Here is a 55,502-nt window from a genome sequence, read left to right on the forward strand (position 1 = left end):
GCCGGACGCACCCAGGCCTCGGCCCAGCAAATCCACGGCATGATCGAGGAGCTGCAAGTCGGCTCCCGTCAGGCGGTGCGGACCATGGCCGAGAGTCAGCAGTACAGCGCAGAGAGTGTCGCCATCGCCAACCAGGCCGGCGAGCGCCTGGGGCAGGTCACCCGGCGTATCGGTGAGATCGACGGGATGAATCAGTCGGTGGCCGCCGCCACCGAAGAGCAGACCGCCGTGGTCGAGGCGATCAATATGGACATCACCCAGATCGATACCTTGAACAAGGACGCGGTGGAGAATCTCAACGCCACGCTCCAGGCCTGTTCCGACCTGGAGGAACAGACGGCCCGACTGGAGCAGTTGGTCAGCGGTTTCCGTATTTGAGGTGCTTTTTACCTGAGGGGCCCTTGCCTCAGAGTTGCCTTTCGCCTGGGAGTCTCGTATAAATCTGCATAAACATGCAGGCTCAGGCATAAACATGCAAAACGGTCATCAAATCTCGGAACTGCCGCATCTGCGGCGGCAAAAGATCCTGTTGTTGCTCGAACGGGACGGCAAGGTCATGGCCTCGGAGTTGGGCCAGCATTTCGCGGTGTCGGAAGACACCATCCGCCGCGACCTCGCCGAGCTCTCCCAGGCCGGCCTGTTGCAGCGGGTCCATGGCGGCGCGTTGCCGCGTCCCAAGGACACTGGCAAGGACTACTTCACCCGGGTCGCCGAACCCAATGAAGTGAAAACCCAGCTGGCGAAAGTGGCCGCGCGTCGGGTCGAATCGGGGCAGATCGTGCTGTTCGACTCCGGTAGCACCACCTTGCAGATCGCCCAGTCGCTGCCGTCCGGGCTGTCGATCACCGCAGTCACCTGTTCGCCGATGATCGCCATGACCCTGGCCGAGCATCCGGGCATCACCGTGATCGTGGCGGGCGGCAAGCTCAACCCGGCGACCATGGCCTCTGGCGGGCACGAAGCGGTGCGGCTGATCCAGGGCGTCAAGGCCGACCTGCTGTTTACCGGCGTCTGTGCTATTCACCCGGAAATAGGGATTACCTCCCTGCATTACGAAGAAGTCGCCGTGAAACAGGCCATGCTCGATAGCGCCTCGCACGTGGTGGCGGTGACCACGGTCGACAAGCTCGGGGCGGTGGAGCCGTTTGTGGTGGCGCCTTGTACACGCTTGCAGACGATGATCACCGAGCGCTTCGTGCCGTCGGAGAGCATCGAGGCTTATCGGCGGATGGGGATCGAGGTCCAACAGATAGAGGAATGAGGCGATGGGGCGCCTCACTACAAGTGGGGCGGCAACTTACCAGGGAATGACACCTCGATCGTCGAAGTAGCCCGCGGTGGGGCCATTTCGGTCGAGCGTTGCCAGCCGGACAATGACCTCGGCGGCCTGTTCAACCGTACGATAGCCACTGTGCTGGTTGAAATCGGTCTTGGTATAGCCGGGATCGGCGGCGTTGACCCGGATTCCGCTGGCCGCCAGCTCTTTGGCAAAGGACAGCATCACTGCGTTGAGTGCCGACTTCGAGCTGTTGTAGCCCAGGATATTGATGGCGGCGAACTCGTTGCTCGGGTCGCTCAGCCAGCCGAACGAGCCCAGGCCGCTGCTGACCATGACGATATTGGCGTGGGGCGCGGCTCTGAGCAGTGGCAGGAAGGCCTGCGTCGTGCGGATCGGACCGAACACATTGACGTTGTAGACCTCCTGGATCGCACTGAGCGGCATGGTGCCGGGTGCCGAGGTATCGCCCAGTATGCCGGCGTTATTGATCAGCACATCAAGCCGCCCGTCTTCTTGTTTCACCCGTTCGGCGGCGTTCCTGACACTGTCGTCGCTGGTGACATCGATCTGCAGGACGCGGATGTCATAACCTCTTTCACGCAACGCCTGGGCTGCGACTTCGCCGCGCAGCGGATCGCGGCTGCCCAGCCAGATCCTGTAACCCAGTTCGCCAAGACGCCTTGCGGTTTCAAGGCCGATGCTTTTGTTGGCACCGGTGATCAATACTGTTTGCTTGAGCATCTGGTTTCTCCTGTGTAAGTGACGCCAGTGTGACTGCCGGTGCTTGGGCGGGCGTGCCGGTTACTGTCCAGTTCTTGCCTATTACTGGCGCTGCGGTTGACGCTTGAGCCCGTGAGTGAGAGTTTTCGACCATGAATAACCGACTTGATGAGCTCAAACATTTCGTGCGCCAGCATGCCCGGGGGCAGCAGACGGCAACCGGTATGTCGCGTCTGTCGATCATGATGGGGGAGACTCGGACAGGCCGTTTGCCGGGGCTCTATGATCCGATGATCTGCCTGGTGTTGCAGGGGGCGAAACGCGTGATGATCGGCGATCAGGTCCTTGAGTACGGCGCGGGTTGCTATTTCATCGCCTCGGCTGAAGTACCGGCCAGCGGTGAGGTCATCGATGCGAGCCCGCAACTGCCGTATCTGGCGGTCGCCCTTGGCTTCGATGCCGAGGTCATCGCGTCGTTGCTGCTGGAGATGCCCGTTGTCGGTGAAAAGAGCCTGGGGCGCAGTTTTGCCGTCAACGTTGCCGACAACGAACTGATCGATGCGTTTGGCCGGATGTTGCGCTTGATGGCACGGCCGCAGGAAATAGCGGTACTGGCGCCGTTGTTGGAACGCGAGATCCTGTTCCGGCTGTTGATGGGGCCCCAAGGGAACATGCTGCGCCAGATTGCCCGGGCCGACAGCCGTCTTTCCCGGGTGCGCCGGGTACTGAACTGGATACGCCAACACTATGTGGAAGGGTTTCGGGTCGAAGACTTGGCGCGGATCGCCGACATGAGTCCGTCGGCCCTGCATCGACATTTCAAGGCGATCACGGCCATGACCCCGATCCAGTACCAGAAGCGCATCCGTCTCCACGAAGCACGTCGTCGCCTGTTGGCAATGCCGGGTGACGCGGCAGGTGTAGCCTTTGACGTGGGCTATGAAAGCGCGTCCCAGTTCAGCCGTGAATATGCCCGTTTATTTGGTGTGCCACCGGCCAGGGATGTCAGGCAGCGGCGTGCAAAAGCCGAGGGCGAGGTGTCTGGCTGAGCCTTCTTGAGAGCGGTTCGATTGACACTGTGGGTAACAAAACATTGCAAAGTTCGGCCGCATCGCCGCATCATTGTAGGCCTATTCCTCAAGAGGCCCCCTGAAGAAATGGACTCTCAGATCATAAGCATCGACACCGCCGATTGGCGGATGCCTGAGGCGAACGCGGACTGGATTGCTGCGTTGGAAGCGGGCAAGGTGCTGTACTTCCCCCGTTTGGCGTTTGAGTTACGGGAAGAAGAGAAGTCTTTGCTCCGTCCGGATATTCGCTCGCCGAAGGCTCGCAACATCAGCCTCGACGCCAAGAGTCAGCTCAAGGGCGCGGAAGGCGATGCCGCCGTGCAACAGGCGCTGGCCGAGATGATCGGGCGTTTCCGTGAGCAGGCGCAGACCCTGGTGTATTCGCTGCTGCCCCGCTACCAGGGGGCTTTGCGCCTGGCGCCTACCAGCTACCGTCCGATGCAGGTCGAGACCCGTGCCCAGTCCTGGCGCGCGGATGATCGTCGCCTGCATGTCGACGCCTTTCCTTCGCGTCCCAACTACGGCGAGCGCATTCTGCGGGTGTTCAGCAACATCAACCCCGAGGGTGTCCCGCGTGTGTGGCGTGTCGGCGAGCCTTTCGAGACGGTGGCCAGGAAGTTCCTGCCACGGGCCAAGCCGTATGTGGCCTGGCAGGCCAGCCTGCTGAAGGCCTTGCGCATCACCAAGTCATATCGCAGTGAATATGACCATCTGATGTTGCAACTGCATGACGGCATGAAAGGCGACCAGACCTATCAGGAAACCGCCGAGCAGGTGACCATGCCGTTCGCCGCCGGCTCGGTCTGGGTGTGCTTCTCGGACCAGGTACCGCACGCAGTCATGTCCGGACAGTACATGCTTGAGCAGACGCTGCATTTACCTGCCGACAAGCAGTACGACGCCCAGTCCAATCCCCTGGCGATCCTGACGCGGATGACGGGTCGGTCGCTGGTTTGATCCTGTGTTGCGCTGGCGTTGCGATCGGATCGGGGGCAACTTCCTGTGTCCCCCTAGACGCCACGCCAGCGAAATAGTAGCTTTCCTGCCCAAAGCCCTCTGCTACTGGCCCTCTCCACGCGCCAGCGACTCAGGCCTTCATAGCGGTTAAGGAATACGCAGTGAAACTGCTGACGACGTGCTGATCTATTTCAGCCTTGTCCGGTAGTCACTTTTCAAGGACGAGCGATGGCCTGTCGGTCCAACTACTCGAACCTGAAAAACCACCCGACCGTATTGATTGACGTCGACGAGTTCTACTCGACGATTGTCGATGGAGCGTTCGCGCAGGTGCAGGTTGCCCGGCAAAAGTGATTTCCCTGCCTTTAATCCCCTGGACACTCTCCCGCATCCCCTGTCCTGTTCTTCCCAAGGAGCTGTAAATGAAAGGCAAGATCCTGAATTACGACACCAACACCCGCAACGGCATTATTTCCGGTGATGACGGCAACCGTTACACCTTCGATGTGGTCGAGTGGAAAGCTGCGGTATTGCCCAAGGCCGGCGCGCGCGTCGACTTCGCCAACAATGGTGCGTTTGCCGAGGCCATCTTCGCCGACGGCGCCGCGGCGAGCGGCAACTCCAAGAAGATCCCGGCAGCCCTGCTGGCGTTCTTCTTCGGCTGCTTTGGCGTGCACAAGTTCTACCTGGGCTACAAAAGCCAAGGCGTGATCATGCTGCTGATATTCCTGTTCGGCTGGCTGTTGGCCGGCATTCCATCGATCATTATCAGTATCATCGCCTTTGTTGAGTTCATTATTTATCTGATCAAGTCTGAAGACGACTTCGAGCAGACTTATGTCGTCGGTCAACGCGGCTGGTTCTGAGTCACTGATCCCTGGGCTTGAGTGAGTCCGGGTCGGTGTCAGCGCTGAAGGGCAGGGGCATGTCGGGTGCTCCTGTTCGACTGAAGAATGCCCTGTCTGTGTAGCGGCTGTGCCTTACCCTCTCGATATCGAGGTATGCTTGAGCACGGCTCAAACATTCCCAGCCGCCTTTCCCGACGTATCTGCGAGCTCACGGCGTTCCATGATCACCCACGTTGCCCTGTTTCTCTGCACCCTGATGGCCATGGAAGGGGTCGGCTACCTGGCGCATAAATACGTCATGCACGGCTGGGGCTGGTTTTTGCACCGTTCCCATCATGAGGAGCACCTGGGTGCCTTCGAGACCAACGACGTCTATCTGCTGATATTGGCGGCGGCAGCCATCACCCTGATCGTGCTGGGCAATAGCGGGTACGACCCGTTGCAGTGGATCGGTGCCGGGGTGGCGGCGTTTGGAATCATCTATGTCGTGGTGCATGACGGCGTCGTCCACCGCTACTGGCCGTTTCGGCCACGGCCGCGTCATCCCTATCTGAAGCGGCTGTATCAGGCGCACCTGCTGCATCATGCGGTGAAGGGGCGCAAGAACAGCGTGTCGTTCGGCTTTCTCTACGCACCTTCGCTGCGCACATTGAAGCGGCAATTGCGTGAGTCCCATGAGGCGACGGAGCGTGAAGAGCCCGGGCGTCCCTCAGTTTGGCGGGGTTACACGAAATACTCTGACGATCGTTGAACACGACTTTTTGAGTCTTTACGGCTTCTCGTCAAACCGAACCGAGCGAATGATCGCGCCAATCGTGTCGAAGTCCTGATAGTAACCCACGGTGTCAAACAGCAACTGCGTCTTGGCGTTGTAGACGATGGCCATCAGGCAAGTGCCTCCGGCGGCGTGAAAGCCGGTCTCTTCGTCACTGACGCCACAGGTCTGGGTCGTCAGCATACCTTTCCAGCCCGGGCCTTCGATGAGGTCGACGGGGCTGGGTGAGTCCATGCCGGCACTGCGCATCCAGACGCCGTCTTCCTGGGAAAAGATCATGCTGTCGGCGGCTTGTTGCAGCGTGCCGTGCTGGACGCAGAGGTTGAGGGTGTATTCCTCGTTGGTCTGAGTCTTTGGCTGATTGATGCTCAGACATTCCTTGTTCTTGCTGACCTTCCAAGCCTTGGGGTAGTTGAAGCTGAAACCTTCGGCCTGGTAGGGCTTCATGTCTTTGGCTGGGGTCGGCGCTGCGGGTGGCGTTGAGGCGAGCGGATTCTCCGGCTCGTGCAAGGTCTTGTCGTTGCGACAGGCCGCCAGTGGCCGGGCGGTGGCCTTGGTGAGGTTGTTCAGGCGGTGGGTCTCGGGATTGGCGCTGGCGCTCAGGCAACCACAGCCGTAGCCGTAATTCCCGTTGGTACGCACCCATTGCGCATCGCTGAACTGCGGCCAATCGCCTTCGGCCTGGTAACCCCCCTGACTGGCGATTTCCCAAGTGCCGTCACGGTCGGTGAGGGTGGCGTTCGCCGGGGTCGGGTTTTCAAACCAGCCGCAGCGGCGTTCAACTTTGTCGGCGGCGTGAGCCGGCAGGACCAGGCCACTGAGCGCGAGAATGAGCAGGGAGAGTTGGCCGTGCAGGGCGAGGCGGGGCATGGAACGTCCTTGTCTTTGCGTATCACAGGGCGGCGGCGTACAGGAGTGGTCGCCGAAAGCAGCGGTGAGCAGGACCTCAGTATGTCCGCAGCGGCTCTTGGCTCGCAAGGGTCTGATCGAGCAGGCGGATGCTGTTGCGCCCTCCGCGTTTGGACTCGTAGAGCGCGGCGTCGCCTTGTTCGATCAACGCCGTCAGACTGGCCGGTGGTTGGTCGAACAGGCTGGCCCCGATACTCAGGGTTACCGCCTCAGGGGTGGTGAATGTTTCCGAGGCCTCCTTGTGAAACTGGCCACGGAGCGCGTCACCCAACGCTACGATTTGTTCGCTTGACGCGTTGCTCAGCAGGATGACGAATTCGTCTCCGCCCAGCCGTGCCGCCAGTGCGTCTTTGGGCAGTGTTGAACGAATCATCCCGCTCAGGGCGATAAGCAGTCGGTCGCCGGCGGTATGGCCGTACAGGTCGTTGACCAGCTTGAAGTTGTCGATGTCGATCAGCAGCAAGGCGCCCGACCGGGTGCTTGAGACTTCATTCAGCAGAGGCGCGGCCCGCACTTCGAGGGCCCGGCGGTTGTACAGTGCGGTCAAGGGATCGCGTTCGGCCAGCCGCGCTATCTGCTTCTCCCGTTGGTAGCGCTCGGTACCGGTCATCGAGAGTGCGATCAGCATGATTGCCATCACGCCTTCGACCAGCGAAATCTGAATGATCCCACCCTGGAACGCGGCAAGGTCGATCAAGGTGCCCGGGACGATGACCGATAGCGCCTTGATGAGATAGAAAACTCCATGGATCAGCAGCACATAGCGCAACTGCACCGCCCCCACGCTCAACGACCTGCCATGGGGACGCAGTAGGAGACTGGCCCTGAGTGTCAACAAGGCCACCAGCAGCGAATTGACCGCCAGCATGACCTTCGACCACGGCAACTCGCCCGGCAGTAACAGCAGTGCAAGCCAGACGATGAGGATCAAGTACCAGGCACGCGACAGGCGCCTTTTCGTGAAGTGCGCGACGCCCAGCAAGAAAAGCCAGTGGGCCATCACCAGGAGGCCGTTGGCGAACCAGATGCCGATCAGCAAAAAGCCGCTTGCGCGCAACAAGGCGAGTGTCGAGCCGACGGTAATGGTCGCAAAACCTGCGCTCCAGAACAGCAGCGAGGATTCACGAATACTGCGCCATTCGATCCCCAGATACAGCGCGGCGGCGGCTGCGAGGGCGATCGACAGGGTTAGCATCGTGGGAGGGTCGAGCGCCATGGTCTGACTGGCCTGTGTGGTGGGCGGTAATGGGGCTCGATTGTAAGCGTTTGGGCTGATTTTTCGGAGGGGGCCTGCTTTGGGTGGTGAGTGTTGGCAGACTTATCGCCTTATCGTTCTTTGAGAGCACGCGAGGCTTTCACAGCTGTGTTACCAGTCTTCTGCGCGCTCCGTGCGTTGGTGAAGGATACGCAAGATCTGGACTTCGCCATGAATTACACGATAAGGGGCTATGAACGGGAACTTGGACAGAATCAATTCTCTGACATCGGGCTGTTGGGAGGGTCTGCCCAATCCTGTAAAGGTTTCCAGTTGTTCCAGCGACTCGAAAATCTGAGCGACTACGTCATCGGCGCAGGCTGCACCCAAGCGTGATTCGTAATGCTCATGAATGGCCTCTAAATCACTGTCCGCTTTGTCCGTCAACGCGATGTTTGGCACGGTTCACCCACTTGGCCTTGATGGTTTTCAGATCTGTCAGGTTACCGGCGTCTGCGTCTGCGATGCCTTCGGCAATTGCATTGATGTGCCATGACTCGGACTCAACGTAACGGGCCAAGGCGCGCTTGAGATGGTATTGGCGGTCACGGTCCGTTGCCGCTGACAGCTGATCGAGCTGTTCAACCAACACCTCGTCGACGCGAAATGACAGCACAGGGGAAGCCATGATTAAGCCCTCATCAGCCGATGTATACACTGTATACGGATGATGTGAATGTATACCTGTAGAGGCGTGCATTTCAACCACTAGCTGAATCGTCGGACGAACGATCTCTCTGCTCTGGATAGTAAATACGAATGGGGCTTACAGTCTCAGCCGTAAGGTTTCAAAAAGCTGCCGATCTTCCTTCTTCGCCGAACGCGCATGGCGCCGAATGACCTGTAACAGGCAATCGGCAAAGCACTGCGCCGGTTTGCTCAGCGCGCCATTGCGGCGTGTCACGATGCTCAGTTGCCTCGGCTCGAACTGTTCCGCCAGCCCGAGGGAAACCACTCGGCCTAGAAAGGGCGGCGCCATGCTCACAATGGACGGTCCCCAGGTACACATCTCGGCCCGCTCGACCATCATCTGCAAGATCGCCAGCGAATGGGCACGAACGATGCGTTTCTCATCAATTTGCGCGCCGTGTTGCCAGAACAACTCCTGCATCAGCCCGTCATGCCCGTCCGGTGCATAGTTCAGCGTCCAGTCCTGCTCCAGCAGTTGATGAATCGATCGCGCGCCTTGTAGGGCATGGCCCTGGCGGACCAGCACCGACGTCTGGTAATCCAGCAAGATTTCGCTGGCAAACTCCTGGGCCGATTGCGTCGGGTGCAACTGGCCAATCGCAAAGTCCATGCTGCCATCGCGCAACAGCGGCTGTGCCACCGCCATCAGGCTCTCAAACAGCTCCAGACGGATTTCCGGCATTTGTTGACGAAAGGCCACCACCACTTCGGGCAAGAAAGTCAGCGCGATCCAGGGTGTAACCCCGACACATAGCCGCCCCTGAGCCTTGCCACGCAGGTGATCAAGTTCGGTTTGCGCGTGCTCCAACTGTTTGATCACCAGCCGAGCGTGAGTCAGCAAAACCTTGCCGTATTCGGTAAAGCTCAGGCCGCTGGGCGTTCGGGTGAAAAGCGGTAGCTGCTGGCTGGTTTCAAGCTCGCGCAGGGCTTTGGTCACGGCGGCCTGGGAAATATCCAGCGAACGCGCCGCCGCTCGGATGCTGCCGGTTTCAGCACTGGCAATCAGCGCCTGTAATTGATGCAGCTTCATCCGCTCACCCTGGTGACAACTCATGGTTGTCATCATAACCAAACTGCGTCTCCCCAGCCCAGGGTCCCTTCCCTAAGATCCACCCCATCAACCGCTCAGATCTCGTCGAAGGGGTACACCATGGATGCCGGCCATGTCCTGCCTGGTATTACAGCGATACAAGATGAAATGATCGCGTTGCGTCACAGCATTCACGCGCATCCCGAGCTGGGCTTCGAAGAGTTCGCCACCAGCGAGCGTGTTGCTCAGTGTTTGATCCAGTGGGGTTTTCAGGTGAGCACGGGTGTCGGCAAGACCGGCGTCGTCGGCACGCTGAAAAATGGCGAGGGTCGGTCCATCGGTTTGCGTGCCGACATGGATGCACTGCCGATTCAGGAAACCAGCGGCTTGTCCTATGCCAGCCGGATCGACGGAGTCATGCATGCCTGCGGTCACGACGGTCATACGGCAACCTTATTGGCGGCGGCCAAGCACCTGGCCGACACCCGGACGTTCAACGGCACGCTGCAAGTGATCTTCCAACCGGCCGAAGAAGGGTTGGGCGGTGCGCGGAAAATGCTTGAGGAAGGCCTGCTCGAACGCTTTCCCTGTGACGCGATCTTTGCCCTGCATAACGTGCCGGGTTATCCCGTCGGGCATCTGGGCTTCTACAGTGGACCTTTCATGGCGTCAGCCGACACGGTGACGATCACTATCCTCGGCACCGGCGGCCATGGCGCGGTGCCGCACAAGGCGATAGACCCGGTGCTGGTCTGCTCGTCCATTGTGATTGCGCTGCAGAGCATCGTCTCGCGCAACGTCAATCCACAAGAAATGGCAATTATCACCGTGGGCTCCCTGCAGGCCGGCAGCGCGTCGAATGTCATCCCGTCCAGTGCACAGATGAGTCTGAGCGTGCGGGCGCTGACGCCTGAGATTCGCCATTTGCTCGAAGTCAGGATTACCGAGCTGGTGAATGGTCAGGCCGCCAGCTTCGGTGCCCGGGCCGAGATCGACTATCAGCATTGTCATCCCGTATTGATCAACCATCCCGAGCAGACCGCGTTCGCCCGCGAGGTCGCCCTGGACTGGTTGGGCCAAGAGCAACTGATCGACGACCTGCGGCCCTTCACCGCGAGTGAGGACTTCGCCTTCATCCTGGAAAAGTGCCCCGGCAGTTATCTGGTGATTGGCAACGGTGAGGGGGAGCGCGGCTGCCAGCTGCACAACCCCGGCTACGACTTCAATGATGCCTGCCTGCCGATCGGGGCGAGCTACTGGGTCAAATTGGTCGAGGGTTTCCTGAGTTGAGACGCCGCACTTTCGGGCGTCAAGTTGTACAAAAAATCGTCTGTGGTCTGAAGAGGAAAATAACAATGAACAAGATGATTGCGGCTGTATCCCTGGCTTTCCTGACGGCCTCCAGTCTGGCCGGCGCGGCCGACTGGTCCGGTAAAACCTTGAAGTTGGGCATCGATCCCACGTACCCACCGCTGGAGTACAAAAACAAGGATGGCTCCCTGACCGGCTTTGGGGTCGATATCGCCGAAGCGCTCTGTGCTGAGCTGAAGGCCCACTGTGTCTGGGTTGAAAGCAGCTGGGACGGGATGATCCCGGCGCTGCTGGCGCGCAAGTTCGACGCGGTGGCGTCGTCGATGACCGTGACACCCAAGCGCCAGGAGCAGATCGCCTTTACCGACAAGGTCTCCAATGCGCCGGCCCGGTTGGTGGTCAAGCGCGGATCGGGGCTGCTGCCGACCCTTGAGTCACTCAAGGGCAAGCGCATTGGCGTGGAACAGGGCTCGACCCAGGAGGCGTTTGCCAAGGCCGTTTGGGGGGTGAAAGGTGTGGAGGTGCTGTCGTATCAAAATCAGGACCAGGTCTATGCCGACCTGGTGGTGGGCCGACTCGATGCCTCGCTACAGGGCGCCATTCAAGCCAGCTACGGTTTTCTCGGCACTGCGGCGGGCATGGACTATGAGTTTGCCGGTGCGACCCTGGATGATCCGGCCTTTTTTGGTGTCGGCGATGGCATCGGCTTGCGCAAGAACGATGTCGAGTTGCGTGAAGACTTGAACAAAGCCCTGGCGACGATTCTGGCTAATGGCACTTACGCGCGCATCAATAAAAAGTACTTCGATTTCGACGTCTACGGCGCGAAATAACCCCTCGCTACTTTGAACGGAGCGGTCGTGCGGGCCACTCTGTTACCGCATCCCCTTCACCTCACCCGAATAAGAACAAGGAGAGTGAAATGCTTCTGGAAGGCTTTGGCCCGCAGATTCTGCTGGGCACCCTGGCCACACTCAAACTGGCGCTTTGCTCACTGCTGATCGCCGTTCTGGCCGGGCTGATCGGCGCCAGTTCCAAGTTATCTTCCAATCGCTTATTGCGAGCGTTGGCCAGCGCTTATACGACGGCGATTCGCAGCATGCCGGATCTGGTCATCATGCTGTTGCTGTTCTTCAGCCTGCAGATGCTGCTCAATCGGATGACCGATTGGTTGGGCGTCGGCCAGGTCGATATCGATCCGTTTCTGGCCGGTGTCGTCACTCTGTCCTTTATCTATGGCGCCTACTTTACCGAGACGTTTCGCGCTGCCTTCCAGGCCGTTCCGGCTGGCCAGCTTGAAGCGGCGCGGGCTTATGGGATGAGTCGCTGGAACACCTTTGGCAAGGTGCTGTTCCCGCAAATGCTGCGTCACGCGCTGCCGGGCATGGGCAACAACTGGCAGGTGCTGATCAAGTCCACGGCCCTGGTTTCGATTATCGGCCTGACCGATGTGGTCAAGGCCACGCAGGATGCGGGCAAGGGCTCGCTGCAGTTCTTTTATTTCACCCTGGTCGGTGGCCTGATCTACCTCGCCATTACCACCGTGTCCAACGGGGCGCTGATGTGGCTTGAGCAGCGCTATTCGGTCGGTGTCCGGAAGGCTGCGCTATGACGGGTATTCTCGGTGACTACTGGCAGGCGTATTTGTGGCGTGACGGGCCGCACTTTTCCGGGTTGGTCGTGACCTTGTGGTTGCTCATCCTGGCGGTGCTGATGGGCTTTTTGTTGGCGTTGCCGTTGTCGATTGCCCGGGTCAGCCGCAATCCGCTGCTGCGCCTGCCGGTCTGGTTTTACACCTACGTGTTTCGCGGTACGCCGTTGTATATCCAACTGCTGTTCTTCTACACCGGTGTGTACAGTTTGCAGGTGGTTCGCTCGCAGGATTTGCTCAACGCGTTTTTCCGTGACGGCTTCAACTGCACGGTGTTGGCGTTCGGGCTCAATACCTGCGCTTACATGACCGAAATTTTCGCTGGCGCCATCAGGGCTGTTCCCTACGGTGAAATCGAGGCGGCCCGCGCCTACGGGATGAGCCGGCTCATGCTTTACCGGCGCATCGTCCTGCCCTCGGCGTTATGCCAGGCCCTGCCGCTGTTCAGCAATGAAGTGATTCTGATGCTGCATTCCACCTCGGTGGCGTTCACCGCCACGGTGCCCGATTTGCTGAAGATTGCCCGGGACGTCAATTCGGCGACCTACGCCTCCTTCACCGCGTTTGGCATTGCCGGGCTGCTGTATGCCGGCAGCGCGTTTTTCCTGATCTGGCTGTTTCGACGGGGTGAACTGCATTGGCTGGCCTACCTCAAACCCCGGACGCACTGACTCCAAGCGGATTTGCTCGAATGTATAAGTTGATCGTTGAAGATATCCATAAAAACTACGGCAGCCATGAAGTCCTCAAGGGCGTCTCGCTCAAGGCCAAGGCGGGTGATGTGATCAGTATCATCGGCTCCTCGGGGTCGGGGAAAAGCACCTTCCTGCGTTGTATCAACTTTCTTGAACAGCCGTCGGCGGGGCGCATCGTTGTCAATGCCGAGGAGCTGCTCACACGCAAGCACTCAACAGGCGACTTGTGTGCGGTCGAGCCCCGGCAGTTGCAGCGGATACGTAGCCAGCTGTCGATGGTGTTTCAGCATTTCAATCTGTGGAGCCATATGACGGTGCTGGAGAATCTGATCGAATGCCCGATGAGCGTGCTGGGTATTGGTCGCAAGGAAGCCCAGGAGCGGGCGCGTCATTACCTGGCGAAAGTGGGCTTGCTGGAAAAGGTCGAGGGTCAATACCCGGCCCATCTGTCCGGTGGTCAGCAGCAGCGTGTCGCCATTGCCCGTGCGCTGGCGATGGAACCTCAGGTGATGCTGTTCGACGAGCCGACCTCGGCCCTGGACCCGGAGCTGGTGGGCGAAGTGCTCAAGGTCATGCAGCAGTTGGCGGAAGAGGGCCGGACGATGGTGGTGGTCACCCATGAAATGGCCTTTGCCAGGCAGGTGTCGAACCACGTGGTTTTTCTGCATCAGGGCCGGATCGAAGAGCAGGGCATTCCCGACAGTGTGTTTGAACAGCCGCGTAGCGAGCGGTTGAAGCAGTTTCTGGCGGGGAGTCTTAAGTAGTTACGTTAAAGGTGGGTTTCGTCAGTCGCCAAGTGGGAGAATCCAGTGATTACCTACAGCCTCCAACGGTTAGGCAAGTAGGGCGGAAATTGCAGGTTAATTGTTATTTGTGTACTTTTATAACAATTAACCGTGATGCTATAGGACAATCGCCATGCACACTCTCACGTTGGAACAACTGCGGGCCACCACCGCTGCGGGTGGCATTGTCGGTGTCACCTTGAAAGCCCTGGGCGGGGCTTTTTTCGTTCAGGTAGAAACCCGGAGCGGAGACGCTGCCCTATTGGCCAAGGCGCGTAGCAGCGAGCCGCGCAGTTTCGGCAATCCTGGCCAGGCCCTGAACCTGCTGCTCGGGCTTGGCCTTGTGGTCGGCGCCTTCGATGTTGCGCTTTGGAATCCCGAGGACAGGAGCGCCAGCCGGACCCGACCAGACCGGGCAGAGGCACTGAAACGCACGCATGGGGCCGCCGAGCACGACAAATGGTTTCGCGAGCAGGTACAGCAAGGGCTCGCCGAAGCGGATGATCCGAACACCCAGTGGGTGTCCCATGAAGAGGCGCAATCAGGCTGGGCTGCGAAACGAGCTGAGTTGGCGAAACGCATCAAGGAGGGTGGTTCTTGATTATCCGCTGGCTCCCCAGTGCGATTCACGACCGTGATGTACAGCTTGATTATATTGGCGAGCGCAACCCTCGCGCTGCGATCGATCAGGGTGATCGCATCGAGCATCAGGTCGGCCAGTTGCTCGATCACCCTGAGATGGGGAGGTTCGGTCGTATCGAGGAGACGCGCGAACTGGTCATTGGCGGCACCCCGTTCGTCGTTGTTTATCGACTCAGGCCCCGCCTCAAGCGCATCGAGATTATCCGTTTGTTGCACGGTGCCCAGCAGTGGCCGAAAACTGATTAAGCGAGTGCGATGGTGCGTTGCCAGGCCCTGTTTCAGAAACGTAGAGCGTCGGTTTTAAAAGCACTGAAACGCCCCTCGACCGGTCTTCACCGACCAAGGAGCAATCCCAATCAGTCGTCTGAACCTAGGCCTCCCACCCGGCCCCACTGACCGCCGCCTGCGCCAGTGGGTGCAAGTCTTCCCCTTGATGTTCCGTCTGCCAGGCCAGCAATTCCTTGCGCATGCCGGGCGTCCAGAACATCTGCAGATGATTACGCACGCCGAGCACGGCCTGTTGCTGATCCGGTTCGCTGGCGAAGTACTGGGCGATCTGGTTGGCCATCTTGATCAGGTTCTCGGTGCTCATCGGCGTACCTCGGCTTTGCTTCCGGCAACGCGCTCATGGCGACGTTCATCCAGCAACCGTTGCTGTTCATCACTGAACGCCTGGTAGCGTTTTTGCCACTCGGAAGGGTGGTAGACGCGGCTGACTTCCACAGCGGTGACCTTGTACTCCGGACAGTTGGTGGCCCAGTCGGAGTTGTCGGTGGTGATGACGTTTGCTCCCGACTCAGGGAAGTGGAAGGTGGTGTACACCACGCCCGCCGCGACCCGTTCGGTGACCCGCGCCCGCAGTACGGTTTGCCCAGCGCGGCTGCCGATACCGACCCAGTCACCCTCGTTGATGCCACGGCTTTCGGCGTCGCTCGGGTGGATTTCCAGACGGTCTTCGTCGTGCCAGGCGACGTTGTCGGTGCGCCGGGTCTGGGCACCGACGTTGTACTGGCTGAGGATACGCCCGGTGGTCAGCAGCAGGGGATAGCGGTTGTTGACCTTTTCCTCGGTGGGTATGTAGCCGGTGAGCATGAAGCGCCCCTTGCCGCGCACGAATTGCTCGATGTGCATGGTCGGCGTGCCGTCTGGTGCAGCGGCGTTACACGGCCATTGCAGGCTGCCGTGGCGATCCAGTTCGGCGTAGCTGACGTTGGTGAAGGTCGGTGTCAGGCTGGCGATTTCATCCATGATTTCCGACGGGTGCTGGTAGTGCATGGGGTAACCCAGGGCGTTGGCCAGGGCCACCGTGCCTTCCCAGTCGGCCTTGCCGCCCAGGGGTTCCATGACCTTGCGCACCCGGGAGATGCGTCGCTCGGCATTGGTGAAGGTGCCGTCCTTTTCCAGGAACGAGCTGCCCGGCAGGAACACGTGGGCGAACTTGGCGGTTTCGTTGAGGAAAATGTCCTGTACCACCACGCATTCCATGGCCGATAGCGCTGCGGTGACGTGCTGGGTATTCGGGTCGCTCTGGGCGATATCTTCGCCCTGGCAATACAAACCCTTGAAGCTGCCACCCAGGGCGGCTTCGAACATATTGGGAATCCGCAGGCCCGGATCAGGTTGCAGGGTGACGTTCCAGGCCTGTTCGAACTGCGCTCGTACCACCTCGTTGGAGATGTGCCGGTAGCCGGGCAACTCGTGGGGGAAGGAACCCATGTCGCAGGAGCCCTGCACGTTGTTCTGCCCACGCAGCGGGTTCACGCCGACGCCTTCGCGACCAATGTTGCCCGTGGCCATGGCCAGGTTGGCGATGCCCATGACCGCCGTGCTGCCCTGGCTGTGCTCGGTGACGCCCAGACCGTAATAGATCGCCGCATTATGGCCGCCGGCATACAGGCGGGCGGCGGCACGGATGTCGGTAGCGGCGACTCCGCAGATAGGGCCGAGGGTTTCCGGTGAGTTTTCCGCGCGGCTGACGAACTCGCTCCAGCGGGCGAAATCGTTGCCCTCGCAACGGGCGTCGATAAAGGCCTGGTCGAGCAGGTTTTCGGTGACGATAACGTGGGCCAGGGCATTGAGCATGGCGACGTTGGTGCCCGGACGCAGCGCCAGGTGCAGGTCGGCGCGGCCATGCACCGCGTCCACCAGGTCGATGCGTCGCGGGTCGATAACGATCAGTCGCGCACCTTCACGCAGGCGCCGTTTGAGCTGGGAGGCGAACACCGGGTGGGCGTCGCTGGGGTTGGCGCCCATCACCAGGATCACGTCGGCCTGCATCACCGAGTCGAAGCTCTGGGTGCCGGCGGACTCGCCCAGGGTTTGTTTCAGGCCATAACCGGTGGGCGAGTGGCAGACCCGTGCACAGGTGTCGACGTTGTTGTTGCCGAAGGCGGCGCGCACCAGCTTTTGCACCAGATAGGTTTCTTCGTTGGTGCAGCGGCTGGAGGTGATGCCACCAATGGAGTCGCGGCCGTATTTTTGCTGCAGCCGGCGGAATTCGCTGGCGGCGTAGGTCACCGCTTCATCCCAGCTGACTTCCTGCCACGGGTCTTTGATGTTCTGGCGGATCATCGGCTTGGTAATGCGATCCGGGTGGCTGGCGTAGCCCCAGGCAAAGCGCCCTTTGACGCAGGAGTGGCCGTGGTTGGCCTGGCCGTTCTTGTCAGGGACCATGCGCACCAGCTTGTCGCCTTTCATCTCGGCGCGGAACGAGCAGCCCACGCCGCAATAGGCACAGGTGGTGATCACGGCGCGTTCCGGCTGGCCCAGTTCGACCACGCTTTTTTCCATCAGGGTCGCGGTCGGGCAGGCCTGCACGCAGGCGCCACAGGACACGCATTCCGAGTCGAGGAAGTTATCGCCACCGGCGGCTGCAACGCGGGATTCGAAACCGCGTCCGGTAATGGTCAGGGCAAAGGTGCCCTGGGTTTCTTCGCAGGCGCGCACGCAGCGGTTGCAGACGATGCACTTGCTCGGGTCGTAGTCGAAGTAGGGGTTGGAAGTGTCCTTCTGGTCGGCCAGATGGTTTTCGCCTTCGTAGCCGTAGCGCACTTCCCGCAGGCCGACCTGGCCGGCGACGGTTTGCAGCTCGCAGTTGCCGTTGGCCGAGCAGGTCAGGCAGTCCAGAGGGTGATCGGAGATGTACAGCTCCATGACGTTGCGGCGCAGTGTGGCGAGCTTCGGCGTCTGGGTGTGCACGCTCATGCCTTCGCTGACCGGCGTGGTGCAGGACGCCGGGTAGCCGCGCATGCCGTCGATCTCCACCAGGCACATGCGGCAGGAGCCGAAGGCTTCCAGGCTGTCGGTGGCACAGAGTTTGGGGATGGTGGTGCCCAGCAGCGCGGCGGCGCGCATCACCGAGGTGCCTTCGGGCACGCTGATGCTGCGGCCGTCGATGTTCAGGGTGACCTGCACCTGGCTGTCGCGGGCCGGGGTGCCGAGGTCGATATCGGTGTTCGGGTCGAAGAGCGTGATCATTGGTCGGCCTCCGAGGGCTGCAGACCGAAGTCGGCGGGGAAGTACTTGAGGGCGCTGGCCACCGGGTAGGAAGTCATGCCGCCCAGTGCGCAGAGCGAGCCGTATTGCAGGGTGTCGCACAGGTCCTTGAGGATGATCGCCTGGGCATCGCGACCGTTCTGGTCGGGTGCGGCCAGCAGGCGGTCGATCACCTCCACGCCACGGGTCGAACCGATGCGGCAGGGGGTGCATTTGCCGCAGGATTCCTCGGCGCAGAACTGCAGGGCGAAGCGCGCCATGTGGGCCATGTCCAGGCTGTCGTCGGCTACCACCACGCCGCCGTGACCGAGCATGGCACCGATGGCGGCGAAGGCTTCGTAATCCAGCGGTGTGTCGAATTGGCTGGGGGGCACCCAGGCGCCGAGTGGGCCGCCCACTTGAGCGGCCTTCAGTGGTCGGCCACTGGCGGTACCGCCGCCGTAATCCTCCACCAGTTCCCGCAGGGTCAGTCCAAAGGCCCGTTCCACCAGGCCGCCGTGACGAATATTGCCCGCCAGTTGGAAAGGCATGGTGCCCAGGGAACGGCCCATGCCGTAATCGCGGTAGAACCGCGCGCCCTTGGCCAGGATCAGCGGCACCGAGGCCAGGGTCAGCACGTTGTGCACCAGGGTCGGCAGGCCGAACAGGCCCTTCAGGGCGGGAATCGGTGGCTTGGCGCGGACGATCCCGCGTTTGCCTTCGAGGGAGTCCAGCAGCGCGGTTTCCTCACCGCAGATATAAGCGCCGGCACCGACGCGTACTTCCAGGTCGAAGGTCAGGCCGCTGCCGCTGACATTGGCGCCGAGGTAACCGGCGGCGCGGGCGATGTCCAGTGCGTCGCGCAGTGTGGCGACAGCCTGTGGATATTCCGAGCGCACATAGATATAGCCGTAGTTGGCGCCGACGCTGAGACCGGCAATGGTCATGCCTTCGATCAGCAGGAAGGGATCGCCTTCCATCAACATACGGTCGGCGAAGGTACCGGAGTCGCCTTCGTCGGCGTTGCAGACAATGTATTTCTGCGCCGCCTGGGCGCTGCGCACCGTGCGCCATTTGATCCCGGCGGGGAAGGCCGCGCCGCCACGGCCACGCAGGCCTGAGTCGAACACGGCGGTGGCGGTCTGCTCACCGCCCAGGGCGATGGCCTGGGTCAAGCCTTCGAAGCCGCCGTGGGCCAGGTAATCTTCCAGTGACAGCGGTCGAGTAATGCCGGCGCGGGCGAACAGCAAGCGTTGTTGGGTCTTCAGATAAGGCAACTGCTCCACCGGGCCCAAGGCCAGGGGATGTGTGGATGGATCGCCTTGCAATGCATCAAGCAGGGACGGTACATCGGCGACTGTCAGCGGGCCGAAGCCGAGGCGGCCTTGGGGGCTGTCGATTTCCAGCAGCGGTTCCAGCCAGTACAGGCCGCGTGAGCTGGTGCGTTGCAGGTCCAGCGGCAGATTGCGTGCTCGGGCCTGGGTGACAAGGGCCACGACGACCTCATTGGCACCCACGGCGCGGGCAACGGAATCGGCGGGTAGATAGAGGATCTGCATCATGCGTCCTCCTGGCAGGCATCGAGCAGGGCATCCAGGCGCTCGGCGCTGAGTCGTGCGTGCACCTGGCCGTCGAGTTCGAGTGCGGGCGAGCAGGCGCAGGCGCCTAGGCAATAGACCGGACGCAAGCTGATGTTGCCGTCGGCACTGCTGCCGTGGTCGTCCAGTTGCAGGCGTTCGCGCAACTGCGCGGCGAGTTGCTCGGCACCGCGGCTCTGGCAGGACTCGGCCCTGCACAGGCGCAGGATATGCCGGGCGGGGGGCGCGGTGCGGAAGTCATGGTAGAAGCTGATCACCCCGCGCACTTCGGCCTGGCTCAGGTTGAGGGCGTGGGCGATTTCGGGGACGGCGGCATCGGGAATGTAACCGACGCCCGCCTGAATGGCATGAAGGATGGGCAACAGTGCGCCGGGGGAGCCTTTGTGGCGCTCCAGCACGGTGTTGACCATCGGCAGGTACAACATCTCATCAGGCATACAGCATTCCTCACGGTCACGGACAAACCAGGTGGTCGTCGGTTGTCCGAAAGTGTCGGCTGCGGCATTCACACCACGTCACGGTATCGTGGCATTTTCAGGCCGTTGGCCAGGCACCCTGAGCGGGCATCTTGTTGGGCCCGGTGCGGTCTTTGCCGCACCTCTTCAGGGCATAAAGGACAGCTTGCCATGCGGCCTTTGGTTCATCTGCACCAAAGCGACTTGCGCGGTTCTTTTTGCGACTGCTCATTGAGTCTAGATGAGTGTGGGGCAGGGGGACGGCCCAGAAGGGGAGGGATGCCCTTTTGCTCAGAAAATCGAGGCGAAAAAAAACCGCCTTAGTAGGGCGGTTTTTTCCGCAAACCCAATATGAAAGCGGTTTGCTCATCTCATAGAGTATCGTTAGCGCGTACTGATGTTACTGATGCCAAGCATATTGTGCAATGCTTTGCGTGATATCCACGGCTCGACAAGTATTGAGCTCAGAGCTGCGGTGTCCCTCTCAAGGCTTCGCACATGGCCGTACATCCCGTTGGTAACTCAAAAGCAAGACGAAAAAAACCGCCTTAGTAGGGCGGCTTCTTCCGCAAATACGATATGAAACCGATTTGCTTGTCTCATAGAGTTCTCGCGTGGACAGCCCTATATTACTCAGGCTAATCACGTTGTGCAACGCTGCAGCATCCGGTGATTTGGCTGAAACAGGACAGGCTTAGTTCTGAAATATTTTGATTGAAGTTTAATGAGAAAGTAACTCGATAGAAACATTTAATGACCGATGTTCGGGTACGATGTCGGCGCTCTCACGCTAAAAGAACTTTACGAGGTAGCCAGGCCCTGCGCGCGCATTCGGGTCCCCCTGACACGGTTTAGTACCCGTGCCGGATTCATTCAGGGGGCCACCAGCCCGGCCGCCTCAAAGAGTATCGTTAGCGCGAAACTCGAAGGTGTACGTGTTCCGGTAAGTACGCTGGAGGTTTGGCCCACCTTGGGGGGCCAAAGTATGTCAAAGATTCTGCGACGTACCTGGAGCCTCGTAGTAAACGCAGTGCGGGCTTATCGCTTGTATGAGTTTCTACGGGATCATTTCGATAATCAGCGGTAAGGGTTGTTGAGGTGGCCCGTCCCGACTTCGGTTGGGGCGGGTTTAGTATTGCCCCTCACCATTTGATTGCCTATTCCCTTCGCTTTGTCCTTTAGTCGCAATCCCGCCTTTACCTCATCACGAATGCTGGACGACGTGATGCCAAAAATAAATCTGTCCCGCTTTTCCCTAATCCACTGTCCGCGAAACATGCAGTCGCTACCGCGCAAGATACTGGCCCAGCGATTGTGCCAATGCATCGAATACCATGGCGATCCGCTGCACGCGCCGCAGGTCCTGGTGCATGGCGATCCAGATATCCACGCTGAAGTTGACCTGGTCAGGCAGCACCCGGACAAGGTTGTGATGCTGCGCCAACTGGCTTGAACACACGCCTATCCCAAGGCCGGCATTGAGGGATGCGAACTGAGCGAGGTGATCGTCGGTGCGTATGGCCGTGTGCTCTGGTGTGCAGACAAAGCCTTGCTGGCCCAGGAACTCCATTTCCATCAGATTACGGTCCGGCCCGATCAAGGGATAGTTGCTCAGTTCCGCTGGACTTAGCGGCGGGCCACTCTGCTCCAGCAACTCCGGTGCGGCGTACAGGCCGACGTTCAGATCGCCGACATAGCGCGTTACCACGAAGGCTTCGGTGGGGCGTCGAATTCGCACCGCGACATCGGACTCTTGCAGTGCCAATGCTTCCAGACGGTTCGACACACTCAACTCAACGGCCAATTGGGGGTAGTCGCGGCGAATTTCACGCAACATCGGTGGCAGCACCTCGACGCCGAGCAGCGTGCTGCTGGTGAGGCGTACCGTACCGCCGGGCACGGCGGTCTCGGCGGAGGCGGCACGAGCAAAAGCCTCGGCGGCCAGTGCCATGGATTCGACGTGGCCGATCAGATCCCGGGCGGTGTCCGTGGGCATCAGCCCTGACGGGGAGCGGATAAACAGACTGACCCCTACGCTACGTTCCAGCGCTTCTATGCGCCGACGTGCCGTGGCCTGTGCGATCCCCAGCAAGCGTGCCGCACCGGAGAGGCTGCCGGTTCGAAGCACGGCCAGAAAGGCGCGTTGGGTTTCCCACTGTAACTGAGGGGCGTTCATACATTTCCTATGAGCCGCTGGGCAGGTTTGGATAATTTTCTTTGTGCCGGCACTGCGGCATGCTTTGCCCAGCTTATCGCAACCCATCCCGCGCCATCGCGCGCAAAGGAGAACTCCCTTATGGCACTTGCTGGCCAATGCCGTTGCAGCGCAGTGACGTACACCTTGGCAACGAACGATCCAATGGCGATTTATGCCTGCCATTGCCGTGACTGTCAGACCTGGAGCGGCAGTGCTTTTGCCTTGCATGCGTTGTTGCCCGAAGGCGCTCTCGAAGTGAGTGCCCCGTTGGTCGAGTACGCCTATGAGTCAGACGGGCAAACCTCTCGCCACTTCGTGTGTGGCACCTGTCATACGCGCATCTACAACAGCACATCAGCAGCACCGGGCATGTGGGTCTTGCGCGTCGGGACGCTCGACAGCAGTCCCGCAGTGGCACCGATGGCGCATATCTGGATCAAGCACAAACAGCCCTGGCTGAGTCTGCCGGAAAGTGTCCCGTCCTGGGATGAAAGCCCCACCCCAGAGGCATTTATGCAGGCCTTGAGTGGCATGCGCTGAGTCGACGTCGCAGTGAGGGATATTTGATGAAGTCTGCCCGAATGGGTGGTTGGCAGCCGGATAGAACCCATGCCGATTGATGGCGTTCGCACTTGAAATATTTCGCTTCAAAAGCTCCCTTGAACGCGTTCATCTCCCCGCTATCCTTTCCTTGTCGCTGCCAATTCAGCGACCAGGCCTGGAAACCTGTCGAAACAAAAGATAGGCGCATAGGCGCCACCATCCATTAGACTGCTGGCGCTTTTTTGTGTCTGCATGTCCGTGTTATGGCGGCTGTGCGCGGGAGACCTTCGGGTCTGCCGGGTGCCTATCTTCCCGGTTTTCCAGCCTGCGTACAGCTGCCACCCTTCGCCTGGAAACGAATGGTGTGTAGCTCTTCTTTATAAGATGGGAGTTACGCATGAACGTTTTGATCCAAGAGCTTCAGCTATCAATCTTCAGTACCTCCGCATTGCCCGGAGGTGCCCAATGACGACCCAACCCCCCTTCAAGACCCTGGGCATCATTACCTTTTCCACCTGCGGTTCCCAAGGCCGCGAACTGTTTCGCGTCAATCCCGGTGTGCCGATCCTGGAAGCCATGGAACACGCTTCCATCCTGCTGTACTGCGCCAAGGCTTTATCCCTCGATGCGGCGTTGGAAAGAGAGGATGGAGAGCGCTACGCCTGGGCGTCGCATTACCTGGGGGAGATGGGGAAGGCGGTGATTGATGATCTGACGCAGGGGATGTTGAGTAGCGCGAGTGGGGCGATGTCGGATTGTGGGCGATGATTCGGATTTTGTGATGATTGGGGGGACGCCATCGCCAGCAAGCCGGCTCCTACATTAGTAGTCAGTGTTCGCAGGGTGCTAGGTGGGGCGGGTGATTTGATTTTTCGGTATGTAGAAAAGGCCTTGGGCTTCAAGGCCTTTTTTTAAATCACTGAATGTCTCTCAAATAGTCCCTGAGTACGATGAGCGGGGTATTCAGCTCTTCGGTCGTCTGCACCTGACTGAAATCCGCCGCCAACCTCTGCAACTCGCGCCCGAGGGGCTTGCCTGTACCGCCCACGGCGTTCAATGCCACATTCACGCACGCTTTCATCTTGAGCTGGATCGCGCCGATATCGCAGTTGCGCAGAAGCAGGTCAAACACGTCCCGCTGGTACTCACCCATGATCGGGTCATCGCGCAAAATCGGGCTTTGACCGTCCGTCTCATAAGCCAGCTTGAGGGCAAAAAGGGCGACTGTCTCCAACTGCGATTCCATGGTGCGGGTTCCTCGGCTTTCTGCTGCGATCGGCGGCGGCCACTTTTCTGCAGGCGAGAAAAAGACCTTGAATTTCAAGGTTTTTTTTAAGTTCGGTGCCCGAGGGAGACTCGAACGTTCCATATAATCCGTGGTGTGCAGCCCTATTATGCGGCAAGGGATACATACAGGGATACACGGTCGTAAGTGCTGTGCTTCACAAAAGGGTAAGCTGGGTGGGAGAACAGGTCAATTGACCAAGCCACCGCGAGCGAACTGCTCCATTTTGTTTGGTCCGGCATCCTTCAAGCCTTCCGCTTGCATAGCTCCATACCAATCGACCAACGCCTGCTTCATTTGTCGGTCACTCTGCTTCCAAACAGGCCCCAGATGCTCAACCCACAATGCGATCTCTCGCTCAGTCGTCAGGGCGCCGGAGGTTAAGGTCTCTGCTGTATTGACGAGTATTTTTGCCAGATCGAGGTCGATGACCTCTTCCGGGAGTGACCAATGAGCTTTGCTCCCCAAACAATCAGTGTAGAAACCGACTTGTTTCAGTTGATCCAGAAGCTGTGGGTGATCCGATTCCTCGTCAAACAGTGGGCGCATGTCATCGAGGGATCGAGCTCCAGCGGCCACCAGTTGTGGAAGAATCCACTGTAGATTTTTGCTGGTATGAGAGCGATATCTCCTCCACTCTGTTTTCAGATCTTGCTCGTTTTCGGCAAAGGCTAATCCGCGAAGAATGGAAATCTTTCCGGCTTCTTCAATAGATAGGATTGCTAGCGATACGGCTGACGGGAGCCGATCTGAGTCAAGAAGCAATCTGGCATCCTTGGCAAGCCGTGCCGCGTTTTGTAACGCAGCGTTCATTCCATTCGCTATTTGAGAAATGGAAAGTGGGCCTTTGTAGCTGTCGAGTTTTTTTCGCATGGCGGCCCCCTCGTGCGTTTTAGGGATGGGCGAATGTAGCTGCGCCGGTGGGAGGTTCTGCTATAACCGGTCACTGCCGGTGTGGCGTTTGTCAATTATCATAAGAGTGTTCAGCAATGCATTCCAACCAGGCAGTAAGCCAAGCTTTGCAAATTAGATTCGCTGCTTTCGAACGGCACGACAAGGATGATTACGAAAGTGAAGACATCGCACATGGCGCCGCTCTTCTAGCTTTGGACGTCGGGATTATTACGAATGACTCCTTACTGATCGCCCAGGCACAAGAGGTGCTCGCCAGCATTAACCGTAGTCGTCAGCTTGAAGACGAGCAGGATGCGCAGTGCATGGCCGACAGCTACGCCGCTATGGACGCTTCACAGGAGAAGCACAAGCAGGCGTTTGCAATGGTGAAAGAACTAGTGGGTAAAGAGTTTCATGATCCACGTTGGAGCGCGTTGATTGAAATCTATCAAGAGGCGTTCCCCACATTCCTGGTTCGAGATTCGGTCTATGCGAGGATTGGTCCAAAACAGGCAGTTAATCGTCTTCGTCATGAGCTGGTTAAACTGGTGACGAACAAGCGGTTGGACAGAGCGCCCATGCTGGGTGAGGTACATGCGCTGCTGCCTGATGCCAAAGCCCTTTTAGAGTCTCGCACCGTTGACTATTTAGAGAGGGCCCTACCGGGGTTTGATTTCCGAGGTCATCCGATCTTAAGTCCTAATAAGGTGCCGGGGACCCTGTGAGCTTTGTAGTTACACGGGGTCAGAAACCCGCGGGATCGTGGTAGTGGCAGCTTATCCAGCTTACTGAAATTTCAACGTTGAAATTGAAGGGATATTGAAGAAAAAGGGGCACCTTTACCGCATCTGTAAAGGTGTCCCTTCGTGTTGATGATTGTGAACGCCGGAGCACCGTCGACCTGTCAACCAACGTGAAAAAACCTCCCACTAACACGAAGGCGCGGGTTATCTGCCCCGTACCCATCCGAAATGCCCAGGGTCCCAACGGTCTGCCAAGCGATAGGGCAAATGCACAGGTGAATCGCCGTTCACCTGTTCACTAAGATGTGCGCTTTTCCGCTAACGCGATCACGCGGGTTTCCAACCCCGCGTGATGTGCAGCTTTGTAGGGGCTCCCAGAGCAGGTACCAACGCGCTGGATGGCAAGGCGGACGGGGAGCAGGGGGGCTTACGAACGGCTGTTACGTCTGTTACGAATTATCATAACGTATTATTTTTAAAGGATTTTATGTTGGTAACACTCCGGTCAAGACTTCCGAGAGTAATGTGTTACTCAGCGTTCGGTGTTACGTCTCATACGCGCCCGTATCGAGCGGATCTTGCCAATGAGTCCTCGATTCAGAGCGGTTCGATGAGTTGTGAATGGCTCACAGCGCTGAAGCCCTCAACAGGGCGTCCGGATGGTCATGGAATCCGCAACGTGACAGATTTCAATCTCCTGTGGCTGTCCATAGCCGATCAGATGACTTGAGTTTACCTGTGCTAGCCACGCATAAAGACGTGAAAAGCCTGTATTTCCATTCCTATCGCTCCCCTTGTCTGGTACTTTGCTGAAAAAGGGGAGAGAGCTGATGGGTCCAATTTTCCGGTGGGCTGGTAGCAAAAGAAAATTGATACCTGTTCTTAATCGATATGTGCCTGCCGATATAAAAACGTATTACGAGCCATTTTGTGGGTCGGCATGCCTGTATTTTGATTTGATGCCAGTAAAAGCCGTACTTTCCGATATGAATGCAGAGCTAATATTTACATATCAGCAGATCCAAAGTCAGCCTGACAAAGTGTATGAGTGGTTGGAGACATTTGATGTCTGTCAGGAAGAGTATCTTAAAGTCAGAAACCTTGTGCCTGATGATCTGTCAGACGTCCATCGCGCAGCGCGATTCTTATATCTCAATAAGCTGTGTTTTAACGGCGTCTACAGAACTAACCAAAAAGGTTTGTTCAATGTGCCTATGGGGAAAAAAACGGGTGCTATGCATACGCTCAGTCAGCTTATGGATTACTCCGCTGCATTGCAGGGTGTCGAGTTTTTCGCGAGCGACTACCATACGGTAATTTCACAGGCGGTTGCAGGTGATTTTGTATACCTCGACCCCCCATACTCGAAGCCTGGGAATCGAAATAGGGGAGAGTACGGTCCGAATAGCTTTCATTTTAACGATATTGAAAAGATGATGGCGTTACTCGCAGATTTAGACGCAAGAGGGGTCGTGTTTGCTCTCTCGTATTGCGATTGCGAGGAAATTCGCACTTTTTGTCTACCATCCTGGAATATCGAGGTTCTCGATGTCAGACGGCATGTTGCTGGGTTTCATGCCCATAGGAAAATGGTTAAAGAAGTCTTGATTACTAATCAAGAAATACTCTTCATGGCGGCCTGAGCGAATGGAATCGAATCTTCTAAAAGTTGCAGTTATCAGCGATTTGCACATTGGCGATATGGCCAAGGGAAAAGATTTTTCCCCTGAGAAAACTGAAAATGCTTCAGTTGAAAACTATTTGCAGGAGTTTTCTGAGTTTGTAGTAAGGGAGAAGCTTTCTGCAGATTATCTCCTTGTGACGGGAGATATCAGTAATAGGGCAAAAGATAGCGAGTTTGGTCTTGCCTCCGATATAATTGCTAAAATTGCTCAGGCTCTTGGGGTTGATAGAAGGCGAGTGCTATTTTGTCCCGGAAATCATGATGTAAATTGGCCTGCGATAGCTTCTCAACAAAATGCTGGTGCAAGCATTGAAATGATATCGAAGGCAAAATATTTGAATTTGCTTAAGCCTGGCCTTATTTTTTCTGAAAGTCAGGCGCAGGGAGTTGGCAGGTTTGACGATGCTCCTTATTTCGTGGTTTGGAATTTTGACGATTTCAACGTCTTTTCATTAAATAGTGCAATTTATGATGGGCCTGACACGAAACCGCATTGCGGCGAAATCAAGTCCGAGCAGCTGATAGATCTCGAGGCGTTACTTGATGATCATATTGATAAGTCAAAGTTAAATATTTTTATTTTGCATCATCATCCTAAACAATACCATGATCGAACTTTTCGGGAAGGGGATACCAGTGGGATGATTAATGCCGACGGCCTGTTGCATCTTCTGTCGAAAAAAGAAATTGACTTCATAGTTCATGGTCATAAGCATATACCTAGATTTGACATGGAGATCAATTCTGATGGTCACCCACTCTGGATCTTGTGCTCCGGAAGTTTCAGTTCGCGCCTAGATGACAGGCATTTTGGCGGAGTAGGAAATTTTTTCCATATAATAGATTTTCATACTCGCTGTAAGGACAACGGGTGGAGTCGCGGCGTAGTTAAGTCTTGGACTCACTTGCTTGGTCACAAGTGGTTGGAAAGTGGGACGATAGACTTCGACAGTGCTAACCAGTTTGGTGCGTATGTTAGTCCAAAAAAATTGAGGGACTTGTTGGAAGCTACGCTTAAAAAGTTGTTTGAAAATCAACCGTTTGTTGAGTGGCACGATTTAATAGCTGCGGATGAATCGATTCAATATTATCCAAATAATTTGCTCAGGAGTAATTTATCTGCCGTTGCAGAGAAAATGAAATTATTGCAGCGGTACTCTGGCCAACAAAAAGCCTTCGAAACGCTGATTTTGATTAGGGAGAAAAGTGCGTGAATACTACGGATCAAAAGGTCGGGAATCCTTTCGAGAACGATAACGCTCGAAATAGCACCCCAGACGACCTGCCATATCAGTTTGTATGGACTACGGACTTTGCTCGCTTAATCTCGTCAAAGAATCATGTATTGATAGGTGCCCGTGGCTCGGGAAAAACCGCGATCATCAAAATGCTCTCTCACGAGTATCTTGCGCGCTTAAATCAAGAAGCTGCCGCTAAGCTTATTCGCGAAAGAAGTTTTGTAGGGACATATGTGCCCATGCGCCTATCTTGGGTAGGTGGATTGAAGAACAAGCCTTGGCTGACAGAAAAGGGACGTGAGAACCACTTCCAATGGCGATTGAATGTTGCGTGCTGTTCTGCGTTTATATCCACTCTTGAAAGTTGCCTTCGATCCTATGTTACTGGTAGGGCCGAACTTTTTATAACTGAACGTGATGTATGTTTACAGTTGTCTGCGGCGTGGTTTCCAGAGATGCGGGCAGAGTCGATAGATATGTTGCGTCAGTATCTGGCTGAAGTAGAGTACAAAAAGCTTCTTGACGAAGAAAAACTTCGGGTTAATGAAGGTGTAGAGTTTAGCAAGGTTGGGGTTGAGTTCGATATTGGTCTGTTCGAGCCGTTGAAACGTGCTATTACAATATTGAAAGGTTTTATAAGGTTTCCTCAGTCGACCATTTGGGCTGTATGTCTTGATGAGGCTGAATACCTTAGCGTTGAATATCAAAGAATTTTAAATTCTCATTTGCGCACGTTCGCAGACGGGTTAGTCTTCAAAATAACTACCATGCCTTACAAGCATTATACTTTGGATACGAATACCGCTGTGCCTCTCGTGAGGGGGGATGACTTTGATTATATATATCTTGACAGTATGGAAGTGTCGAAGCGGACTTTTAGTGAGTATGAGGCCCTTCGCAAGTTTTCCACTGAGCTATTCGAGCGTAGATTGAAGGGTAGCAGGTGGGAGAATAGTGGCGTAACCTTGGAGATGCTACTGGGTACGTCATTTATACTGTCTGACAAATCCGTATCACAAGAAGCTATTGTAGAGTTGATAGCCAAACACTCTAATGTCGCCACTCTCGCAAGGGCGAAGTACCTTCTCGGTACGTCTAAGTTTGATGATGAAATGGGTAGAAAGCTAAAAGGTGCGTTGTTGCTTCGTGACGCGGCATCGCAACTAAAGGGTAATTCTAGCTCAATAATCTACTCGGGCGTTGAGATGGTTATCCGCTGTTCAGACGGAAACCCACGAAGATTTATAAGTCTTCTTAATTCGATGTATTTGGCGGGCTCGGATGAAACTGGATTCAAGCCAGTGCCTCTTGCTGTCCAAGATAGGATCTTGAGACACTTTTCCACTAATGAATTTCGTCGGATTATCAGTGAGCCGAATCACGGGAATGATATACATCAGTTGTTGCTGAAAATAGGGAGATTTTTCAAGGAGGCCTTGCACTTCAAGCCGCTTTCTTCAGATTTAATATTGTCGTTTCGGTATAATGTAGATGATAGCTCTGTCTGGGATGTTGTTAGTGAGGCGGTGGGTGTTGGCCTCATTAGACCCTTGGTGGAGAAGTCTGATTTTGACGAGTTGCCTGTTCGAGAGGGTACTTTTAGACTTTCTTACATGTTAAGTCCGTACTTTTATCTCTTGCCTAGGCGTGGTCGTTCAATCTCTTTAAGTTCTATTTTGAATAGTCCCCCGTCGCAGATGGATCCGACATTGCAAATGGAGTTACTATAATATGGCGAAGTTATATGTGGAAGATATTTCTCTTCAGGATCTTTTTGAGCGGGTTTATGAGATTTCTATATTTTCATGTGGATATGAAGAAAGGTCTTCTAATTTGGCCACTATTCTCAATAGCGAAAAAGTAGGGTGCTCCTTAGTTTTTGGTTTTGGTGGAAGAAAATCGGAAATCTGTTTGCAGAACGAAGCTGTCTTTAGGGAGCTTCTGTCGTCTGATGTTATTGATGTGGCATATGGAGAAACACATAAAATTATTGGCGTTTTGAGAGCGGAAATCGAAAAGCTTGTTTTTAGTAAGATAGAAATAATAAAGATTCTGGTTGATTATTCATCTATGCCGCGACTGTGGTATTCCGAGATTTTGAATTTTTTCAAGAATTATAATTCGGTCGCTCAGTTTGAATTAGATTTTGTTTACTCAGTTGGTGAACATGCACATAGCGACCAGCCGCAGCAGCTGGGCGATCCAATAGTTTTGCCGGGCTGCGAGGCTGTTGCCACGTATAGTAAAAGGACGGTAGCGATATTTGGCTTGGGATTTGATTCCGGTGCACCAATATGTATGCATGGCAAGATCGAGCCTGATAATACTTATGCATTAATCGCACGCCCAGGAGCGCTTGAAGACTATAGTAAAAAAACTTATTCAATTAATCATGACTTCATAACTGAGTCGGTTGATGAGGTTGTATATTCCCCGTTGTCTAGTGTTAAGCAAACCTACGATAGTTTAAGGGAGATATTCTTTCCGTTCAGAACGTCCGCGATAACGGTTATAGTTCCGTTTGGCCCAAAGCCGCATGCACTAGCGGCTATAATCGCAGCCATGAATTATCCAGGTGTAACTTGCTTGTACTCCAGTACTGGTTCGCGGCCGTCAGTAGTTACCGCTACATCTGAACTGGTTCTTAGCAGAATATATAAGGATGAAGAACAGGTGGTTGGCTAAGAAAAGAGCCCGACAGGGCTCTTTCTCGAGGTGTAATTATTTTTGCAGCCAACTTTCGACGGCATCAGGTCCTTGTTCTGCCTTCCGTCCTTTCAAACTTTGTGATTCCCACCCTTGGTTTCGATAACTTCACCGGTGGGCGGGTTTTTGTACGCCTTGAGTTCGCGTGGTTTGTGTGTGCCAGCTTTTTGAGCGAGGGCTTGGCGTCGGGCGGTGGTCTGTGGCTCCAGTAAATTGATGATGTGCTTCAGGCAAAAACCATAGTGCTCAATCAGCTTGCGGAGATTGGTTTTGAACTCAATCTCTTTATTCGGTTCGTTATAATCTTTCAATACTTCAAGTGCCTGAAGTTGCTCGGCCAAGTGTTTTTCATCTGACGGTATTTCGCGAGTTTCGACATTTTTATTCCTTTATTCTATGAGGTTGTGCATGCTTATTAGGATAGTGGGGCAGGTTGCAAGTTAAGCGCTATTTTCGGCGATTTAGTTGGCTCTCAATATGAACCAATTTCGCTTTGATTGCATTGATAGCCAGTGCCTGTATCTGCGAGGTTTTGCCAGGCCTGACGTCAATGGTTTTCAGCAGGGCATTCAGATGGGGTTTCTGGGTTTTGAGCGTGTCAGATAAGCTCGCGCTGTTCTGTAGTGGATTGTTTGTTACTTTCATCCTTGCGTTGTTCCAGATTGCTTACAAGGTATTCAGGGACAGACCACGATTAATGACGGTATCCGCACTTGAAATATCTCGCGTCAAAAGCTTCCTTGAATGCTTTCACCCCTCCGCTATCCTTCCCCTGTCGTTGCCAATTCAGCGACCGGGCTTGGAAACCCGAATTTAGGGTATAGGCGCACAAGCGCCCCAATCACGATGACAGGCGCTATTATTTCGCCTGCGATTCGTGCAATGGCGGCTGTGCGCGGGAGGACTTCGGTCCTGCCGGGACCTATACCCCCGGTTTTCCAACCTGCGTACGGCTGCCACCCATTCGCTTGGAAACGAACGTGGCAGCTATTTCCTCAGGTATAGGAGTTAGCGCATGGACGGTTTTACTCAAGAAAGACAGCTTCCAACCCTCAGCACCGAAGCATTCCCCGGAGGTGCCCAATGACCACCCAGCCCCCCTTCAAAACCTTGGGCGTCATCACGTTTTCCACCTGCGGTTCCCATGGTCGCGAACTGTTCCGCGTCAATCCCGGTGTACCCATCCTGGAGGCCATGGAACACGCTTCCATCCTGCTGTACTGCGCCAAGGCTTTATCCCTCGATGCGGCATTGGAAAGAGAGGATGGAGAGCGCTATGCCTGGGCGTCGCATTACCTGGGGGAGATGGGGAAGGCGGTGATTGATGATCTGACGCAGGGGATGTTTAGTGGGGCGAGCGCGGTGATGCCGGATTGTGGGCGATGATCCGGGGTTTGTGATGATTGAGGGGACGTCATCGCCAGCAAGCTAGCTCCTACAGTAGTCGGCGTTCGCAGGGTGTCAGGCGGGGCGAGTGACTTGATTTTTCGGCAGGCAAAAAAAGACCTTGGGCTTCAAGGTCTTTTTTAAATCACTGAATGTCTTTCAAATAGTCCCTGAGCACGATCAGCGGGGCATTCAGCTCTTCGGTCGTCTGCACCTGGATCACGTCCGCTGCCAACCTCTGCAACTCGCGTCCCAGGGCTTGGCCTGTGCCGCCTACGGCATCCATCGCCACATCCACGCACGCCTTCATCTTGAGCTGGATCGCGCCAATATCGCAGTTGCGCACCAACAGCTCAAACACGTCCCGCTGGTACTCACCCATGATCGGGTCATCGCGCAAGATCGGGCTTTGACCTTCCGCCTCATAAGCCAGCTTGAGGGCAAAAAGGGCGACTGTCTCCAGTTGCGATTCCATGGTGCGGGTTCCTCGGCTTTCTGCTGTGATCGGCGATCGGCACTTTTCGACAGGCGAAAAAAAAGACCTTGAATTTCAAGGTCTTTTTTAAGATGGTGCCCCGAGGGAGACTCGAACTCCCACTCCTTTCGAAAACGGATTTTGAATCCGCCGCGTCTACCAATTCCGCCATCAGGGCTCAATGGCGGCGAAGTATAGAGACGTGATTACCGTTGGTCAATCGGCTTTCGTGGTCTATTTTTACGATTTCCGCTAAACTTCCCGGCCCTGCTGAACGAACCCCATCATGCGCGTCGCTGACTTTACTTTCGAGCTCCCCGATTCCCTGATCGCTCGCCATCCTTTGGCCGAGCGACGCCTCAGTCGCCTGCTGACCCTCGACGGCCCCAGCGGCGCTCTCGCACACCGTCAATTTACTGATTTGCTTGAGCATTTACGCCCAGGCGATCTGATGGTGTTCAACAATACCCGGGTCATTCCAGCCCGCCTGTTCGGCCAGAAAGCCTCCGGCGGCAAGCTGGAAATCCTCGTGGAACGGGTCCTCGACACCCACCGCGTGCTGGCCCATGTGCGCTCCAGCAAGTCGCCAAAACCCGGTTCGAAGATTCTCATCGATGGCGGCGGCGAAGCCGAGATGCTCGCCCGCCACGACACGCTCTTCGAACTGGGCTTCGCCGAGGAAGTGCTGCCGCTGCTGGAGCGCGTCGGCCATATGCCGTTGCCTCCTTATATAGATCGCCCGGACGAAGGCGCGGATCGCGAGCGTTACCAGACGGTTTACGCCGAGCGTCTCGGCGCCGTGGCCGCGCCCACCGCCGGGCTGCATTTCGACAAGCCGCTGCTCGAAGCCATCGCCGCCAAGGGCGTTGAAACCGCTTTCGTCACCCTGCACGTCGGCGCCGGGACCTTCCAGCCGGTGCGCGTGGAGCGTCTCGAAGACCACCACATGCACCACGAATGGCTGGAAGTCAGCCAGGAAGTGGTCGACGCCGTCGCCGCCTGCCGCGCGCGCGGTGGTCGGGTGGTCGCCGTCGGTACCACCAGCGTGCGTTCGCTGGAAAGCGCCGCCCGCGATGGTGTGCTCAAGCCGTTCAGCGGCGACACCGACATCTTTATCTTCCCAGGCCGCCCCTTCCATGTGGTCGACGCCCTGGTGACCAATTTCCACCTGCCCGAATCCACGCTGCTGATGCTGGTTTCGGCCTTCGCCGGTTACCCCGAGACCATGGCCGCTTACAAGGCCGCCGTGGACAACGGCTACCGCTTCTTCAGCTACGGTGATGCCATGTTCATCACCCGCAACCCGGCGCCTGCCGCACCCAAGGATCGGGCCCCAGAGGACCAAGCATGAGTCGCAACTGTCGTATGTCGTTCGAGCTGCTCGCCACTGATGGCAAAGCTCGTCGCGGTCGCCTGACCTTCCCCCGCGGTACCGTCGAAACCCCGGCCTTCATGCCCGTGGGCACTTACGGCACGGTCAAGGGCATGCTGCCTCGGGATATCGTCGCCACCGGCGCCGAGATCATCCTCGGCAACACCTTCCACCTGTGGCTGCGCCCCGGCACCGAGGTGATCAAGGCCCACGGCGACCTGCACGACTTCATGCAGTGGAAAGGCCCGATCCTTACCGACTCCGGCGGCTTCCAGGTGTTCAGTCTGGGCGCCATGCGCAAGATCAAGGAGGAGGGCGTGACCTTCGCTTCCCCGGTCGACGGCGCCAAGGTGTTCATGGGCCCGGAAGAATCGATGCAGGTCCAGCGCGACCTGGGCTCGGACATCGTGATGATTTTCGACGAGTGCACCCCGTACCCGGCTGACGAAGACGTCGCCCGCGTGTCCATGGAGCTGTCGCTGCGTTGGGCCCAGCGCTCGAAAAATGCCCACGGTGAAAACACCGCCGCGTTGTTCGGGATTGTCCAGGGCGGCATGCACGAGAGCCTGCGCAAGCGCTCCCTCGAAGGCCTCGACCAGATCGGCTTCGACGGCCTGGCCATCGGCGGCCTGTCGGTGGGCGAGCCCAAGCACGAGATGATCAAGGTGCTGGATTACCTGCCCGGCCTGATGCCTGCTGACAAACCTCGTTACCTTATGGGCGTTGGCAAGCCGGAAGATCTCGTAGAGGGTGTGCGCCGCGGGGTGGACATGTTCGATTGCGTGATGCCAACCCGTAATGCCCGCAATGGGCACCTGTTCATCGACACCGGCGTGCTGAAGATCCGCAACGCGTTCCATCGCCATGATGAATCGCCACTGGATCCGACCTGCGATTGCTACACCTGCCAGAACTTCTCCCGTGCTTATCTGCACCATTTGGACAAGTGCGGCGAAATGCTGGGAAGCATGTTGAATACCATCCACAATTTGCGCCATTACCAGCGCCTGATGGCTGGTTTGCGCGAGGCTATTCAACAGGGTACATTGGCCGCCTTTGTCGATGCCTTCTACGCCAAACGCGGGCTTCCCGTACCGCCTTTGGACTGAATTTTCAGAATTGAATTCTTGCAACTGGAGTGCTAAATGAGCTTTTTCATCTCTAACGCGTTCGCGGACGGCGCCGCACCTGCTGCTGCCGGTCCGATGGGCGGTGGTTTCGAATGGATCTTCCTGGTCGGCTTCCTGGTCATCTTCTACCTGATGATCTGGCGTCCACAGGCCAAGCGCGCCAAGGAGCAGAAGAACCTGCTGGGCAACCTGGCCAAGGGTGACGAAGTGGTCACCACCGGCGGTATCGCCGGCAAGATCACCAAAGTGAGCGACGACTTCGTGGTTCTGGAAGTGTCCGACACCGTGGAAATGAAGTTTCAGAAGGGTGCCATCGCGGCCACCCTGCCTAAAGGCACGCTGAAAGCGATCTAAGTTTCAACTCTTAACAATCGACGGGGCGCGCAAGGCGCCCCGCGTCATAAGCGGGCGGCGTGATGCTGAACAAATACCCTCTGTGGAAATACCTACTGATCCTGGCGGTGCTGGCGGTCGGTTTTATTTATTCCGCTCCCAATCTCTATCCTGATGATCCGGCGATCCAGGTCAGCGGCGCAAGCACTGCACTGCAGGTCAATCAGGCCGATCTGGACCGTGTGAGCAAAGCGCTGACCGACGCCGGGATCACCGTCAAGGGCGCCACTCTGGCCGCCGGCGGCAAAGGCGGTCTGGTGCGTCTGACCAAGCAGGAAGACCAACTGCCGGCCAAGGACGTGGTGCGTAAAACCCTCGGCGACGACTATGTTGTGGCCCTGAACCTGGCACAGACCACCCCGCAATGGCTGCGCAGCCTTGGCGCGCACCCGATGAAGCTGGGTCTGGACTTGTCCGGTGGTGTGCACTTCCTGCTGGAAGTGGACATGGACAAAGCCGTTGATGCACGCCTGAAAGTCTATGACGGCGACGTCAAGAGCCTGTTGCGCAAGGAGCGTGTGCGTTATCGCACCCTGCCGGCGTTCAACGGTGCCATCCAGTTGGGCTTTGCCGACTCCGATACCCGTGATCAGGCTCGTGCGCTGATTCGCAAGAACTTCAACGATTTCGACATTGTTCCGGCCGACCTCAACGATCAGCTGGTACTGCGTCTGGCGATGACCCCGGCCAAGCTGGCGGAAATCCGCGAATACTCCATCAAGCAGAACTTGACCACGGTACGTAACCGCGTCAACGAGCTGGGTGTGGCCGAGCCACTGGTTCAGCGTCAGGGTGCCAACCGCATCGTGGTCGAACTGCCAGGCGTACAGGACACCGCTGAAGCCAAGCGGATCCTCGGCAAGACCGCTAACCTGGAGTTCCGTCTGGCGGCTGAGCCGGGTGCTTCGAAGGCCACTTCCGAAGAGTTCGAGTTCCGTGAAGGCAATCGTCCTCCGGCGCAGATCGAGCGTGGCCTGATCATCACCGGTGACCAGGTGACCGACGCCCAGGCGGGCTTCGACGAACACGGTCGTCCGCAGGTGAACATCAAGCTCGATGGTCATGGTGGCGATCTGATGAGCCGCGCGACCCGCAGCAACGTCGGGCGCAGCATGGCGGTGATCTTCATCGAGCAGAAGCCGATCACCACCTACACCAAGCAGGTTGTCAACGGCGTCGAGAAAGACGTGCCGGTGCAGACCTTCAAGGAAGAGAAGAAGATCATCAGCCTGGCGACCATCCAGTCGCCGCTGGGCAGTCAGTTCCGCATCACTGGCCTGAACGGCCAGGGCGAATCCTCGGAGCTGGCCTTGCTGCTGCGTGCCGGTGGTCTGGCCGCGCCGATGTACTTCGCTGAAGAACGTACCATCGGTCCAAGCCTGGGTGCCGACAACATCACCAAGGGTATCGATGCGTCGCTGTGGGGCATGCTGTTCGTCTCGCTGTTCATCATTGCCATCTACCGCTTCTTCGGCATCATCGCTACCGTGGCCCTGGCCTTCAACATGGTTGCCCTGCTGGCGCTGATGTCCCTGCTGGGGGCAACGCTGACCCTGCCGGGTATCGCCGGTATCGTCTTGACCATGGGCATGGCGGTGGACGCCAACGTGCTGATCTTCTCGCGGATACGTGAGGAGATAGCGGCGGGGATGACGGTGCAACGAGCGATCAACGAAGGCTTTGGTCGTGCGTTCACGGCGATTATCGACGCCAACCTGACCACCTTGCTGGTGGGCGGCATCCTCTTTGCCATGGGGACCGGCCCGGTCAAGGGCTTTGCGGTGACCATGTCCCTCGGGATCTTTACCTCGATGTTCACGGCCATCATGGTGACCCGCGCGATGGTCAACCTGATCTTCGGCGGTCGTGACTTCAAGAAGTTGTGGATTTAAGGGGCTGCCATGTTACGTACTATCAACTTCATGGGTGTTCGCAACGTTGCGTTCGGCGTCACCCTGTTCCTCACCGCATTGGCCCTGTTCAGCTGCTTCCACAAGGGCATGAACTACGGCTTGGACTTCACCGGCGGTACGCTCATCGAGCTGACCTACGAGCATGCGGCGGATGTCACCAAGGTGCGCGAGCAGCTGAACGGCGCCGGTTATCACGAGGCGATCGTGCAGAGTTTTGGCGCGACCACCGACTTGCTGGTGCGGATGCCGGGTGAAGACCCGCAACTGGGCCATCAGGTCGCCGAGGCGTTGCAGAAGGTCGGCGGTGATAACCCGGTGCAGATCAAGCGCGTCGAGTTCGTCGGCCCGCAGGTCGGTGAAGAGCTGCGCGACCAGGGCGGCCTCGGCATGCTCATGGCGTTGGGTGGCGTACTGATCTACCTGGCGTTCCGCTTCCAGTGGAAGTTCGCGGTGGGCGCCATCGTCTCGCTGGTCCACGATGTGGTGGTGACCGTGGGTATCCTGTCGTTCTTCCAGATCACCTTCGATCTGACGGTGCTGGCGGCGGTACTGGCGATTATCGGCTACTCGCTCAACGACACCATCGTGGTCTTCGACCGGGTGCGTGAGAACTTCCGTGTCCTGCGCAAGGCTACTCTGATCGAGAACATCAACATCTCGACCACCCAGACCCTGTTGCGGACCATGGCGACGTCGATCTCCACCCTGCTGGCGATTACCGCGCTGCTGTTCTTTGGTGGCGACAATCTGTTCGGTTTCTCCATCGCCCTGTTCATCGGTGTGTTGGCGGGGACCTACTCGTCGATCTACATCGCCAACGTGGTGCTGATCTGGCTGAATCTGAATAGCGAAGACCTGATCCCTCCGGCCAGTACCCAGAAGGAAGTCGACGACCGTCCTTGACGGAAATCTTCCACCTGGTTGTTAGCTGATAAAGGCGCGAGTGTTGAACTCGCGCCTTTTTTTATACTCCAAAGCCATAGAGAAAGGCGGGCATCGATCCGCTTGTGATGGTCAGGAGGTTCACGTGAACAAGTCGTTGCTGGTAGGTGCGGTATTGGGTGCTGTCGGTGTGACTGCCGGGGGTGCTGTTGCCACCTATAGCCTGGTAAAAAGCGGCCCTGAGTATGCGCAAGTATTGGCGGTAGAGCCGGTCAACACTCAAATCAAGACGCCGCGCCAAGTCTGTCAGGATGTCGCGGTGACCCGGCAGAAGCCGGTTCAGGACGAACATCGTCTGGCCGGTACTGCGTTGGGTGCGGTCGGCGGTGGTTTGCTTGGCAGCCTGGTCGGTGGCGGTCGTGGCAAGACCCTGGCCACCGTGGTCGGTGCGGTTGGCGGCGGTTACGCCGGTAACAAGGTGCAGGAGGGCATGCAGGAGCGTGACACCTACACCACGACCCAGAAACGCTGCAACACGGTCAATGATGTCAGCGACAAGCTGGTGGGTTATGACGTGCGTTATCAGTTGAATGGCAAGGAAGGCAAGGTGCGGATGGACCGCGATCCGGGTAATCAGATTCCGGTGGACAAGGACGGTCGGCTGATCCTGGGGCAGAATCAACCCGCTCAGCAGCCGGGTCAGTAATATCGGCTGTTGAGGCATAAAAAATGCCCCGTATCGCGAGATACGGGGCATTTTTTTGAGCGGCGAAAGCTTAGCGCTTCAGCGAAGCCGGCAGGTGCGGCTGGATCGCCGTCAGTACTGCCTTGAAGCACTTGGTGTTGCCGGCAACGATGTGGCCTTTTTCCAGGAAGTCGTGACCACCGGTGAAGTCGCTCACCAGGCCGCCGGCCTCTTGAATCAGCAGGGCGCCTGCAGCCATGTCCCATTCGGACAGACCTGACTCCCAGAACGCATCGAAACGACCGGCAGCCACGTAGGCCAGGTCCAGGCTTGCGGCACCGGCGCGGCGGATACCGGCGGTCTGGCCGACCAGGGCGCGGAACATGCCCAGGTAGTTGTCCAGGTTGTCCATCTGGTCGTCACGGAACGGGAAGCCGGTACCCAGCAGGGCGCCGTCCAGGCTGGTGCGGCCGCTGACGCGCAGGCGACGACCGTTGAGCTGGGCGCCACGGCCACGGGAGGCGGTGAATTCTTCCTGGCGAACCGGGTCCAGGACCACGGCGTGCTCAAGGCGGCCGCGGTATTTGCAGGCGATGCTGACCGCGAAGTGCGGGATGCCGCGCAGGAAGTTGGTGGTGCCATCCAGTGGGTCGATGATCCACAGGTATTCTTCGCCTTCGCCTGAGCCGGCGTGGAAGCCGGTTTCTTCGCCGCGAATGGCGTGGGTCGGATAGGCCTTGCGCAGCGCGTCGATAATTTTCTGTTCGGCGGCGCGATCCACTTCGGACACGTAGTCCTTGGCGTCTTTTTCGTCGACCTTGATGGTATCCAGGCGCTCGATGGAGCGGAAAATCAATTCACTGGCGCTGCGGGCGGCGCGCAGCGCGATATTCAGCATGGGCTGCATGGACGTTTCACCTAGAGTGTTAAAGAAAGCCGAACATTCTACCAGAAAAGTCCAAGGGGAGAAGGACGACGTGGCGCTCGTGGCGCAATCCCCAGTGCTTCTGTAAGATTTGCTCCCCTTCGCCGAGTCTGAGAGTGCCTCTCGTGCTGCAAAATATTCGTGTTGTCCTGGTCAATACCAGTCATCCGGGCAATATCGGCGGGGCCGCGCGGGCCATGAAGAACATGGGGCTGTCGCGCCTGGTGCTGGTGGAACCCCGGGTCTTTCCCTCCGCTGAAGCTGATGCACGGGCTTCCGGTGCCACCGATATCCTTGAAAGCGCGCAAGTCGTCGCCACCTTGGAAGAGGCGTTGGTCGGCTGCAATCTGGTGTTTGGCACCAGTGCTCGCGACCGGCGGATTCCCTGGCCGTTGCTCGACCCTCGCGAATCCGGGTTGAAAGTGGTCGAGGAAGCCGGGCAGGGCGCCGAGATCGCGCTGGTGTTTGGTCGTGAAGATTCCGGCCTGACCAACGACGAGCTGCAGCGATGTCATTATCACGTGCATATCCCGTCCGATCCGGACTTCAGTTCGCTCAACCTCGCCACGGCGGTACAGGTGCTGAGCTATGAAGTGCGGATGTCCTGGCTGGCGGCCGTCGGGCAGCCGAGCAAGGTAGAGAAGCATGAAGTGGCGTCGACGCGCAGCGAAGAGCTGGCGACCATGGATGAGATGGAGCGGTTTTTCGGCCATCTGGAACAAACCCTGGTGGCCATCGACTTCCTCGACCCCGAAAAACCGCGCCATCTGATGGCCCGGTTGCGTCGCCTGTACGGACGCAGTTCGGTCAGTCGCGCCGAGATGAATATTTTGCGGGGCATCCTCACGGAAACCGAAAAAGCGGCCCGGGGCGAGCTCCTTAAGCGGAAGGATCAGTGATGTTCGAGCGTTTGCGAGAAGATATCCAGAGCGTATTCCATCGTGATCCGGCGGCGCGCAATGCCTTTGAAGTGCTGACCTGCTACCCGGGCCTGCATGCCATCTGGCTGCATCGCCTGGGGCATGCGCTGTGGGGCATGGGCTGGAAGTGGCTGGCGCGGGTGGTGTCGAACTTCGGGCGCTGGCTGACTGGCATTGAAATCCATCCCGGGGCCAAGGTCGGGCGGCGGTTCTTTATCGACCATGGCATGGGCATCGTGATCGGCGAAACCGCCGAGATCGGCGATGACGTGACCATTTACCAGGGCGTGACCCTGGGCGGCACCAGTTGGAACAAAGGCAAGCGTCACCCGACGCTGGAAGACGGCGTGGTGGTCGGCGCCGGTGCCAAGGTGCTGGGGCCGTTTACCGTCGGTGCCGGGGCCAAGATCGGTTCCAATGCCGTGGTGACCAAGGCGGTGCCTGCGGGGGCGACGGCTGTTGGTATTCCGGGGCGGATCATCATGAAAGTCGATGATCAGGTCGAAGCCAAGCGCAAGGCCATGGCGGAGAAGATCGGTTTTGATGCCTATGGTGTCAGCGAAGACATGCCAGACCCGGTGGCGCGTGCCATTGGCCAGTTGCTCGATCACTTGCAGGCGGTGGATGGGCGCCTGGAAGGTATGTGCGGAGCGCTGAAGGACCTGGGCAGCACCTATTGCGCCAAGGAGCTGCCGGAGTTGCAGTGTGACGGGTTCGTCGAAGTGAAGGCTGAGACCGAGGCCAAGGCTGGCTGATCTTCGCTGGGCTTGCTGGCCTCATCGCCAGCAAGCTGGCTCCTACAGGATTGTGCGTGTGTCCGAGATCTTGCAAGCGACACGCTCACATGTAGGAGCGAGCTTGCTCGCGATAGCGCCCCTGGGGCGCCCCAAAAAACCACCGCTCCATCGCAATGCCATTACGCCCCAGACTTTGCTACAATTCGCGCGCTCTTTTAGCGGTAAACCCGACTAAAGCACTAGGTCTTATAGTTGACTTAAATACTCGGGAATAGCATACTCTTCCCCATCCCGATCCCGTAACTCCGTGGTACCTGTCCATGCGACTGACTACAAAAGGCCGATACGCCGTGACCGCCATGCTCGACTTGGCGTTGCACGCGCAACGCGGGCCGGTGTCTCTGGCCGATATCTCCGAGCGCCAAGGCATCTCCCTGTCCTACCTCGAGCAGCTTTTCGCCAAGTTGCGCCGCAGCAACCTGGTGTCCAGCGTGCGTGGTCCTGGCGGCGGCTACCAGCTGTCGCGTGAGATGCAGGGGATCCAGGTCGCCCAGGTGATCGATGCCGTGAACGAATCGGTCGATGCTACCAAATGCCAGGGTCTGGGCGATTGCCATGCCGGCGATACCTGCCTGACCCACCATCTGTGGTGCGACCTCAGCCTGCAGATCCACGAATTTCTCAGCGGTATCAGCTTGGCGGACCTTGTTACTCGCCGTGAGGTGCAAGAAGTCGCCCAGCGTCAGGATCAGCGCCGCTGTAATGGCAAGGCGCCGCGCCTGGATAAGATCGAAGCGTCCGCCGTCGAATGACAGCCAAAGAGCCCGCGGTGCGCCAGCCAGCCTGATTTAGGAGAGTGTCCATGAAATTGCCGATTTACCTTGATTACTCAGCGACGACCCCGGTTGATCCGCGTGTCGCCCAAAAAATGAGTGAATGCCTGCTGGTCGACGGAAACTTCGGTAACCCGGCGTCCCGTTCCCACGTGTTCGGCTGGAAAGCCGAAGAGTCCGTGGAAAACGCTCGCCGTCAGGTGGCCGACCTGGTCAATGCCGACCCGCGTGAAATCGTCTGGACCTCCGGTGCCACCGAGTCCGACAACCTGGCCATCAAGGGTGTCGCGCACTTCTATGGCAGCAAGGGCAAGCACCTGATCACCAGCAAGATCGAACACAAGGCGGTCCTCGACACCATGCGCCAACTGGAGCGCGAAGGTTTCGAAGTCACCTACATCGAACCGGGTGAAGACGGCCTGATCACCCCGGCCATGGTTGAAGCCGCCCTGCGCGACGACACCATCCTGGTGTCGATCATGCACGTGAACAACGAAATCGGCACCGTCAACGACATCGCCGCCATCGGCGAGCTGACCCGCTCGCGCGGCGTGCTGTTCCATGTCGACGGCGCTCAGTCCACCGGCAAGGTCGACATCGACCTGCAGAAGCTGAAAGTCGACCTGATGTCGTTCTCGGCCCACAAGACCTACGGCCCTAAAGGCATCGGCGCGCTGTACGTCAGCCGCAAGCCGCGTGTTCGCCTCGAAGCGACCATGCATGGCGGCGGTCACGAACGTGGCATGCGTTCCGGCACCCTGGCGACCCACCAGATCGTCGGCATGGGCGAAGCGTTCCGCGTGGCCAAGGAAGACATGGCTGCCGAGAACCTGCGCATCAAGGCCCTGAGCGATCGCTTCTACAAGCAGGTCGAGCATCTGGAAGAGCTGTACATCAACGGCAGCATGACCGCCCGCGTACCGCACAACCTGAACCTGAGCTTCAACTACGTTGAAGGCGAGTCGCTGATCATGGCCCTCAAGGACCTGGCGGTTTCCTCCGGTTCGGCTTGCACCTCGGCCTCGCTCGAGCCTTCGTACGTCCTGCGCGCCCTGGGCCGCAACGATGAACTGGCACACAGCTCGATCCGCTTCACCTTCGGCCGCTTCACCACCGAAGAAGAAATCGATTATGCCGCGCAGAAAGTCTGCGAGGCCGTCACCAAGCTGCGCGCTCTGTCGCCGCTGTGGGACATGTTCAAAGACGGCGTCGATATCTCGAAGATCGAGTGGGCGGCACACTAAATAAAGAAGCCGCCACATACAGGTCCTGTAGCGACGCGGCAATCAACGGCTGGCGTAACGACAGGGCCGAGAGCGGCCCTGATGAGTGAGGATTAAGTACCATGGCTTACAGCGAAAAGGTCATCGACCACTACGAAAACCCGCGCAACGTCGGCAAGATGAACGCGGAAGACCCTGATGTCGGCACCGGCATGGTCGGCGCTCCGGCGTGCGGCGACGTTATGCGCCTGCAGATCAAGGTCAACGAGCAAGGCATCATCGAAGACGCCAAGTTCAAGACCTACGGTTGCGGTTCGGCTATCGCCTCCAGCTCCCTGGCTACCGAGTGGATGAAGGGCAAGACTCTGGATGAAGCAGAGACCATCAAGAACACTCAGCTGGCTGAAGAACTGGCCCTGCCGCCAGTGAAAATCCACTGCTCGGTACTCGCCGAAGACGCCATCAAGGCCGCCGTTCGCGATTACAAGCAGAAGAAAGGCCTGATCTAAACGATCTGGCGTTCAAGCGATTAGTAAGGAGTCACCGATGGCTATCAGCATGACAGAAGCGGCTGCTCGACACGTGCGACGCTCCCTTGATGGGCGCGGCAAAGGTGAAGGGATTCGTCTGGGTGTTCGCACCACAGGCTGTTCCGGCCTTGCCTATGTGCTGGAGTTCGTCGACGAAGTGGTGGCGGAAGATCAGGTGTTCGAAAGTCACGGCGAAAAAGTGATCATCGACCCGAAAAGCCTCACCTACCTGGACGGCACTGAACTGGATTTCGTCAAGGAAGGGTTGAACGAAGGCTTCAAGTTCAACAACCCCAACGTGCGCGGTGAATGTGGCTGCGGCGAAAGCTTCAACATCTGAGGCTTCTCGTGGGTACTCCTTGTCATTTCGCTTTATTCGAGTTGCAGCCGAGCTTTACGCTGGATCTCGAACAGTTGGCCGCGCGCTATCGAGAACTGGCGCGCGGTGTGCACCCGGACCGCTTTGCCGACGCTTCCGAGCGTGAGCAACGCCTGGCCCTGGAGCAGTCCGCGAGCCTCAACGAGGCCTACCAGACCCTCAAGAGTCCTCCCAAGCGCGCGCGTTACCTGCTCGCCATGGGTGGTCGCGAGTTGCCGCTGGAGGTCACGGTGCATGACCCCGATTTCCTCATGCAGCAGATGCAATGGCGCGAGGAACTCGAGGAGTTGCAGGACGAGGCGGACCTGCCCGGTATCGCCACGTTCAAGCGCCGCTTGAAAGTCGCCCAGGACCAGTTGAACGACAGCTTCGCAGCTTGTTGGAACGATGCCGCGCAACGCGAACAGGCTGAACGCCTGATGCGGCGCATGCAGTTTCTCGACAAGCTCACCTACGAAGTGCGCCAGTTAGAAGAGCGCCTCGACGATTAACCCAGTGCCGCCTCGGTCGCACGCCTGATATTCAGATAAGTCCAGATAACGATGGCCCTACTGCAGATCGCCGAACCCGGCCAGAGTCCTCAACCGCACCAGCGTCGCCTGGCTGTGGGGATCGACTTGGGCACTACCAATTCGCTGGTCGCTGCATTGCGCAGTGGTCTTTCCGAGCCGTTGCCCGACGCCGACGGGCAGGTGATCCTGCCGTCCGCGGTGCGCTATCACGCTGACCGCGTTGAAGTCGGGCAGTCGGCCAAGTTGGCTGCCGCCAGTGACCCGCTCAATACCGTTCTGTCGGTGAAACGCCTGATGGGGCGCGGCCTCGCGGACGTCAAGCAACTGGGCGAGCAACTGCCTTACCGCTTTGTCGGCGGTGAGTCGCACATGCCGTTCATCGACACCGTGCAGGGCCCGAAAAGCCCGGTGGAAGTGTCCGCGGAGATCCTCAAGGTGCTGCGTCTGCGCGCCGAGGCGAGCCTGGGTGGCGAACTGGTTGGCGCGGTGATCACCGTGCCGGCCTATTTCGATGAGCCCCAGCGCCAGGCCACCAAGGATGCGGCCCGCTTGGCCGGACTCAACGTGCTGCGCCTGCTCAACGAGCCGACTGCGGCGGCGGTGGCTTACGGTCTGGATCAGAACGCCGAAGGCGTGGTCGCCATCTATGACCTGGGCGGCGGTACTTTCGATATCTCGATTTTGCGTCTGACCCGTGGCGTCTTCGAGGTACTAGCTACCGGTGGCGACAGCGCCCTGGGTGGCGATGACTTCGACCATGCGATTGCCGGCTGGATCATCGAGCAGGCGGGCTTGTCCGCCGATCTCGATCCGGGTACGCAGCGTCATCTGCTGCAAACTGCCTGCGCGGCCAAGGAGGCCCTGACCGACGCGACTTCGGTCGAGGTGGTGTATGGCGATTGGCGTGCGGCGTTGACCCGTGAAGCTTTCGATGCGCTGATCGAGCCCATGGTTGCGCGCAGCCTCAAGGCTTGCCGACGCGCCGTGCGCGATTCGAATGTGGAGCTCGACGAGGTCCAGGCCGTGGTCATGGTCGGCGGTTCGACCCGTGTGCCGCGTGTTCGCGAGGCGGTCGCCGAGATGTTCGGGCGTCAGCCGTTGACCGAGATCGATCCGGATCAGGTGGTGGCCATTGGTGCCGCGATCCAGGCCGATACCCTGGCCGGCAACAAGCGCGATGGCGGCGAATTGCTGCTGCTGGACGTGATTCCGTTGTCCCTCGGGCTGGAAACCATGGGTGGCCTGATGGAGAAGGTGATTCCGCGCAACACCACCATCCCTGTCGCTCGGGCCCAGGACTTCACGACTTATAAAGATGGTCAGTCGGCCATGATGATTCACGTGCTGCAAGGCGAGCGTGAACTGATCAGCGACTGCCGCTCCCTGGCGCGTTTCGAGCTGCGTGGTATCCCGGCCATGGTCGCGGGTGCGGCGAAGATTCGCGTGACCTTCCAGGTCGATGCCGATGGTCTGCTCGATGTCTCTGCCCGCGAGCTGGGTTCGGGCGTCGAAGCGAGCATTCAGGTCAAACCGTCCTACGGCCTGACCGATGGCGAAATCGCCAAGATGCTCAAGGATTCGTTCCAGTATGCCGGTGACGACAAGGTTGCCCGCGTGCTGCGTGAGCAGCAGGTCGATGCCCAGCGCCTGGTCGAAGCCGTGCAAGCGGCTTTGGAGGCGGATGGTGAGCGCTTGTTGGATGCCGACGAACGCATGGTCATCGACCTGCAGGTCGAGGAGCTGACCGAACTGATGAAAGGCACCGATGGTTACGCCATCGAGCAGCAGACCAAGCGTCTGTCGCAAGTGACCGATGCTTTTGCTGCCCGCCGCCTGGATTCGACGGTCAAGGCCGCCCTGGCGGGGCGCAACCTGAATGAGATTGGGGAATAACGATGCCGCAGGTGATTTTTCTGCCACACGAAAAGTTTTGCCCTGAGGGCTTGGTCGTGGAGGCTGAGACCGGTACGTCCATCCTCGAACTGGCCCATGAGCACCATATCGAAATGGAAAGTGCCTGTGGCGGCGTCTGCGCCTGTACCACCTGCCACTGCCTGATTCGCGAAGGTTTCGACTCGCTGGAAGAGGCCGATGACCTGGAAGAAGACTATCTTGATCGGGCTTGGGGGCTGGAAGCCCAGTCGCGCCTGGCCTGTCAGGCCAAGGTCGGGACTGAAGACCTGACCGTCGAGATTCCCAAGTACTCGCTCAACCACGCCGCCGAAGCGCCGCATTGATTCAAGGAATTATCATGAACCTGAAATGGGTTGATGTGCTGGAAATCGCAATCCAACTGGCTGAAAGCAAGCCGGAAGTCGATCCAATTTCGGTCAACTTCGTCGATCTACGGAAGTGGGTGATGGAATTGCCCGAGTTCGACGACAAACCTGAGCACTGCGGCGAGAAGGTTCTGGAGGCCATTCAGGCCCACTGGATCGAAGAACGCGACTGAGCAGTGCAGCAGGTTAGGCAATACTTGAGAACCCGCGTATAATTCGCGGGTTTAATTTTTGGCAAATCACTGTTTCTGGAGTTACACCATGGCTGTTCAACGTACTTTCTCCATCATCAAGCCTGACGCCGTTGCAAAAAACGTGATCGGCGAGATCACCACCCGTTTCGAAAAAGCCGGCCTGCGCGTTGTTGCTTCGAAACTCAAGCAACTGTCCAAAGCTGAAGCCGAAGGCTTCTACGCTGAGCACAGCGCTCGTGGTTTCTTCGGCGACCTGGTTGCCTTCATGATCTCCGGTCCTGTTGTTGTTCAGGTTCTGGAAGGCGAAAACGCTATCGCTCTGAACCGTGAGCTGATGGGCGCTACCAACCCTAAAGAAGCTGCTGCCGGCACCATCCGTGCTGACTTCGCTGACTCCATCGACGCCAACGCTGTACACGGTTCGGACTCCGAAGCCGCTGCTGCTCGCGAAATCTCGTACTTCTTCGCAGCTACCGAAGTAACCGCTCGCTAAGCAAAGGCTTGGGAGTGAGGGTGAATCCATGACTGTATCAATCGGCAAAACAAACCTGTTGGGTCTGACTCAACCGGAAATGGAAAAATTCTTCGACTCAATCGGGGAGAAGCGTTTCCGTGCCGGTCAGGTCATGAAGTGGATTCACCACTTTGGCGTCGATGATTTCGACGCCATGACGAACGTCAGCAAGGCCTTGCGTGAAAAACTCAAGAGCGTTGCCGAAGTTCGCGGTCCTGAAGTCGTCAGCGAGGACATTTCCACCGACGGCACCCGTAAATGGGTGGTGCGCGTGGCGTCCGGCAGCTGCGTCGAGACCGTCTACATTCCCCAGGGCAAACGCGGCACCTTGTGCGTTTCGTCCCAGGCGGGCTGTGCCCTGGACTGCAGTTTCTGCTCCACCGGCAAGCAAGGCTTCAACAGCAACCTCACCGCCGCCGAAGTGATCGGCCAGGTGTGGATTGCCAACAAATCCTTTGGCAGCGTCCCGGCGACCGTCGACCGTGCCATCACCAACGTGGTGATGATGGGCATGGGTGAGCCGCTGCTGAACTTCGACAACGTCATCGCGGCCATGCACCTGATGATGGACGACCTGGGCTACGGCATCTCCAAACGCCGCGTGACCCTGTCGACCTCCGGCGTGGTACCGATGATCGACGTGCTCGCCGAGCACATCGACGTCTCCCTGGCGTTGTCGCTGCACGCACCGAATGACGCATTGCGTAACCAATTGGTGCCGATCAACAAGAAGTATCCGCTTAAGATGCTGCTTGAGTCGTGCCGTCGCTACATGGCGACCCTCGGCGAGAAACGTGTCCTGACCATCGAGTACACCCTGCTCAAGGATATCAACGACCAGGTCGAGCACGCGGTCGAGATGATCGAGTTGCTCAAGGACACGCCGTGCAAGATCAACCTGATTCCGTTCAACCCGTTCCCGCACTCCGGGTACGAGCGTCCGAGCAACAACGCGATCCGGCGTTTCCAGGATCTGTTGCATCAGGCCGGCTATAACGTCACGGTACGCACCACCCGTGGTGAAGACATCGACGCGGCCTGCGGTCAACTGGTGGGGCAGGTGCTGGATCGCACCCGTCGCAGCGAACGCTACATCGCCGTACGTGAGCTGAGCGCCGATGCTGAAAGTCCGCAAAGCGCCGCGAACCGAAACTGAGAGAGGATCTCCATGACCTTGCGCGCTGCGCTCCTTGTAGTATTCGTCGGCCTGCTGGCCGGCTGCGTTTCAACGGGTAATGTCGACCCGATGAGTACCAGCAAGGGGCGCGATGAAGCGCGCGCGGCCTATGTGCAACTGGGCATCGGTTATCTGCAGCAAGGCCAGACCGAGCAGGCCAAGGTGCCGCTCAGGAAAGCCCTGGAGATGAACAGTTCCGATCCGGATGCCAATGCCGCCCTGGCGCTGGTGTTCCAGGCCGAAGGCGAGACGAAACTGGCCGAGGAGCATTTCCACAAGGCCCTGTCGTCGCGTCCTGACGATGCGCGCATGCTCAACAATTACGGCAGCTTCCTGTTTGAGCTCAAGCGTTACAAAGAAGCCTACGAGCGGTTTGAACAAGCCGCCAACGACAGCCTCTATACCGAACGTTCGCGGGTTTTCGAAAACCTCGGCCTGACCGCCCTGGCCCTTGGCCAGCGGGATCTGGCGATACAGCATTTCGAAAAATCCCTGCGCCTGAACCGCCAACAGCCACGTGCTTTGCTGGAAATGGCTGAGTTGTCTTACGAAGACAGGCATTATGTGCCCGCACGCGATTATTACGCGCGCTTCAGCCTGCTGAGCGAGCAAAATGCACGTAGTCTATTGCTCGGTATCCGCCTGGCGAAAATCTACGAAGATCGTGACAAGGCCGCCAGTTACGGCTTGCAACTAAAACGACTCTATCCCGGTACGCCGGAATATCAGCAATACCTGTCGGAGCAAAGATGAAAGCGGCGCAACCCGAATTTGTAGCAGCGACTCGCGTCAACCCCGGTGAGACCCTGCGTCAGGCCCGCGAAAGCAATGGTTGGACGTTGGCCGAGGTGGCTGTGAAGCTCAACCTCACGGTGTCGTCCCTGAGCAACCTGGAAGCTGGTGCCTTCGACAAGCTGCCGGGGCATACCTTTGCCCGGGGTTATATCCGCGCCTATGCCAAGTTGCTCGGCATGGACCAGGCCGTTCTGGTTCAGCAGTTCGACCAGTGTACCGGCACTGATTCCCAGGGCAGCAGCGTCCAGGCGCTGGGCCGTATCGAAGAGCCGGTGCGGTTTTCCCACACCCTCTTGCGTATTGTCAGCCTGCTGTTGCTGATTGCCGTGATCGGCGGCGGCTTTGTCTGGTGGCAGGACCAGGCCAGCCTGCGCTCCAAGGATCAGGCGGCGGTCAATATGGAACACGTCGAAGTCGAAAGCGCCGACGGCACCACGCAGATTCACCCGATCGACGAGCCGGAAGACCAGGCCGTGACCGAGAACCAGGCCGCCTCCGAGGCGCCGGCACCTGAAGGCGCGGCCGAGGCCCAGCCTGCCGTTCCCGCACCGGCCCCGGCGCCAACCCCGGCTGTCGTGCCTGTGCCACATTCGGCCCAGACCCTGGTGGTCGCGCCGACCCCGGCCCCGGCGCCGATTTCCAGCGTCGCGCCAAACGCCCCGGTCAGCACCGCAGCGGTTTCCGCCGAGCCTGTGGCCGGTGCCGGTCAGGTCCACCTGACCTTCGTCGCCGATTGCTGGACCCAGGTCACCGACGGCAACGGCAAGGTGCTGGTCAGCGGTCTCAAGCGCAAGGGCGAGAACCTTGAACTCAGCGGCAAGCCACCTTTCGCCGTGCGCCTGGGTTATGCCCGGGGCGCACAGATCGCATACAACGGTCAGCCGGTCGATATCGCACCGTTCACCAGTGGCGAGACCGCTCGCCTGAAGCTAGGTCAATAAGTCATGCACGGCCAATCTCCTATCAAGCGTCGCGAGTCTCGTAAAATCTGGGTCGGCTCGGTACCAGTAGGCGGCGATGCACCGATCGCGGTGCAGAGCATGACCAACAGCGACACCAATGACGTCGCGGCCACCGTGGCACAGATCAATCGTCTGGAAGCCGCGGGCGTCGATATCGTGCGCATTTCCGTGCCGGACATGGATGCCGCCGAGGCGTTCGGTCGGATCAAGCAATTGGTCAAGGTGCCGCTGGTCGCCGATATCCACTTCGACTACAAGATCGCTTTGCGCGTGGCCGAACTGGGCGTCGACTGCCTGCGCATCAACCCGGGCAACATCGGTCGCGAAGACCGTGTGCGTGCGGTGGTCGATGCCGCCCGTGATCGGGGTATTCCGATCCGCATCGGCGTCAACGCCGGCTCCCTGGAAAAAGACCTGCAGAAAAAGTACGGCGAGCCTACGCCAGAGGCGTTGGTGGAGTCGGCCCTGCGTCATGTCGAGCACCTGGAGCGTCTGAATTTCCAGGACTTCAAGGTCAGCGTAAAGGCTTCCGACGTGTTCATGGCGGTCGCTGCCTACCGTCTGCTGGCCAAGGAAATCGTCCAGCCGCTGCACCTGGGGATCACCGAAGCCGGTGGTTTGCGTTCAGGCACAGTGAAATCCGCCGTCGGCCTCGGTATGCTGCTGGCCGAAGGGATTGGCGATACTATTCGCATCTCGTTGGCGGCCGACCCGGTCGAGGAAGTGAAAGTCGGCTACGACATCCTCAAATCCCTGCATCTGCGCTCCCGTGGTATCAACTTCATCGCCTGCCCGAGCTGCTCGCGGCAGAACTTCGATGTGGTCAAGACCATGAACGAGCTGGAAGGACGCCTGGAAGATTTGCTGGTGCCGCTGGATGTGGCAGTGATCGGTTGTGTGGTCAACGGACCGGGTGAGGCCAAAGAGGCCCATATCGGCCTGACCGGCGGTACACCGAACCTGATCTACATCGATGGCAAGCCGGCGCAGAAATTGACGAATGACAATCTGGTGGATGAGCTGGAAAGGCTGATCCGCCAGAAAGCGGCCGAAAAGGTCGAAGCCGACGCGGCGTTGATCGCCCGCGGCTGATCGAAGAATTTAAGGATATTTTGTGAGCAAGTCTTTGCAAGCCATTCGTGGCATGAACGACATCCTGCCCGAGCAGACGCCCCTGTGGCGCTATTTCGAGAGCACCGTTGCGCGCCTGCTGGATAACTACGGTTACAAGCAGATCCGCATGCCGATCGTCGAATTCACCGAGTTGTTCAAACGCTCCATCGGTGAAGTGACCGACATCGTCGAAAAAGAGATGTACACCTTCGAGGACCGCAACGGCGATTCCCTGACCCTGCGCCCGGAAGGCACCGCGGCCTGCGTGCGCGCTGTGCTGGAGCACGGTATCACCGGGGGTGGCCAGCCGCAGAAGCTCTGGTACATCGGTCCGATGTTCCGCCACGAGCGTCCGCAGAAAGGCCGTTATCGCCAGTTCCATCAGATCGGTTGCGAAGTCTTCAATATCGACGGCCCGGACATCGACGCCGAGCTGATCGTACTGACCTGGCGCCTGTGGGGCCTGCTGGGCATCCGCAATGCGGTCAAGCTCGAACTCAACAGCCTGGGCACCAGCGAATCCCGCGGGCGTTATCGCGAGGCCCTGGTGGAGTACCTCAGTGCGCGTCTCGAGTTGTTGGACGAAGACAGCCAGCGCCGCCTGAAGACCAACCCGCTGCGGGTGCTCGACACCAAGAACCCGGACACCCAGGCCGCGTTGGTGGATGCGCCGAAACTCGCCGACTACCTCGACGACGAATCGCGCCTGCACTTCGAAGGTCTCAAGGCCCGTCTCGATGCCGCAGGTATCCCGTACGTGATCAACCCCAAGCTGGTGCGCGGGCTGGATTACTACAGCAAGACCGTTTTCGAATGGGTCACCGACCAGTTGGGCGCCCAGGGCACGGTGTGTGCCGGTGGTCGCTACGATGGCCTGGTCGAGCAGATGGGCGGCAAGCCGACCCCGGGCGTGGGTTTTGCCATGGGTATCGAACGCCTGATCCTGCTGCTGGAGACCCTGGAGCAGGTGCCGGAAGAAATTGCCCGTCAGGTCGATGTCTACCTGTGCGCCTTCGGCGAAGCCGCAGAGCTCGCGGCTCTGGCCCTGAGCGAGCAGGTCCGTGACCAACTGCCGAACCTGCGTTTGCAGGTCAACGCCGGCGCCGGCAGCTTCAAGAGTCAGTTCAAGAAAGCAGACAAGAGTGGTGCGCTGTACGCCTTGATTCTCGGAGACGACGAATTGGCTCAGCAAGTGGTAGGTTTCAAACCCCTGCGTGGCCAGGGCGAGCAACAAAGCATTGCCTGGGACGCTCTTTCCGAGCACTTGGCCACCTGCGTCGTGCAGGGTTGAAGCTGTAAAACAGCCGATTTAAAGAATAAGGAGTATTGGGGTGTCGAGTACCGAAGATGATCAGTTGGCGGAGTTGAAGGACTGGTGGCAGCGTAACGGCAAACCCCTGGTCACTGGCGGCTTGCTGGCCCTGGTGGTGGTGTTCGGCTGGCAAGCCTGGCACAAATACCAGAGCAACCAGGCGCAAGGCGCCTCGGTGCTCTATCAGCAATTGCTGGAAACCACGCTGACACCGGACGGCAAACCCGATCCTGGACGTGTGGCGGACCTGGCCAGCAAGCTCAACACCGACTTCGCTGGCAGCGCCTATGCGCAGTACGGCAGCTTGTTCGTAGCGAAAGTTGCGGTCGATACCGGTAAACTGGACGACGCCGCGCGTGAGCTGAAAACCATTACCGACAAACCGGCCAACATCACCCTGGGCGAAGTCGCGCGTCAGCGCCTGGCCCAGGTGCTGGCGGCACAGAACAAGGTCGACGACGCACTGAAACTGCTCGACGGCGATGCTGACAAGGCGTTCCTGGCCAGTCGCGAAGAACTCAAGGGGGACCTGTTGGTTCAACTGGGTCGGACCGATGAAGCCCATGCCGCGTACCAAAAGGCCAAGGCGGCGCTGTCTGATGAAGCAGCGGTCGGTGGCTTACAAATCAAGCTGGACGACCTGGCCAAAGGGGATGCGTGACGTGATCCGTTGGAAACATGCAGCATTGCTGGCTCTGGCCATTCTGGCCGCGGGTTGCAGCAGCAACAGCAAGAAAGAACTGCCACCGGCCGAACTGACTTCCTTCAAGGAAGAAGTGGTTCTGCATAAAGAGTGGAGCCGTTCCATCGGTGACGGCCAGGGCAAGATCTACAACATGCTGGTGCCGGCGATTGACGGCGACACCATCTACGCGGCCGATGACACTGGCATCGTGATCGCGATGGATCGCATGAACGGCGACGTCAAGTGGAAGAAAGACCTGGAGTTGCCGGTTTCCGGCGCCATCGGCGTCGGCTACGGCCTGGTGCTGATGGGCACCCTCAAGGGTGAAGTGATTGCCCTGGATGCCAGCACCGGCGAGCAGAAATGGCGCGCCCAGGTGACCAGCGAAGTGCTGGCACCGCCGGCCACCAACGGTGACGTGGTGGTGGTGCAGACCCAGGATGACCGTGTGATCGGCCTCGATGCCGACACCGGCCACCAGCGCTGGTTGTACGACAGCACCCCGGCGGTCCTGACCCTGCGTGGCACCGGTGCACCGTTGGTCACCAACCACCTGGCGGTGGCGGGCCTGTCCAGCGGCAAAGTGGTCGCCCTGGATACCCATAACGGCGTGCCGGCGTGGGAAACCCGCGTGGCCATCCCGCAAGGGCGTTCGGAGCTGGAGCGTGTGGTCGATATCGACGGCGGCCTGCTGTTGTCCGGCGGCAGCTTGTATGTCGCCAGCTACCAGGGCCGCATGGCG

At 58.2% G+C, this 55,502-nt stretch carries 61 protein-coding genes, 1 tRNA gene and 1 pseudogene (2 of these 63 running past the window's edge); 46 read left to right on the forward strand and 17 right to left on the reverse strand.

All coding sequences use genetic code 11. The annotated features are described in order from the left end of the window. A protein-coding gene (locus tag HX866_RS18680; protein WP_177140216.1) for a methyl-accepting chemotaxis protein crosses the window boundary here: on the forward strand, positions 1-378 show its end. Its footprint begins 1,497 nt before the window's first position; 378 of the gene's 1,875 nt are visible here — the last part of the coding sequence; its start codon lies beyond the left edge, outside the window; its stop codon occupies positions 376-378. Positions 379-472: 94 nt separating this feature from the next. Further along, the gene (locus HX866_RS18685) at positions 473-1,261 is read left to right on the forward strand and encodes a DeoR/GlpR family DNA-binding transcription regulator (protein ID WP_177096347.1); all 789 of its coding nucleotides are present in this window, start codon (positions 473-475) and stop codon (positions 1,259-1,261) included. A gap of 36 nt (positions 1,262-1,297) precedes the next feature. Here HX866_RS18685 and HX866_RS18690 read toward each other — a convergent pair whose 3' ends face one another. After that, a complete protein-coding gene (locus HX866_RS18690) occupies positions 1,298-2,020 on the reverse strand; it encodes an SDR family oxidoreductase (protein ID WP_177123931.1) in 723 nt (240 codons plus the stop codon). Positions 2,021-2,151: 131 nt separating this feature from the next. Here HX866_RS18690 and HX866_RS18695 point away from each other — a divergent pair, with 131 nt between their 5' ends. The 5 genes from HX866_RS18695 (at position 2,152) to HX866_RS18710 (ending at position 5,625) form a co-directional block, all read left to right on the forward strand. Then, positions 2,152-3,048, forward strand: a complete 897-nt coding sequence (locus tag HX866_RS18695) for an AraC family transcriptional regulator (RefSeq protein ID WP_177140217.1) — start codon at positions 2,152-2,154, stop codon at positions 3,046-3,048. Positions 3,049-3,156: 108 nt separating this feature from the next. Further along, positions 3,157-4,026 (forward strand): Kdo hydroxylase family protein, encoded by an 870-nt coding sequence (locus HX866_RS18700; protein ID WP_177096353.1) that lies wholly within the window; start codon positions 3,157-3,159, stop codon positions 4,024-4,026. 228 nt (positions 4,027-4,254) lie between these two features. Beyond that, entirely contained in the window at positions 4,255-4,380 is a 126-nt protein-coding gene (locus tag HX866_RS34390; protein WP_256344948.1) for a hypothetical protein, read from the forward strand. 68 nt (positions 4,381-4,448) lie between these two features. Then, positions 4,449-4,892, forward strand: coding sequence for a TM2 domain-containing protein (locus tag HX866_RS18705; protein ID WP_177096355.1), 444 nt, complete (start codon positions 4,449-4,451; stop codon positions 4,890-4,892). A 202-nt stretch (positions 4,893-5,094) separates the two neighbouring features. Continuing rightward, positions 5,095-5,625, forward strand: a complete 531-nt coding sequence (locus HX866_RS18710) for a sterol desaturase family protein (RefSeq protein ID WP_218179718.1) — start codon at positions 5,095-5,097, stop codon at positions 5,623-5,625. Between the two features lie 18 nt (positions 5,626-5,643). Here HX866_RS18710 and HX866_RS18715 read toward each other — a convergent pair whose 3' ends face one another. The 5 genes from HX866_RS18715 to HX866_RS18735 all read right to left on the reverse strand — a co-directional run bounded on the left by HX866_RS18715 (position 5,644) and on the right by HX866_RS18735 (position 9,569). Continuing rightward, entirely contained in the window at positions 5,644-6,519 is an 876-nt protein-coding gene (locus HX866_RS18715) for a DUF4087 domain-containing protein (protein WP_177096357.1), read from the reverse strand. 76 nt (positions 6,520-6,595) lie between these two features. Beyond that, the gene (locus HX866_RS18720) at positions 6,596-7,774 is read right to left on the reverse strand and encodes a GGDEF domain-containing protein (RefSeq protein ID WP_177096359.1); all 1,179 of its coding nucleotides are present in this window, start codon (positions 7,772-7,774) and stop codon (positions 6,596-6,598) included. A 150-nt stretch (positions 7,775-7,924) separates the two neighbouring features. Beyond that, positions 7,925-8,215 (reverse strand): type II toxin-antitoxin system RelE/ParE family toxin, encoded by a 291-nt coding sequence (locus HX866_RS18725; RefSeq protein ID WP_177096361.1) that lies wholly within the window; start codon positions 8,213-8,215, stop codon positions 7,925-7,927. Next, on the reverse strand, positions 8,178-8,441 hold the full coding sequence (locus HX866_RS18730; RefSeq protein WP_177096363.1) for a CopG family ribbon-helix-helix protein: 264 nt from the start codon (positions 8,439-8,441) through the stop codon (positions 8,178-8,180). The genes HX866_RS18725 and HX866_RS18730 overlap by 38 nt, the downstream gene beginning before the upstream one ends. Before the next feature lie 138 nt (positions 8,442-8,579). Further along, a complete protein-coding gene (locus tag HX866_RS18735) occupies positions 8,580-9,569 on the reverse strand; it encodes a LysR family transcriptional regulator (RefSeq protein ID WP_177123934.1) in 990 nt (329 codons plus the stop codon). Positions 9,570-9,653: 84 nt separating this feature from the next. Here HX866_RS18735 and HX866_RS18740 point away from each other — a divergent pair, with 84 nt between their 5' ends. From HX866_RS18740 to HX866_RS18770, 7 genes are all read left to right on the forward strand, one after another. Continuing rightward, a complete protein-coding gene (locus tag HX866_RS18740) occupies positions 9,654-10,823 on the forward strand; it encodes a M20 aminoacylase family protein (RefSeq protein WP_177123935.1) in 1,170 nt (389 codons plus the stop codon). Positions 10,824-10,888: 65 nt separating this feature from the next. After that, positions 10,889-11,677, forward strand: a complete 789-nt coding sequence (locus HX866_RS18745) for an ABC transporter substrate-binding protein (RefSeq protein WP_177123936.1) — start codon at positions 10,889-10,891, stop codon at positions 11,675-11,677. An 89-nt stretch (positions 11,678-11,766) separates the two neighbouring features. Next, complete coding sequence (locus HX866_RS18750; RefSeq protein ID WP_177123937.1) at positions 11,767-12,456, forward strand: ABC transporter permease; 690 nt, start codon at positions 11,767-11,769, stop codon at positions 12,454-12,456. Further along, complete coding sequence (locus HX866_RS18755) at positions 12,453-13,166, forward strand: ABC transporter permease (protein WP_177140218.1); 714 nt, start codon at positions 12,453-12,455, stop codon at positions 13,164-13,166. The genes HX866_RS18750 and HX866_RS18755 overlap by 4 nt, the downstream gene beginning before the upstream one ends. Before the next feature lie 20 nt (positions 13,167-13,186). Then, positions 13,187-13,954 carry an ABC transporter ATP-binding protein gene (locus HX866_RS18760; RefSeq protein WP_177123939.1) on the forward strand — a complete coding sequence of 256 codons (768 nt, stop codon included), beginning with the start codon at positions 13,187-13,189 and terminating at the stop codon, positions 13,952-13,954. Between the two features lie 154 nt (positions 13,955-14,108). After that, positions 14,109-14,576, forward strand: coding sequence for a hypothetical protein (locus HX866_RS18765; RefSeq protein ID WP_177123940.1), 468 nt, complete (start codon positions 14,109-14,111; stop codon positions 14,574-14,576). Further along, positions 14,573-14,863: a type II toxin-antitoxin system RelE/ParE family toxin gene (locus HX866_RS18770; protein ID WP_177123941.1), complete on the forward strand. Its 291-nt coding sequence runs from the start codon at positions 14,573-14,575 to the stop codon at positions 14,861-14,863. Before HX866_RS18765 ends, HX866_RS18770 begins: the two co-directional genes overlap by 4 nt. Before the next feature lie 124 nt (positions 14,864-14,987). Here the strand turns inward: HX866_RS18770 and HX866_RS18775 are convergent, their stop codons facing one another. From HX866_RS18775 to HX866_RS18795, 5 genes are all read right to left on the reverse strand, one after another. Beyond that, complete coding sequence (locus HX866_RS18775; RefSeq protein WP_177096365.1) at positions 14,988-15,209, reverse strand: formate dehydrogenase subunit delta; 222 nt, start codon at positions 15,207-15,209, stop codon at positions 14,988-14,990. Further along, positions 15,206-18,094, reverse strand: coding sequence for a formate dehydrogenase subunit alpha (gene fdhF, locus HX866_RS18780; protein ID WP_177140219.1), 2,889 nt, complete (start codon positions 18,092-18,094; stop codon positions 15,206-15,208). Before fdhF ends, HX866_RS18775 begins: the two co-directional genes overlap by 4 nt. Further along, positions 18,091-19,650 (reverse strand): formate dehydrogenase beta subunit, encoded by a 1,560-nt coding sequence (locus tag HX866_RS18785; RefSeq protein ID WP_371319270.1) that lies wholly within the window; start codon positions 19,648-19,650, stop codon positions 18,091-18,093. Before HX866_RS18785 ends, fdhF begins: the two co-directional genes overlap by 4 nt. Next, positions 19,650-20,126, reverse strand: coding sequence for a formate dehydrogenase subunit gamma (locus HX866_RS18790; RefSeq protein ID WP_177140221.1), 477 nt, complete (start codon positions 20,124-20,126; stop codon positions 19,650-19,652). The genes HX866_RS18785 and HX866_RS18790 overlap by 1 nt, the downstream gene beginning before the upstream one ends. A gap of 1,303 nt (positions 20,127-21,429) precedes the next feature. Then, on the reverse strand, positions 21,430-22,320 hold the full coding sequence (locus HX866_RS18795) for a LysR family transcriptional regulator (protein WP_177140222.1): 891 nt from the start codon (positions 22,318-22,320) through the stop codon (positions 21,430-21,432). A gap of 120 nt (positions 22,321-22,440) precedes the next feature. On the opposite strand from HX866_RS18795, the gene HX866_RS18800 reads away from it, so the two are divergent. Both HX866_RS18800 and HX866_RS18805 read left to right on the forward strand, forming a co-directional pair. After that, positions 22,441-22,881 carry a GFA family protein gene (locus HX866_RS18800; protein ID WP_177140223.1) on the forward strand — a complete coding sequence of 147 codons (441 nt, stop codon included), beginning with the start codon at positions 22,441-22,443 and terminating at the stop codon, positions 22,879-22,881. Positions 22,882-23,349: 468 nt separating this feature from the next. Beyond that, positions 23,350-23,652 carry a DUF3077 domain-containing protein gene (locus HX866_RS18805; protein WP_177140224.1) on the forward strand — a complete coding sequence of 101 codons (303 nt, stop codon included), beginning with the start codon at positions 23,350-23,352 and terminating at the stop codon, positions 23,650-23,652. 148 nt (positions 23,653-23,800) lie between these two features. On the opposite strand, the gene HX866_RS18810 is transcribed toward HX866_RS18805, so the two are convergent. Then, a complete protein-coding gene (locus HX866_RS18810; protein WP_177140305.1) occupies positions 23,801-24,130 on the reverse strand; it encodes a hypothetical protein in 330 nt (109 codons plus the stop codon). A 228-nt stretch (positions 24,131-24,358) separates the two neighbouring features. Next, positions 24,359-25,042 carry an AbiV family abortive infection protein gene (locus HX866_RS18815; RefSeq protein ID WP_256344950.1) on the reverse strand — a complete coding sequence of 228 codons (684 nt, stop codon included), beginning with the start codon at positions 25,040-25,042 and terminating at the stop codon, positions 24,359-24,361. 116 nt (positions 25,043-25,158) lie between these two features. Between HX866_RS18815 and HX866_RS18820 the strand changes: the two genes are divergently transcribed. From HX866_RS18820 to HX866_RS18840, 5 genes are all read left to right on the forward strand, one after another. After that, entirely contained in the window at positions 25,159-25,788 is a 630-nt protein-coding gene (locus HX866_RS18820; protein WP_177140225.1) for a hypothetical protein, read from the forward strand. Between the two features lie 848 nt (positions 25,789-26,636). Beyond that, positions 26,637-27,449 (forward strand): DNA adenine methylase, encoded by an 813-nt coding sequence (locus tag HX866_RS18825; protein WP_177140226.1) that lies wholly within the window; start codon positions 26,637-26,639, stop codon positions 27,447-27,449. A 4-nt stretch (positions 27,450-27,453) separates the two neighbouring features. Next, complete coding sequence (locus tag HX866_RS18830; RefSeq protein ID WP_177140227.1) at positions 27,454-28,704, forward strand: metallophosphoesterase family protein; 1,251 nt, start codon at positions 27,454-27,456, stop codon at positions 28,702-28,704. After that, entirely contained in the window at positions 28,701-30,458 is a 1,758-nt protein-coding gene (locus HX866_RS18835; protein ID WP_177140228.1) for an ORC-CDC6 family AAA ATPase, read from the forward strand. Before HX866_RS18830 ends, HX866_RS18835 begins: the two co-directional genes overlap by 4 nt. A gap of 1 nt (position 30,459) precedes the next feature. After that, entirely contained in the window at positions 30,460-31,413 is a 954-nt protein-coding gene (locus HX866_RS18840) for a hypothetical protein (protein WP_177140229.1), read from the forward strand. A 36-nt stretch (positions 31,414-31,449) separates the two neighbouring features. On the opposite strand, the pseudogene HX866_RS18845 reads toward HX866_RS18840, so the two are convergent. Then, positions 31,450-31,813 (reverse strand): annotated as a pseudogene (locus HX866_RS18845) (histone-like nucleoid-structuring protein, MvaT/MvaU family). Between the two features lie 704 nt (positions 31,814-32,517). Between HX866_RS18845 and HX866_RS18850 the strand changes: the two are divergent. Beyond that, positions 32,518-32,820 carry a DUF3077 domain-containing protein gene (locus HX866_RS18850; protein ID WP_177140230.1) on the forward strand — a complete coding sequence of 101 codons (303 nt, stop codon included), beginning with the start codon at positions 32,518-32,520 and terminating at the stop codon, positions 32,818-32,820. 145 nt (positions 32,821-32,965) lie between these two features. Here the strand turns inward: HX866_RS18850 and HX866_RS18855 are convergent, their stop codons facing one another. Both HX866_RS18855 and HX866_RS18860 read right to left on the reverse strand, forming a co-directional pair. After that, positions 32,966-33,295 carry a hypothetical protein gene (locus HX866_RS18855; RefSeq protein WP_177140231.1) on the reverse strand — a complete coding sequence of 110 codons (330 nt, stop codon included), beginning with the start codon at positions 33,293-33,295 and terminating at the stop codon, positions 32,966-32,968. Between the two features lie 93 nt (positions 33,296-33,388). Continuing rightward, positions 33,389-33,473: transfer RNA gene (locus HX866_RS18860), tRNA-Leu, on the reverse strand. A 108-nt stretch (positions 33,474-33,581) separates the two neighbouring features. On the opposite strand from HX866_RS18860, the gene queA reads away from it, so the two are divergent. The 6 genes from queA (at position 33,582) to HX866_RS18890 (ending at position 39,691) form a co-directional block, all read left to right on the forward strand. Further along, entirely contained in the window at positions 33,582-34,646 is a 1,065-nt protein-coding gene (gene queA, locus HX866_RS18865; protein ID WP_177096457.1) for a tRNA preQ1(34) S-adenosylmethionine ribosyltransferase-isomerase QueA, read from the forward strand. Between the two features lie 14 nt (positions 34,647-34,660). Further along, entirely contained in the window at positions 34,661-35,776 is a 1,116-nt protein-coding gene (tgt, locus tag HX866_RS18870; protein ID WP_164886323.1) for a tRNA guanosine(34) transglycosylase Tgt, read from the forward strand. Between the two features lie 36 nt (positions 35,777-35,812). Beyond that, positions 35,813-36,151: a preprotein translocase subunit YajC gene (yajC, locus tag HX866_RS18875; RefSeq protein ID WP_100941399.1), complete on the forward strand. Its 339-nt coding sequence runs from the start codon at positions 35,813-35,815 to the stop codon at positions 36,149-36,151. A 62-nt stretch (positions 36,152-36,213) separates the two neighbouring features. After that, positions 36,214-38,082 (forward strand): protein translocase subunit SecD, encoded by a 1,869-nt coding sequence (gene secD / locus HX866_RS18880; RefSeq protein ID WP_177096459.1) that lies wholly within the window; start codon positions 36,214-36,216, stop codon positions 38,080-38,082. A gap of 9 nt (positions 38,083-38,091) precedes the next feature. Continuing rightward, positions 38,092-39,006, forward strand: a complete 915-nt coding sequence (secF, locus tag HX866_RS18885; protein ID WP_177096461.1) for a protein translocase subunit SecF — start codon at positions 38,092-38,094, stop codon at positions 39,004-39,006. Between the two features lie 124 nt (positions 39,007-39,130). Further along, on the forward strand, positions 39,131-39,691 hold the full coding sequence (locus HX866_RS18890; RefSeq protein ID WP_177096463.1) for a glycine zipper 2TM domain-containing protein: 561 nt from the start codon (positions 39,131-39,133) through the stop codon (positions 39,689-39,691). Positions 39,692-39,761: 70 nt separating this feature from the next. On the opposite strand, the gene suhB is transcribed toward HX866_RS18890, so the two are convergent. Then, on the reverse strand, positions 39,762-40,577 hold the full coding sequence (gene suhB, locus HX866_RS18895) for a type III secretion system regulator SuhB (RefSeq protein WP_152740973.1): 816 nt from the start codon (positions 40,575-40,577) through the stop codon (positions 39,762-39,764). Positions 40,578-40,720: 143 nt separating this feature from the next. Here suhB and trmJ point away from each other — a divergent pair, with 143 nt between their 5' ends. The 18 genes from trmJ to bamB all read left to right on the forward strand — a co-directional run. Continuing rightward, positions 40,721-41,494, forward strand: coding sequence for a tRNA (cytosine(32)/uridine(32)-2'-O)-methyltransferase TrmJ (gene trmJ / locus HX866_RS18900; protein WP_177140232.1), 774 nt, complete (start codon positions 40,721-40,723; stop codon positions 41,492-41,494). Next, complete coding sequence (gene cysE / locus HX866_RS18905) at positions 41,494-42,270, forward strand: serine O-acetyltransferase (RefSeq protein ID WP_177123948.1); 777 nt, start codon at positions 41,494-41,496, stop codon at positions 42,268-42,270. Before trmJ ends, cysE begins: the two co-directional genes overlap by 1 nt. 302 nt (positions 42,271-42,572) lie before the next feature. Then, complete coding sequence (gene iscR / locus HX866_RS18910; RefSeq protein WP_177096468.1) at positions 42,573-43,064, forward strand: Fe-S cluster assembly transcriptional regulator IscR; 492 nt, start codon at positions 42,573-42,575, stop codon at positions 43,062-43,064. A 50-nt stretch (positions 43,065-43,114) separates the two neighbouring features. Continuing rightward, positions 43,115-44,329 carry an IscS subfamily cysteine desulfurase gene (locus HX866_RS18915; RefSeq protein ID WP_177096470.1) on the forward strand — a complete coding sequence of 405 codons (1,215 nt, stop codon included), beginning with the start codon at positions 43,115-43,117 and terminating at the stop codon, positions 44,327-44,329. A gap of 101 nt (positions 44,330-44,430) precedes the next feature. Next, entirely contained in the window at positions 44,431-44,817 is a 387-nt protein-coding gene (iscU, locus tag HX866_RS18920; RefSeq protein WP_007929523.1) for a Fe-S cluster assembly scaffold IscU, read from the forward strand. Positions 44,818-44,854: 37 nt separating this feature from the next. Next, positions 44,855-45,178: an iron-sulfur cluster assembly protein IscA gene (gene iscA / locus HX866_RS18925; RefSeq protein ID WP_010565230.1), complete on the forward strand. Its 324-nt coding sequence runs from the start codon at positions 44,855-44,857 to the stop codon at positions 45,176-45,178. A gap of 8 nt (positions 45,179-45,186) precedes the next feature. After that, the gene (hscB, locus tag HX866_RS18930) at positions 45,187-45,708 is read left to right on the forward strand and encodes a co-chaperone HscB (protein ID WP_177096472.1); all 522 of its coding nucleotides are present in this window, start codon (positions 45,187-45,189) and stop codon (positions 45,706-45,708) included. A gap of 51 nt (positions 45,709-45,759) precedes the next feature. Then, positions 45,760-47,622 (forward strand): Fe-S protein assembly chaperone HscA, encoded by a 1,863-nt coding sequence (hscA, locus tag HX866_RS18935; protein WP_177140233.1) that lies wholly within the window; start codon positions 45,760-45,762, stop codon positions 47,620-47,622. A gap of 2 nt (positions 47,623-47,624) precedes the next feature. Further along, complete coding sequence (gene fdx, locus HX866_RS18940) at positions 47,625-47,966, forward strand: ISC system 2Fe-2S type ferredoxin (protein ID WP_177096476.1); 342 nt, start codon at positions 47,625-47,627, stop codon at positions 47,964-47,966. A 14-nt stretch (positions 47,967-47,980) separates the two neighbouring features. After that, on the forward strand, positions 47,981-48,181 hold the full coding sequence (gene iscX, locus HX866_RS18945) for a Fe-S cluster assembly protein IscX (RefSeq protein WP_177096478.1): 201 nt from the start codon (positions 47,981-47,983) through the stop codon (positions 48,179-48,181). A gap of 88 nt (positions 48,182-48,269) precedes the next feature. Further along, a complete protein-coding gene (gene ndk / locus HX866_RS18950; RefSeq protein ID WP_002552482.1) occupies positions 48,270-48,695 on the forward strand; it encodes a nucleoside-diphosphate kinase in 426 nt (141 codons plus the stop codon). 28 nt (positions 48,696-48,723) lie between these two features. Further along, positions 48,724-49,872 carry a 23S rRNA (adenine(2503)-C(2))-methyltransferase RlmN gene (gene rlmN, locus HX866_RS18955; protein WP_177096480.1) on the forward strand — a complete coding sequence of 383 codons (1,149 nt, stop codon included), beginning with the start codon at positions 48,724-48,726 and terminating at the stop codon, positions 49,870-49,872. A 12-nt stretch (positions 49,873-49,884) separates the two neighbouring features. After that, positions 49,885-50,646: a type IV pilus biogenesis/stability protein PilW gene (pilW, locus tag HX866_RS18960; RefSeq protein ID WP_177096482.1), complete on the forward strand. Its 762-nt coding sequence runs from the start codon at positions 49,885-49,887 to the stop codon at positions 50,644-50,646. After that, entirely contained in the window at positions 50,643-51,629 is a 987-nt protein-coding gene (locus tag HX866_RS18965) for a RodZ domain-containing protein (RefSeq protein WP_177123950.1), read from the forward strand. The genes pilW and HX866_RS18965 overlap by 4 nt, the downstream gene beginning before the upstream one ends. A gap of 3 nt (positions 51,630-51,632) precedes the next feature. Further along, the gene (gene ispG / locus HX866_RS18970) at positions 51,633-52,742 is read left to right on the forward strand and encodes a flavodoxin-dependent (E)-4-hydroxy-3-methylbut-2-enyl-diphosphate synthase (RefSeq protein WP_100943102.1); all 1,110 of its coding nucleotides are present in this window, start codon (positions 51,633-51,635) and stop codon (positions 52,740-52,742) included. A gap of 22 nt (positions 52,743-52,764) precedes the next feature. After that, a complete protein-coding gene (gene hisS / locus HX866_RS18975; protein WP_177096486.1) occupies positions 52,765-54,054 on the forward strand; it encodes a histidine--tRNA ligase in 1,290 nt (429 codons plus the stop codon). 40 nt (positions 54,055-54,094) lie between these two features. Further along, a complete protein-coding gene (locus HX866_RS18980) occupies positions 54,095-54,736 on the forward strand; it encodes a YfgM family protein (RefSeq protein WP_177103676.1) in 642 nt (213 codons plus the stop codon). After that, on the forward strand, positions 54,729-55,502 hold the 5' portion of the coding sequence (gene bamB, locus HX866_RS18985; RefSeq protein ID WP_177096490.1) for an outer membrane protein assembly factor BamB. 378 nt of this gene lie beyond the right edge of the window; the window shows 774 of its 1,152 coding nt (coding positions 1-774); it begins with the start codon at positions 54,729-54,731; its stop codon lies beyond the right edge, outside the window. Before HX866_RS18980 ends, bamB begins: the two co-directional genes overlap by 8 nt.

Source organism: Pseudomonas gingeri (genome assembly GCF_013386165.1).
Lineage (GTDB): Bacteria > Pseudomonadota > Gammaproteobacteria > Pseudomonadales > Pseudomonadaceae > Aquipseudomonas > Aquipseudomonas gingeri_C.

Bases quoted from the DNA above. Each gene is read 5' to 3' on its own strand.
- HX866_RS18685 (WP_177096347.1), top strand. From the start codon at position 473: ATGCAAAACGGTCATCAAATCTCGGAACTGCCGCATCTGCGGCGGCAA.
- HX866_RS18690 (WP_177123931.1), bottom strand. From the start codon at position 2,020: ATGCTCAAGCAAACAGTATTGATCACCGGTGCCAACAAAAGCATCGGC.
- HX866_RS18695 (WP_177140217.1), top strand. From the start codon at position 2,152: ATGAATAACCGACTTGATGAGCTCAAACATTTCGTGCGCCAGCATGCC.
- HX866_RS18700 (WP_177096353.1), top strand. From the start codon at position 3,157: ATGGACTCTCAGATCATAAGCATCGACACCGCCGATTGGCGGATGCCT.
- HX866_RS34390 (WP_256344948.1), top strand. From the start codon at position 4,255: ATGGCCTGTCGGTCCAACTACTCGAACCTGAAAAACCACCCGACCGTA.
- HX866_RS18705 (WP_177096355.1), top strand. From the start codon at position 4,449: ATGAAAGGCAAGATCCTGAATTACGACACCAACACCCGCAACGGCATT.
- HX866_RS18710 (WP_218179718.1), top strand. From the start codon at position 5,095: ATGATCACCCACGTTGCCCTGTTTCTCTGCACCCTGATGGCCATGGAA.
- HX866_RS18715 (WP_177096357.1), bottom strand. From the start codon at position 6,519: ATGCCCCGCCTCGCCCTGCACGGCCAACTCTCCCTGCTCATTCTCGCG.
- HX866_RS18720 (WP_177096359.1), bottom strand. From the start codon at position 7,774: ATGGCGCTCGACCCTCCCACGATGCTAACCCTGTCGATCGCCCTCGCA.
- HX866_RS18730 (WP_177096363.1), bottom strand. From the start codon at position 8,441: ATGGCTTCCCCTGTGCTGTCATTTCGCGTCGACGAGGTGTTGGTTGAA.
- HX866_RS18735 (WP_177123934.1), bottom strand. From the start codon at position 9,569: ATGATGACAACCATGAGTTGTCACCAGGGTGAGCGGATGAAGCTGCAT.
- HX866_RS18740 (WP_177123935.1), top strand. From the start codon at position 9,654: ATGGATGCCGGCCATGTCCTGCCTGGTATTACAGCGATACAAGATGAA.
- HX866_RS18745 (WP_177123936.1), top strand. From the start codon at position 10,889: ATGAACAAGATGATTGCGGCTGTATCCCTGGCTTTCCTGACGGCCTCC.
- HX866_RS18750 (WP_177123937.1), top strand. From the start codon at position 11,767: ATGCTTCTGGAAGGCTTTGGCCCGCAGATTCTGCTGGGCACCCTGGCC.
- HX866_RS18755 (WP_177140218.1), top strand. From the start codon at position 12,453: ATGACGGGTATTCTCGGTGACTACTGGCAGGCGTATTTGTGGCGTGAC.
- HX866_RS18760 (WP_177123939.1), top strand. From the start codon at position 13,187: ATGTATAAGTTGATCGTTGAAGATATCCATAAAAACTACGGCAGCCAT.
- HX866_RS18765 (WP_177123940.1), top strand. From the start codon at position 14,109: ATGCACACTCTCACGTTGGAACAACTGCGGGCCACCACCGCTGCGGGT.
- HX866_RS18775 (WP_177096365.1), bottom strand. From the start codon at position 15,209: ATGAGCACCGAGAACCTGATCAAGATGGCCAACCAGATCGCCCAGTAC.
- fdhF (WP_177140219.1), bottom strand. From the start codon at position 18,094: ATGATCACGCTCTTCGACCCGAACACCGATATCGACCTCGGCACCCCG.
- HX866_RS18785 (WP_371319270.1), bottom strand. From the start codon at position 19,650: ATGCAGATCCTCTATCTACCCGCCGATTCCGTTGCCCGCGCCGTGGGT.
- HX866_RS18790 (WP_177140221.1), bottom strand. From the start codon at position 20,126: ATGCCTGATGAGATGTTGTACCTGCCGATGGTCAACACCGTGCTGGAG.
- HX866_RS18795 (WP_177140222.1), bottom strand. From the start codon at position 22,320: ATGAACGCCCCTCAGTTACAGTGGGAAACCCAACGCGCCTTTCTGGCC.
- HX866_RS18800 (WP_177140223.1), top strand. From the start codon at position 22,441: ATGGCACTTGCTGGCCAATGCCGTTGCAGCGCAGTGACGTACACCTTG.
- HX866_RS18805 (WP_177140224.1), top strand. From the start codon at position 23,350: ATGACGACCCAACCCCCCTTCAAGACCCTGGGCATCATTACCTTTTCC.
- HX866_RS18810 (WP_177140305.1), bottom strand. From the start codon at position 24,130: ATGGAATCGCAGTTGGAGACAGTCGCCCTTTTTGCCCTCAAGCTGGCT.
- HX866_RS18815 (WP_256344950.1), bottom strand. From the start codon at position 25,042: ATGCGAAAAAAACTCGACAGCTACAAAGGCCCACTTTCCATTTCTCAA.
- HX866_RS18820 (WP_177140225.1), top strand. From the start codon at position 25,159: ATGCATTCCAACCAGGCAGTAAGCCAAGCTTTGCAAATTAGATTCGCT.
- HX866_RS18825 (WP_177140226.1), top strand. From the start codon at position 26,637: ATGGGTCCAATTTTCCGGTGGGCTGGTAGCAAAAGAAAATTGATACCT.
- HX866_RS18830 (WP_177140227.1), top strand. From the start codon at position 27,454: ATGGAATCGAATCTTCTAAAAGTTGCAGTTATCAGCGATTTGCACATT.
- HX866_RS18840 (WP_177140229.1), top strand. From the start codon at position 30,460: ATGGCGAAGTTATATGTGGAAGATATTTCTCTTCAGGATCTTTTTGAG.
- HX866_RS18850 (WP_177140230.1), top strand. From the start codon at position 32,518: ATGACCACCCAGCCCCCCTTCAAAACCTTGGGCGTCATCACGTTTTCC.
- HX866_RS18855 (WP_177140231.1), bottom strand. From the start codon at position 33,295: ATGGAATCGCAACTGGAGACAGTCGCCCTTTTTGCCCTCAAGCTGGCT.
- queA (WP_177096457.1), top strand. From the start codon at position 33,582: ATGCGCGTCGCTGACTTTACTTTCGAGCTCCCCGATTCCCTGATCGCT.
- tgt (WP_164886323.1), top strand. From the start codon at position 34,661: ATGTCGTTCGAGCTGCTCGCCACTGATGGCAAAGCTCGTCGCGGTCGC.
- yajC (WP_100941399.1), top strand. From the start codon at position 35,813: ATGAGCTTTTTCATCTCTAACGCGTTCGCGGACGGCGCCGCACCTGCT.
- secD (WP_177096459.1), top strand. From the start codon at position 36,214: ATGCTGAACAAATACCCTCTGTGGAAATACCTACTGATCCTGGCGGTG.
- secF (WP_177096461.1), top strand. From the start codon at position 38,092: ATGTTACGTACTATCAACTTCATGGGTGTTCGCAACGTTGCGTTCGGC.
- suhB (WP_152740973.1), bottom strand. From the start codon at position 40,577: ATGCAGCCCATGCTGAATATCGCGCTGCGCGCCGCCCGCAGCGCCAGT.
- cysE (WP_177123948.1), top strand. From the start codon at position 41,494: ATGTTCGAGCGTTTGCGAGAAGATATCCAGAGCGTATTCCATCGTGAT.
- iscR (WP_177096468.1), top strand. From the start codon at position 42,573: ATGCGACTGACTACAAAAGGCCGATACGCCGTGACCGCCATGCTCGAC.
- HX866_RS18915 (WP_177096470.1), top strand. From the start codon at position 43,115: ATGAAATTGCCGATTTACCTTGATTACTCAGCGACGACCCCGGTTGAT.
- iscU (WP_007929523.1), top strand. From the start codon at position 44,431: ATGGCTTACAGCGAAAAGGTCATCGACCACTACGAAAACCCGCGCAAC.
- iscA (WP_010565230.1), top strand. From the start codon at position 44,855: ATGGCTATCAGCATGACAGAAGCGGCTGCTCGACACGTGCGACGCTCC.
- hscA (WP_177140233.1), top strand. From the start codon at position 45,760: ATGGCCCTACTGCAGATCGCCGAACCCGGCCAGAGTCCTCAACCGCAC.
- fdx (WP_177096476.1), top strand. From the start codon at position 47,625: ATGCCGCAGGTGATTTTTCTGCCACACGAAAAGTTTTGCCCTGAGGGC.
- iscX (WP_177096478.1), top strand. From the start codon at position 47,981: ATGAACCTGAAATGGGTTGATGTGCTGGAAATCGCAATCCAACTGGCT.
- ndk (WP_002552482.1), top strand. From the start codon at position 48,270: ATGGCTGTTCAACGTACTTTCTCCATCATCAAGCCTGACGCCGTTGCA.
- rlmN (WP_177096480.1), top strand. From the start codon at position 48,724: ATGACTGTATCAATCGGCAAAACAAACCTGTTGGGTCTGACTCAACCG.
- pilW (WP_177096482.1), top strand. From the start codon at position 49,885: ATGACCTTGCGCGCTGCGCTCCTTGTAGTATTCGTCGGCCTGCTGGCC.
- HX866_RS18965 (WP_177123950.1), top strand. From the start codon at position 50,643: ATGAAAGCGGCGCAACCCGAATTTGTAGCAGCGACTCGCGTCAACCCC.
- ispG (WP_100943102.1), top strand. From the start codon at position 51,633: ATGCACGGCCAATCTCCTATCAAGCGTCGCGAGTCTCGTAAAATCTGG.